At 70.5% G+C, this 42464-nt stretch carries 41 protein-coding genes and 1 tRNA gene (1 of these 42 running past the window's edge); 17 read left to right on the top strand and 25 right to left on the bottom strand.

The features are described from left to right. The 5 genes from V8688_RS02055 to V8688_RS02075 all read right to left on the bottom strand — a co-directional run. Positions 1-1307, bottom strand: partial view of an SDR family oxidoreductase gene (locus V8688_RS02055; protein ID WP_218718933.1) — the 5' portion only. Its footprint begins 466 nt before the window's first position; the window shows 1307 of its 1773 coding nt (coding positions 1-1307); its start codon is at positions 1305-1307; its stop codon lies beyond the left edge, outside the window. 32 nt (positions 1308-1339) lie between these two features. Continuing rightward, complete coding sequence (locus V8688_RS02060) at positions 1340-2446, bottom strand: PDR/VanB family oxidoreductase (protein ID WP_342800034.1); 1107 nt, start codon at positions 2444-2446, stop codon at positions 1340-1342. Then, complete coding sequence (locus V8688_RS02065; RefSeq protein WP_218718935.1) at positions 2443-3345, bottom strand: metal-dependent hydrolase; 903 nt, start codon at positions 3343-3345, stop codon at positions 2443-2445. Before V8688_RS02065 ends, V8688_RS02060 begins: the two co-directional genes overlap by 4 nt. 130 nt (positions 3346-3475) lie before the next feature. After that, the gene (locus tag V8688_RS02070; protein WP_342800035.1) at positions 3476-4471 is read right to left on the bottom strand and encodes a YdcF family protein; all 996 of its coding nucleotides are present in this window, start codon (positions 4469-4471) and stop codon (positions 3476-3478) included. Positions 4472-4523: 52 nt separating this feature from the next. Further along, entirely contained in the window at positions 4524-5213 is a 690-nt protein-coding gene (locus V8688_RS02075; protein ID WP_342800036.1) for a rhomboid-like protein, read from the bottom strand. A gap of 95 nt (positions 5214-5308) precedes the next feature. Between V8688_RS02075 and V8688_RS02080 the strand changes: the two genes are divergently transcribed. Together V8688_RS02080 and V8688_RS02085 are read left to right on the top strand one after the other, a co-directional pair. After that, a complete protein-coding gene (locus tag V8688_RS02080) occupies positions 5309-6091 on the top strand; it encodes a DUF72 domain-containing protein (RefSeq protein ID WP_342800037.1) in 783 nt (260 codons plus the stop codon). Between the two features lie 131 nt (positions 6092-6222). Then, positions 6223-7488: an FAD-dependent monooxygenase gene (locus tag V8688_RS02085; protein ID WP_342800038.1), complete on the top strand. Its 1266-nt coding sequence runs from the start codon at positions 6223-6225 to the stop codon at positions 7486-7488. Positions 7489-7560: 72 nt separating this feature from the next. Here the strand turns inward: V8688_RS02085 and V8688_RS02090 are convergent, their stop codons facing one another. Continuing rightward, the gene (locus tag V8688_RS02090) at positions 7561-9594 is read right to left on the bottom strand and encodes a CocE/NonD family hydrolase (RefSeq protein WP_342800039.1); all 2034 of its coding nucleotides are present in this window, start codon (positions 9592-9594) and stop codon (positions 7561-7563) included. A 162-nt stretch (positions 9595-9756) separates the two neighbouring features. Here V8688_RS02090 and V8688_RS02095 point away from each other — a divergent pair, with 162 nt between their 5' ends. After that, positions 9757-10410: a TetR/AcrR family transcriptional regulator gene (locus V8688_RS02095; RefSeq protein ID WP_342800040.1), complete on the top strand. Its 654-nt coding sequence runs from the start codon at positions 9757-9759 to the stop codon at positions 10408-10410. Between the two features lie 213 nt (positions 10411-10623). Here the strand turns inward: V8688_RS02095 and V8688_RS02100 are convergent, their stop codons facing one another. Continuing rightward, positions 10624-11169, bottom strand: a complete 546-nt coding sequence (locus V8688_RS02100; protein ID WP_342800041.1) for a hypothetical protein — start codon at positions 11167-11169, stop codon at positions 10624-10626. Positions 11170-11342: 173 nt separating this feature from the next. On the opposite strand from V8688_RS02100, the gene V8688_RS02105 reads away from it, so the two are divergent. After that, on the top strand, positions 11343-12353 hold the full coding sequence (locus V8688_RS02105; RefSeq protein ID WP_342800042.1) for a helix-turn-helix domain-containing protein: 1011 nt from the start codon (positions 11343-11345) through the stop codon (positions 12351-12353). On the opposite strand, the gene V8688_RS02110 is transcribed toward V8688_RS02105, so the two are convergent. Beyond that, on the bottom strand, positions 12334-13254 hold the full coding sequence (locus tag V8688_RS02110; RefSeq protein ID WP_316573942.1) for an alpha/beta fold hydrolase: 921 nt from the start codon (positions 13252-13254) through the stop codon (positions 12334-12336). The genes V8688_RS02105 and V8688_RS02110 overlap by 20 nt on opposite strands. 57 nt (positions 13255-13311) lie before the next feature. Continuing rightward, the gene (locus tag V8688_RS02115; protein WP_342800043.1) at positions 13312-14076 is read right to left on the bottom strand and encodes an ankyrin repeat domain-containing protein; all 765 of its coding nucleotides are present in this window, start codon (positions 14074-14076) and stop codon (positions 13312-13314) included. Positions 14077-14355: 279 nt separating this feature from the next. Here V8688_RS02115 and V8688_RS02120 point away from each other — a divergent pair, with 279 nt between their 5' ends. The 4 genes from V8688_RS02120 to V8688_RS02135 are packed head-to-tail and all read left to right on the top strand — an operon-like array spanning position 14356 to position 17250. Next, positions 14356-15231 (top strand): hypothetical protein, encoded by an 876-nt coding sequence (locus V8688_RS02120; protein ID WP_218718945.1) that lies wholly within the window; start codon positions 14356-14358, stop codon positions 15229-15231. Between the two features lie 38 nt (positions 15232-15269). Then, positions 15270-15488, top strand: a complete 219-nt coding sequence (locus tag V8688_RS02125) for a hypothetical protein (protein WP_218718946.1) — start codon at positions 15270-15272, stop codon at positions 15486-15488. Positions 15489-15541: 53 nt separating this feature from the next. After that, positions 15542-16627 (top strand): S-(hydroxymethyl)mycothiol dehydrogenase, encoded by a 1086-nt coding sequence (locus V8688_RS02130; RefSeq protein ID WP_218718947.1) that lies wholly within the window; start codon positions 15542-15544, stop codon positions 16625-16627. Continuing rightward, entirely contained in the window at positions 16624-17250 is a 627-nt protein-coding gene (locus tag V8688_RS02135) for an MBL fold metallo-hydrolase (RefSeq protein ID WP_342800044.1), read from the top strand. Before V8688_RS02130 ends, V8688_RS02135 begins: the two co-directional genes overlap by 4 nt. Positions 17251-17324: 74 nt before the next feature. Here the strand turns inward: V8688_RS02135 and V8688_RS02140 are convergent, their stop codons facing one another. Further along, on the bottom strand, positions 17325-17717 hold the full coding sequence (locus V8688_RS02140; protein WP_342800045.1) for a DUF6223 family protein: 393 nt from the start codon (positions 17715-17717) through the stop codon (positions 17325-17327). A gap of 903 nt (positions 17718-18620) precedes the next feature. Here V8688_RS02140 and V8688_RS02145 point away from each other — a divergent pair. Further along, the gene (locus V8688_RS02145; protein WP_342800046.1) at positions 18621-19160 is read left to right on the top strand and encodes an ATP-binding protein; all 540 of its coding nucleotides are present in this window, start codon (positions 18621-18623) and stop codon (positions 19158-19160) included. Then, positions 19157-19828: a response regulator transcription factor gene (locus tag V8688_RS02150; RefSeq protein WP_218718951.1), complete on the top strand. Its 672-nt coding sequence runs from the start codon at positions 19157-19159 to the stop codon at positions 19826-19828. Before V8688_RS02145 ends, V8688_RS02150 begins: the two co-directional genes overlap by 4 nt. Before the next feature lie 16 nt (positions 19829-19844). On the opposite strand, the gene V8688_RS02155 is transcribed toward V8688_RS02150, so the two are convergent. From V8688_RS02155 to V8688_RS02175, 5 genes are read right to left on the bottom strand one after another with little or no spacing between them, the layout of a single operon-like run. Then, entirely contained in the window at positions 19845-20444 is a 600-nt protein-coding gene (locus V8688_RS02155) for an isoprenylcysteine carboxylmethyltransferase family protein (protein ID WP_342800047.1), read from the bottom strand. Positions 20445-20456: 12 nt separating this feature from the next. Continuing rightward, positions 20457-21119, bottom strand: coding sequence for a cation transporter (locus V8688_RS02160; protein ID WP_218718953.1), 663 nt, complete (start codon positions 21117-21119; stop codon positions 20457-20459). After that, positions 21119-21448 (bottom strand): metalloregulator ArsR/SmtB family transcription factor, encoded by a 330-nt coding sequence (locus tag V8688_RS02165; RefSeq protein ID WP_308248513.1) that lies wholly within the window; start codon positions 21446-21448, stop codon positions 21119-21121. Before V8688_RS02165 ends, V8688_RS02160 begins: the two co-directional genes overlap by 1 nt. Before the next feature lie 43 nt (positions 21449-21491). Then, complete coding sequence (locus V8688_RS02170; RefSeq protein WP_342800048.1) at positions 21492-21971, bottom strand: DUF1772 domain-containing protein; 480 nt, start codon at positions 21969-21971, stop codon at positions 21492-21494. Between the two features lie 17 nt (positions 21972-21988). After that, a complete protein-coding gene (locus V8688_RS02175) occupies positions 21989-22381 on the bottom strand; it encodes a nuclear transport factor 2 family protein (protein WP_218718955.1) in 393 nt (130 codons plus the stop codon). A 77-nt stretch (positions 22382-22458) separates the two neighbouring features. Here V8688_RS02175 and V8688_RS02180 point away from each other — a divergent pair, with 77 nt between their 5' ends. Continuing rightward, positions 22459-23046 (top strand): TetR/AcrR family transcriptional regulator, encoded by a 588-nt coding sequence (locus V8688_RS02180; RefSeq protein WP_342800049.1) that lies wholly within the window; start codon positions 22459-22461, stop codon positions 23044-23046. A 10-nt stretch (positions 23047-23056) separates the two neighbouring features. Here the strand turns inward: V8688_RS02180 and V8688_RS02185 are convergent, their stop codons facing one another. Beyond that, positions 23057-26284, bottom strand: a complete 3228-nt coding sequence (locus V8688_RS02185; RefSeq protein WP_342800050.1) for a BTAD domain-containing putative transcriptional regulator — start codon at positions 26282-26284, stop codon at positions 23057-23059. Positions 26285-26393: 109 nt separating this feature from the next. Between V8688_RS02185 and V8688_RS02190 the strand changes: the two genes are divergently transcribed. The 3 genes from V8688_RS02190 to V8688_RS02200 all read left to right on the top strand — a co-directional run bounded on the left by V8688_RS02190 (position 26394) and on the right by V8688_RS02200 (position 28976). After that, positions 26394-27290, top strand: coding sequence for an alpha/beta hydrolase (locus V8688_RS02190; RefSeq protein ID WP_342800051.1), 897 nt, complete (start codon positions 26394-26396; stop codon positions 27288-27290). Then, positions 27290-27871: an NAD(P)H-dependent oxidoreductase gene (locus V8688_RS02195; protein ID WP_342800052.1), complete on the top strand. Its 582-nt coding sequence runs from the start codon at positions 27290-27292 to the stop codon at positions 27869-27871. The genes V8688_RS02190 and V8688_RS02195 overlap by 1 nt, the downstream gene beginning before the upstream one ends. Before the next feature lie 76 nt (positions 27872-27947). Continuing rightward, positions 27948-28976 carry an alpha/beta hydrolase gene (locus tag V8688_RS02200; RefSeq protein WP_342800053.1) on the top strand — a complete coding sequence of 343 codons (1029 nt, stop codon included), beginning with the start codon at positions 27948-27950 and terminating at the stop codon, positions 28974-28976. A gap of 9 nt (positions 28977-28985) precedes the next feature. On the opposite strand, the gene V8688_RS02205 is transcribed toward V8688_RS02200, so the two are convergent. The 3 genes from V8688_RS02205 to V8688_RS02215 all read right to left on the bottom strand — a co-directional run bounded on the left by V8688_RS02205 (position 28986) and on the right by V8688_RS02215 (position 32696). After that, entirely contained in the window at positions 28986-30206 is a 1221-nt protein-coding gene (locus V8688_RS02205; RefSeq protein ID WP_342800054.1) for a serine hydrolase domain-containing protein, read from the bottom strand. A 304-nt stretch (positions 30207-30510) separates the two neighbouring features. Beyond that, on the bottom strand, positions 30511-31665 hold the full coding sequence (locus tag V8688_RS02210; RefSeq protein ID WP_342800055.1) for a S8 family serine peptidase: 1155 nt from the start codon (positions 31663-31665) through the stop codon (positions 30511-30513). Between the two features lie 11 nt (positions 31666-31676). After that, positions 31677-32696: a hypothetical protein gene (locus tag V8688_RS02215; RefSeq protein WP_218718962.1), complete on the bottom strand. Its 1020-nt coding sequence runs from the start codon at positions 32694-32696 to the stop codon at positions 31677-31679. Between the two features lie 293 nt (positions 32697-32989). Between V8688_RS02215 and V8688_RS02220 the strand changes: the two genes are divergently transcribed. Then, a complete protein-coding gene (locus V8688_RS02220) occupies positions 32990-33499 on the top strand; it encodes a DUF1269 domain-containing protein (protein ID WP_342800056.1) in 510 nt (169 codons plus the stop codon). A 107-nt stretch (positions 33500-33606) separates the two neighbouring features. Here V8688_RS02220 and V8688_RS02225 read toward each other — a convergent pair whose 3' ends face one another. Together V8688_RS02225 and V8688_RS02230 are read right to left on the bottom strand one after the other, a co-directional pair. Further along, entirely contained in the window at positions 33607-34737 is a 1131-nt protein-coding gene (locus tag V8688_RS02225) for an FAD-dependent oxidoreductase (RefSeq protein ID WP_342800057.1), read from the bottom strand. A 456-nt stretch (positions 34738-35193) separates the two neighbouring features. Then, positions 35194-35266: transfer RNA gene (locus V8688_RS02230), tRNA-Asn, on the bottom strand. 214 nt (positions 35267-35480) lie between these two features. On the opposite strand from V8688_RS02230, the gene V8688_RS02235 reads away from it, so the two are divergent. Beyond that, the gene (locus V8688_RS02235) at positions 35481-35726 is read left to right on the top strand and encodes a hypothetical protein (protein ID WP_218721605.1); all 246 of its coding nucleotides are present in this window, start codon (positions 35481-35483) and stop codon (positions 35724-35726) included. 1 nt (position 35727) lies between these two features. On the opposite strand, the gene dnaG is transcribed toward V8688_RS02235, so the two are convergent. From dnaG to V8688_RS02255, 4 genes are all read right to left on the bottom strand, one after another. Beyond that, a complete protein-coding gene (gene dnaG / locus V8688_RS02240) occupies positions 35728-37662 on the bottom strand; it encodes a DNA primase (protein ID WP_316573927.1) in 1935 nt (644 codons plus the stop codon). Positions 37663-37687: 25 nt separating this feature from the next. Further along, complete coding sequence (locus V8688_RS02245; RefSeq protein WP_218721602.1) at positions 37688-38941, bottom strand: deoxyguanosinetriphosphate triphosphohydrolase; 1254 nt, start codon at positions 38939-38941, stop codon at positions 37688-37690. 6 nt (positions 38942-38947) lie between these two features. Then, positions 38948-39640 carry a YdcF family protein gene (locus V8688_RS02250; protein WP_218721600.1) on the bottom strand — a complete coding sequence of 231 codons (693 nt, stop codon included), beginning with the start codon at positions 39638-39640 and terminating at the stop codon, positions 38948-38950. A 721-nt stretch (positions 39641-40361) separates the two neighbouring features. Further along, complete coding sequence (locus V8688_RS02255; protein WP_218721598.1) at positions 40362-41039, bottom strand: MBL fold metallo-hydrolase; 678 nt, start codon at positions 41037-41039, stop codon at positions 40362-40364. Positions 41040-41111: 72 nt separating this feature from the next. On the opposite strand from V8688_RS02255, the gene V8688_RS02260 reads away from it, so the two are divergent. Continuing rightward, on the top strand, positions 41112-42464 hold a 1353-nt coding region (locus tag V8688_RS02260; RefSeq protein WP_342800058.1), incomplete at its 3' end, for a TPM domain-containing protein.

Consider the following 42464-nt stretch of genomic DNA (forward strand, 5'->3'; position numbering starts at 1 on the left):
ACCACACCGCCCAGGTTGATCCGCAGGACCCGGTCGAATTCCGCGGACGGGGTGTCGAGGAAGCCGCCCGCCTGCCCGACACCGGCGTTGTTGATCAGGACGTCGGGCACGCCGTGCGCGGCGATGACGTCGTCGGCATGCGCACGGACCGCGGCCTCGTCGGACACGTCCAGCGCGTAGGCGTGCGCGACACCACCTTCGGCGACGATCAGCTCCGCTGTCTCCTTGGCGGCGTTCTCGTTCACGTCCGAGACCACTACCTCGCCGCCGAGCCGGGCGAAGGCCAGCGCGGTCTCGCGACCGATGCCGCTGCCCGCACCGGTGATCACCACCAGCTTGTTCTCGAATTCCTTACGGGTGCGGCCCACTTCGGCACGGGCGAGCCCGCGCGGGACCTCGCCGCCGGCGAGCGCGTCGATCAGTTCCGTGGTGGCGGTGGCCAGCAGGTCGGGGTGCGAGAACGGCATCCAGTGCCCGGCGGGCACATCCCGACGCCACAGGCGAGCGGTCCACTTGCGAGAGTCGTCGTAGCCCGCGGGGCGCACGGCCACGTCGCGACCGGCCACGATCAGCTGCACCGGCACCTCGGTGCGCCGCTCGCGCGGCGACAGCATGCGCTGCACGATGTTCGCGCGATAGATGAGCAGGCCGTCGACCATGTCGCGGCGGAACGTGGGGCCGAGCACGACATTGCCGGGCGCGGTGTCGTTCATCAGCGCGACGGCGCGCTGCCACACCTTCTCGGTGCCGATGGCGCCGAAGGTGGCGCGCGGCAGCACCGGGGTCATGAAGAACGCGGTGTAGGCCGAGGACAGCGCCTGAGTCACCGGCTGCCAGATGTTGCGCGGGGTCGGTCGGGCGAGCCGGTCGCGCACCCAGGCGGCCAGGTGGTCGAGGTTCGGGCCCGACACCGAGGTGAACGAGGCGATCCGCTCGGTCGCCTGCGGCTCGCACACCGCCTCCCACACCTGCACCGAACCCCAGTCGTGGGCGAGCACGTGCACCGGACGGTCGGGACTGACCGTGTCGATGACGGCGTAGAAGTCGCGGGCGAGTTCGTCGAGCCGGAAGTCGGCGGTGCGCTGGGTGCGGGTGGACTCGCCGTGGCCGCGGGTGTCGTAGGCGACGACGTGGAAGCGCTGCGCGAGTCGTGGAATCACCTTGTCCCACAGGTGGTGGGTGTCGGGCCAGCCGTGCACGAGCACGACGGTGTCGGCCGCGGGGTCGCCGTATTCGAACACGGCGAGCTCGAACTCGCCGTTGCGGACGGTGCGCCGGTTGGCGGCCTGCGTGGTGTCGACAGACATCTCTCTTCGGACTCCTTGTCCTGGAATCGAACTCACAGGTCGAGCACCAATCGCTCACCGTGCGAACGGGATACGCAGGCGAGCAGCTCGCCCGCGGCATGGTCGGCATCGGAGAGGGTGTTCTCCCGATGATCGGGCTCGCCCGCGAGCACCCGCACGACGCAGGTGCGGCAGAAGCCCTGCCGGCACGAGTAGGGCTGGTCGGGGCGGGTCGCGAGGATGGCGTCGAGCGCGCTGCGGTCGGCGGGGACCTCGATCACCGCACCGGTGGAGGCGAATTCGATCTCGAAGGCGGTGCCGTCCACGATCGGCGGCGGCGAGAACCGCTCGAAGTGCAGTTCCACCTGGGGCATGGTGCGCACGGCAGCGACGATCGCCGAGGTCATCGGGGTCGGGCCACAGGCATAGACCGCCGTGCCCGCGCCGACCCCGGGCAGCAGCGCCGCCGCGTCGGGCAGACCGTGCTCGTCGTCGGTGCGCACGACGACATGCTCGCCGAAGCTCTCCAGCTCGGCCAGGAACGGGATGGTGTCGCGCGAGCGCCCCGTGTAGACCATCGTCCACGGCACGCCGAGCCGGTGCGCGAGCCGCGCCATCGGCAGGATCGGTGTGATGCCGATGCCGCCGGCGACGAAGTGCAGGCGCTGCGCGGGCGAACCATGACCGGGAACCGCGAACGGGAAGGCGTTTCGCGGACCGCGCACCACGAATCGGCTGCCCACCGGCAGTTCGTCGTGCACCTCGCGCGAGCCACCGCCGCCGTCGGGGATGCGGCGCACCGCGATCCGGTAGGCGCGCTCGTCGGCGGGGTCGCCGCACAGCGAGTACTGCCGCAGCAGGCCGGAGGGCAGCTCGAGATCCAGGTGCGCGCCGGGACGCCACGCGGGCAGCACCCGGCCGTCGGGCGCCTCCAGGCGCAGACTCACCACGTCCTGGTCGTGCGCGACGATCCGGCGCTCGGTGACCACCACCGGGAACCGGCGATCGTCGACGCGCGGGCGCACGTCACGACGGTTGACCAGGGCACTCCAGCGCAGCCGGGCGGTCGCGATCGCGTCGAGCACGCGGGTGCCGGGATCGTGGCGATGCTTGCCGTACAGGTCGCCGGGCAGCGCCTGCGGCACGTCGCGCACCGTCACGAGGCCGCCGCCCTGGCCGCGGGCGACTGCGCGAGATAGGCGACAGCCTGCGCGGTCGAACCGACGTTCTCCGGGCTGTAGCCGGGCTGGAAGGTCGACAGCGCACTGATCAGCAGCGACGGGATGCCCGGCAACGCGCCGCGCCACATCGCGCCCAGGACCGAGGAGATCACCCGCGGGTACCCGTGATCGGGCAGCTGCGGATCCTGCTGCACCAGGAACTTCGCGCCACGCACCAGCAGCGCGATGAAGATCGGGAACACCAGCATCATCGAGGCGCAGCGGCGCACGTAGCCGACGCCGAAGTACTCGGCGACGTCGTGGGCGACGTTGCGGTGCTCGACCTCCTCGGCACCGTGCCAGCGGAACAGATCGGCCATGCGCGGGTCGGCGCCGAACTTCTCCAAATCGGCGTTGATCACCCAGTCGCCGAGCCAGGCGAAGAAGTGTTCGAGGCAGGCGATGAACGCGAGCCGTTCGATCAGCATCTGCCGTCCGGCGCGGTCGTCACCGCCACGGGGGCCCAGCGTCTTGCGGAACAGGTATTCCATCTGCCGCACGTAGGGCGCCGCGTCGATGCCGTTGGCGGTGAGCACGTCGTGCAGGACCTTCTCGTGGGTCTCGGCGTGCATCGATTCCTGCCCGATGAAACCGAGCATGTCCTCGCGCAGCTTCTCGTCCTTCACGTAGGCCAGCGCCTCGCGGTAGGTCACGATGAACATCCGCTCGCCCTCGGGCAGCAGCATGTTCAGCGCGCTGATCAGGTGGGATGCGTACGGTTCGGCCGGCATCCACTGCAGATCGACATCCGACCAGTCGAAGGTCACGTTGCGGGCATGCAGGGCGACCTTGCCGGGATCTACCTCCGGTCGCCGTACGGCCCGGCGAAGTAGCTTCATCGGTACTCCTCGTCCTACCGCGCGTTGCTCGGTCGAGCGCCGGCGCCACGGTGCGCCGGTCGTGCGGTAAGGAAATGATACATGTACGTAGTATTCGAGGTAACACCTATTTTGGCCTTTTTCGCCGGAGTCAGGAGGCGAGCAGTGCCACGAACGGGAGCGCGACCAACATCGCGCAGACGGCGATATTGAGCCGTTTGTACTCGACGAGCACGGCGGCGAACTCCCGCAGGATGGCGCTGGGCAGGTAGTAGCGGGCGGTCGGCGCACCGACCGCCTGGGCGTCGAGGCCGACGGATCGGGCGAGCAGCGCGGTGCGCAGCACATGGAAATTGCTGGTGACCAGCACAATGTCGCGGTCGACCCCCTGCCTGGCCAGCAACTCCCTGCTGAACAGCAGGTTCTCCCTGGTGCTCGTCGACCGGTCCTCGGGCAGCACGTCCTGGGCGGGCACGCCGTGTTCGGCCAGGTAGGCGCTCATCGCGTCGGCCTCGGAGACCTTCTCGTCGGAGCCCTTGCCACCACTGGGCACCAGCAGCGGAGTACGGCCCCGTGCCTGAGCCGCGTGCCAGATGCCCAGGGCCCGGTCCAGCCTGTTCGCCAGCAGCGGCGGCACCCGGTCGCCCAGCAGTCCCGCGCCGTGCACGACGATCGCGGCGGCGTTGTCGGTGCGGGTGGCCATGCCGTAGACCACCGAATAGAGCAGAAACGCCGACAGCACGAAGCCCAGGTAGGCGGCGACGAGGACGACCGCGAGCAGCAGCACGCCGAGCACCTGCCACCGCGCGACCACCGCGACCACCAGCAGCCCGTACGGGACGAGCAACGCCAGGCCCAGGCCGAGCGAGAGCAGATTGGCCGCCCGCACGCCTTCCCGGCGCAACATCACCACCCCGTTGACCATCAGCAAACCCGCCAGCACCAGCACGAGCAGCGGCGACAGCACCAGCGCCAGCGCGAGCAACAACTCCGGCCCCGCCCCCTCCGCGCCGGCGGACACCAGCGCCCCACCCGCGCACAGCAGCCCGAGCAGCAACAGCACCCCGTTACCGAACCGGCGACGCTCCTGACGGAAGCGCAGCGCGAAGATCCCGAGCAGAACCACACCGACCACCAGCAAGATCACCAGGCCACCCTATCCGGCTACCGGCAGGCAACCTCGATGTCGCAGGTAGGGGTCATCCGGCCGAGGCGCGGTGCCGGAACCGGCGCACCAGCGCCCCCGGATCCCAGGCACCGCCGCGCCCCCGGGTGAGCGGGTAGCAGGCGAAGCCGAGGGCGGCGGCGCTCGCGTGTCCCACGTCGGTGAACGTGCGATCGACGAAGACCGGCGGCAGCACGACCGCGAGCACGCCCAGGACGTAGAGCCACCGCCACGGCGTCACCAGCCGGTAGGCCAGCACCGCCGCGACGCCGGCCAGCGCGTAGCTGACGCCCACGTCGAGGGTGTACATCGCGCGTTCGGGCGCGTCGTCATGGCGGATCGCCCACAGCAGCACGCCTTCGCTGAGGTAGGTGGCGCCGACATGGGCGAGCACCGCCACCGCGAGCCAGCGCAGCGTGCCGAGCCAGCGTTCGGCATTGGCGTGGAAAAGAGTGAACAGCACCGCGTAGGCGAACCAGCTGCCCCCGTCGGTCCAGAACGCGCTGCCGATCAGCACCCGGATGGGGTCCTCGGCCAGATGATGCAGATTGGTCGACCGGTGGCCCAGCCATTGGCGCGCCTCGTCGTCGGGCAGCCGCCGGATGATGATCGTGGTCACCGCCAGCGCGGCCAGCCACAGGTAGGTCCCCGGCGCGCTGCGGACCCACCGCCCCACCGCCACCGCGCCTGCTCGAGCCCGCCCGCTGCCAGATGCGCTCACCATCTCAGTGTGCCGGATCTGCCCGGGACCGCAGTGCGCGGCGCGAGGACCGTTTCCGGTCGCGCTGCCCGGGTAGTCGCCGGATGCGGGGGCACCGAGTGAGCGTGCGCGAGGGGCAGGTGAGTGGCGTGATCCGGGTCGGCACCTCCGGCTGGCAGTACCGCGATTGGCGCGGTGTGCTGTATCCGGACGGCCTGCCGACGCGACGCTGGCTCGAGCACTACGCCGACGCGTTCGCCACCGTCGAGTCGAACAATGCCTTCTACCGGCTGCCGAGCCGGGAGACCTTCGCCGCCTGGCGGGAGCGCACTCCGGCCGACTTCGTGATCGCGGTGAAGGCCAGCCGCTATCTCACCCACATCAAGCGATTACGGGATCCCGCCGAACCGGTGCAGCGCCTGCTCGACCGGGCCGACGGCCTCGGCGACCGGCTGGGCCCGATCCTGCTGCAACTGCCGCCGACCCTGCGCGCCGATCCCGCGCTGCTCGACGACTGCCTGCGCTGCTTCCCCGCCACGGTGCGGGTCGCGGTCGAGCCGCGGCACGCGTCGTGGTGGACCGACGACACCCGCGCGGTCCTGGAATCGCGGAATGCGGCGCTGGCCTGGGCCGATCGCGACTCGCGCCCGGTCACCGCGCTGTGGCGGACCACCGACTGGGCCTACCTGCGCCTGCACGCCGGACGCGCCGCTCCCCCACCGCATTACGGTCACCGGGCGCTGGCGAGCTGGGTGGACCGGCTGCTCGACGCCGGGCCGGGCGATGCCGACGGCTACGTCTACTTCAACAACGACCACGGCGGTGCCGCCGTCGAGGACGCCGTCACCTTCGCCCACCTCGCCGACGCGGCGGGCGCGCGGGTCAGCCGAGTGCCCGGGTAGGTGTGGACACCCGACCGCGACCGCACCGATGAATTCTGGGTGGATCCGTCGTCGATACCGGTGGATACACCGACAGCGGTGGGCCTGTGCCGGGACCGTTCCAGCGCGGGCAGAAGCACACGGAGGCAACGATGAGCGTCGACAACCCCGCGCACGAACACCCGGACGAGATGGGCGAGCGGGCGGGCGGGCCGCACAGCCCCAGGGTGCTGGTAGCGGGGGCGAGCATCGCGGGGCCCGCGCTCGCGCACTGGCTGCACCGGCGCGGGGCCGAGGTGACGGTGGTGGAACGGGCCCCCGCGCTGCGTCCCGGGGGACAGGCGGTGGACGCACGCGGGGTGAGCAGGGAGGTCATCCGGCGCATGGGGCTCGACGCGCGGGTGCGCGCGGCCCGCACCGAGACCGCGGGCGCGCACACCGTGGACGCGACCGGGACCGTGCTGGAGACCGTCCGTGCGGACGACGACGGCGGCGACGGCTACATCGCGGAGATCGAGATCCTGCGCGGTGACCTGTCCCAGGTGCTCTACGACGACACCCGCGACGACGTCGAGTACCTGTTCGGCGACCGGATCGCGACGCTCACCCAGGACCCGGACGGGGTCGACGTGACCTTCGAGAGCGGCGACCGGCGGCGCTTCGACCTGGTGATCGGGGCGGACGGGCTGCACTCGGCACTGCGGGCGATGGTCTTCGGGCCGCACGAGCGATTCCTCCGCCACCTCGGGCTCGTGCTGGCCTTCTACAGCGTGCCCAACGAGTTCGGGCTGGACCGCCGGCTGATCGAGTACCAGCAGTCCGGTCGCACCGCGATTCTGCGGCCGCTGCGGGACACCACCCGGGCGATGGCGATCTTCTCCTTCCCCTCGGGGGACTTCGACGTCGACCACCGCGACATCGCGGCCCAGCAGCGCCTGCTGCGCGAGCGGATGGCCGGTATGGGCTGGTCGACCTCGCGCATCCTCGCCCACCTGGACGACACCCCGGACTTCTACCTCGACCAGGTCGCCCAGGTGGTGATGGACCGCTGGTCGACCGGCCGGGTGGGGCTGCTCGGGGACGCGGCCTTCAGCTCGTCGCCGATGTCCGGGCAGGGCACCGGGCTGGCTCTGGTCGGCGCCTATCTGCTGGCCGGCGAGCTGGCCGCTGCCGGCTGGGACCCGGAGGCCGGATTCACCGGCTACGAGCGGCGGATGCGCTCGTTCGTCGAGGCCAACCAGGAAATCGGCAGGCTGCACGCGCAGAGCTTGACCGCCGCGCCGGGCGAGGCCGCGACCGAGTGGGACTTCGACCTGATCGACCGCGCGATCAACGGCATCGAGCTGCCCGACTACGCGGGACTGCCGGACTCCGGTGTTCCGGTCGAAGCGCCGGTCACGGCGTCGCCGAAGCCATGAAGGCCCCGCCGCGGGGCGGGGCCTTCGGCCGAAAGGCGAGCCACGATCAGCGCTGCGCCGCGCGGGCGGCGATCACCAGCCGGGATCGGTATCCAGCGGAACGTTGATCCAGCTCGGGCGAGCGGGGTCGAGTTCGAGGTGCTGGGTGCGCAGGCCGCTCTCGTTCAGCAACGGCCGCAACGGGATTCCGCTGGGGAAGTTGCTCGCGAAGACGTCGATGCGCAGCCGGTGCCCCGGCAGCAGGACGCCGTCGGTGGCGCGGATGCCGATGTCGATCGTGGTCGGCTCGCCCGGGACGACCGGCTGACGGGTGTCCAGGGTGAGGATCGGGTACGGGTCGGTGTAGTCACCGTTGGGCGAGCGGGTCGACTTGCCGTCGTCGACCGCGCGCAGCGAGGCCACCAGCTGACCCTGCGACCAGACCGTCGACCGGCCGTCGGGCGCGACGTCGTTCACCGTGACGGTCCAGTAGCCGTCGGTCGCGTCGAGCACCGTGTTCAGGTGCGCGGCGATCGCGCCGGAGATCCGGGTCGCCTGGGTGACCGGAGCGGTGGTGAAGGTCAGCGCCGCGCCCTCACTGATCCGCGCGTCCTTGGCGCACACGTCCGGCAGCGGGATCAGCCCCGCCGTGCCCTGCGCGGCGTCCCGCGAGCAGATGGTCGTCAGGCTCGGATCCACCGATACCCGCTGCGCGGCACCGGGTGCGCCGACGAGACTGCCGTCGAAGCGGGCGCCCGGCGCCGAGCCGGACGACGCGGGGTCGAGGTACATCCGCCGGTACTGCATGCCGGGCCGCGGGAAGGCGACGTCGGTCGTCCACTGCTCACTGCCCTGCTGCCACAGGGTGACCGGCTCGTAGCGGTCGACTCCGTTGTCGATGCCCTTGAGCCACTTGTCGAACCACGCCCGCTGCAACGACTCCAGCGGCGCGGGCGCACCGGCCTGGCCCAGACCCGAACTCACGGTCACGTGGTAGACGTTGCCCATGACGAGCTTCTTCTGCTCGGCGGGCACATCGACGGCGTTGTAGATGCGCGGGGTCGAGTAGGTGAAGATGTCGTGCCAGCCGCCGTAGAGGAAGGTCGGCACCCGCACCTGGTCGGGCTGCCCGACCCAGGCGGTGCGCAGCGGGCTCTCGTCGTCGAGGATGCTGGCCATCTCCGGCGGGATCTGGTCCACGCTCGGCGTGGTCAGGGCCGCGATGAGCACATTGAAGAAGGTGAACGGGTCACGCACCCGGTCGCCGAGCCACGTCCAGTCGAACTTGCCGGAAAAAATCGACACCAGGTCCGGCAGCAGCTTCGCCCCGTCGACGGCGAGCAGCCACGGCGGGATGAAGCCGACGCCCAGCGCGCCGCCGGGCGCGGCCACATCGCGGATCAGGTCGCTGCCGGGCACGATCGGGAAGATCGCCTTGAGCGCGGCGGGATGGCGCTGCGCGGTCTGGAGCTGATTGATCCCCGAGTAGGAGATGCCGCTCATCCCGATCTTGCCGTTGGACCAGCCCTGCGCGGCCGCCCAGTCGACGACCTCGACGCCGTCGAGCTGTTCGCGTTCGCCGAACACCTGCCAGGTGCCCTGGGAGAATCCGGTGCCGCGCACATCGACGACGACCTGGGTGTAGCCGCCGCGGATCAGGTTCCGGTCGACACCGAAGGTGCGGGCGGCGCCGCCGGGCAGCGCCTTCATCATGTCGCTGAGGCTGCTGAAGCCGAACGCCGAGAAGTCCAGGTTCTGCAGCACCGGCAGCAGCACGTCGGACAGGCCGGGCACGGCGAGCGCCGAGTCGGCGACGTTGGACACCAGCTTCGTGTACGGCGTCATGTTGACGATGGTGGGCGTCGGCTCGGTGATCGGCTGGCCGTCGGCACCCGCCGGGTGATAGACGTTGGCTTTCAATACCGTTCCGTCACTCATCGTGATCGGCACGTCCCACTCGATGAAGACGTTCGGGTATTGCTGCGGGCCGTTGTGGGTGGCGACGAACTGCGCGTCCAGCCCCCCGTCGGCCGGCAACGCCTGGCCGACCGGGGCCGATGCGACAGCGCCCGCGAACACGACGACGGATGCGACCAGCGCGGCCAGTCGCCCTCGATTTTTGATCATGCTTCGGTCTCAGCCCTCCACCATCGGGAACCACGACGTTCCCGTACCGGGAAGTAACGTAGCCTGCGTCACGTTCGATCGCAAGAACATGTTCTCGGCCCCTCCCCCGCAACCACCGGCCGCCGCGCCGACCCGCACGAGCCACCTGACAGAATCGATGGCGTGAACGCGCCCGATATCGATGCCGACGGACGCAGGTACCGCGGCGCCGCACCCGGACAGCGTCAGCAGGAACGGCGTGCCCGGCTCATCGAGGCGGCCACCGAAGCCTTCGGCACCGACGGCTACCGCAACACCACCGTCACCACCATCTGTGCCGCGGCCGGCGTCGGGAAGCGGTACTTCTACGAATCCTTCACCGACAGCGAGGACCTGCTGCTCGAGGTGTATCGCGAGGTCACCGCGCGGATGCTGGAGGCGATCCACGTCGGCATCGGCGACCTCGACGCCGATATCGACACCAGGGTGCGCGGCACGCTCACGGCGTACTTCCAGCTCATCCTCGACGATCCCCGCGTGCCGCGGATCGCCTTCTTCGAGATCCTCGGCGTGAGCCCGACCGTCGACCGCGCCTACCACGATGTGCTCGACGCGCTGGTCGACATCTGCCTGGCGCTGTTGACGCCGTATGTGGATCTGGACTCCCACCCCGCGCCGAGCGCGCGGATGGTCGTGCTCGGGCTGGTCGGCGCGATCCTGATCATCGCCCAGAAATGGGTGCTCGACGACTACCGTCAGCCGCTGACCGATGTCGTCGACAGCGGTTGCCTGGTGGTCGGCGCGGTGCTGGACCGGATCAGCGCGGACGCCGAATAGGGTTGCCCTGGAGCGTTCTCCGGGCGCCGATGCCGTCGAGCAGAGCGGCGAGACCGAACCGGAACGTCCCGTCCGGGGCGGCGTTGCAGCCCGTGCCCGCCGGCTTCCCGGCGTGGACCTGGAGCCTCCAGAAGGTCCGCAACACCGTGGATTTCGGCGGCGCCCTGCTCGGCCTGGCGATCTCGGTCCTCGGCTGAGATCGCCGAACCCCGGTCAGGGGATCGCGAGGACGGCCACTCCCACGAGTACGTCGACCAGACCGCAGAACTCCGCGAAGGTACGCGCGACCGTGCGCCGCGCGTGCCGATGTTCGTAGTCCCACAGACCGTGCCCGATCCAGCCCGCCGCGACCAGGACCCGCGCCCACCCGATATCCACGTGCTGCGCCGCCACCGCGAGCACCGTGAACAGCGCGAAACCCGCGAGCTGCGCCAGAAACGGCCGATCGACCCGGTCGTGGCGCAGCGCCAGGGCCACCGCGAGCGCCGCCACCACCGCCAGCACGACCGTGGTCGGCACCAGGTTCTGCACCGACAGCAGGCCGAACAGGACGCCGAGCGCGCCGAAGACAGCCCATGTGCGATCCGGCCTGCCGAGGGCCGCGGTGACCAGATAGATCAGCGGCAACACGACCAACAGCTCCGCCAGCGCCCGCACCGTGCTCTCCGCGCCCGTCGGCCAGATCAGCAGCACCAGCCCGAGCGCGACGACACTCGGCCAGCGCCGCGGCATCGCCGCACCGATTCTGCTGTATCCCAAGGACATTCGTTGGTCCGATACCGTCATGACCCGCCTCCGTCGATCGCCGTTCCCTCAGCCTGGTGCGCGCGAACGCCAAATTTCGCAGCCGCGGCCGACCCTGTCCGTTTTCTTGTGATTCCTGGCAGAACAGACCCGCGAGGACAACGCCCGGCCCACCTACACTGGGCCGTATGGGCGCACGGACTGTTGCCGTCATCGGCTACGACGGCGCCGAGCTGCTCGACCTGGCCTGCGTCACCACCACCCTCGACGGCGCCAACCGGCTCGGCGCCGATCCGCCGTACCGGGTCGCACTGGCCACGCACGGCGGGCGGACCATCACCTGCGATTCCGGGCTGCGGTTGCACGGGCAGGCCCGGTGGGAGCGCCTCACCGGCCCCCTCGACACCTTGATCGTCTCCGGCGGTCTCGGCCATCTGGACGCGGCGCGCGACACCGCACTGGTCGCGCATGTCCGCAGGCTCGCCGCGGTGAGCCGCCGCGTCGCCTCGGTCTGCACCGGGGCGAGCGTGCTGGCCGCGGCCGGACTGCTCGACGGCAGGCGGGCGACCACGCACTGGATCGCCGCCGACATGCTGGCCGCCGAATATCCGCGCGTCACCGTCGATCCCGATCCGATCTACATCCGTGACGGCCGCGTCGCCACGGCGGCGGGGATGACCAGCGCGATCGACCTCATGCTCGCCTTCGTCGAGGAGGACCACGGCGCCGAGCTGGCCCGCCAGGTCGCCCGCGGCCTGGTGACCTACTTGCAGCGGCCCGGTTCACAGGCGCAGATGAGCATGTTCACCGCGCAGCCGCACGCCGAGCACGCGCTGGTCCGGCGGGTCACCGCGCATATCGCCGCGCATCTGTCCGAGGACCTGTCCACCGCGACGCTGGCCGCCAGGGAAGGCGTGAGCGCACGTCACCTGACCAGGCTGTTCGGCAAACATCTCGGCGTCACCCCCGGCCGCCACATCCGCCGCGCGCGGGTCGAGGCCGCCGCGCAACTGCTCGTCCACACCACGACCCCGGTCGCGGTGATCGCGACCCGCTGCGGCTTCGGCACCGCCGAATCACTGCGGCAGGCCTTCGTCCGCCGATTCGGGGTCGCCCCCGCCCACTATCGGGCAACGTTGTCGCGTCCTGCTCCCGACGCCGACCCGGAACCGTTGCCGGTCAGCCGATCCCGGCGGTGAAGGCGGTGAATCGCTCGGCGATGCGGTCGGGGTACTCGCCGTTGATGGCGTGGGACGCGTCGGGCCAGACCTCGACCTGCGCGCCGGGGATCAGGCGCGCGGTGGCGGCGGCCCGGTCGGCGTCGTGCACGATGGAGCGGCCCGCGAACAGGGCCAGGACCGGCACCGTCAGAGCGCGCAGCTGGTCCTCGGTGGGGCGCGGGAGCAGCGGCTGGGCGCCACGGTAATCCGTCATCCCGGCGGCGATCAGCCTGCCCTCGGGAATCGAGTCGTCGACCGGGACACCGCCGGAGATCCAGCCCAGCAAGCGGTTTCGCAGCCCGGTCGGCAGGGCGGGGACCGCACTGCCCAGCGAGACGACGATCATCTTCCAGCTCAGCCGGGCGAAGGTATCGGCCGGATCGAGCAGGGTGATCGAGGCGACGCGCTCCGGACGATGCAGCGCGGTCTGCACGGCCAGGTTCGCGCCGATGCTGACACCGAGCAGATGGGCCCGCCGAACCCCCAGTCCCACCAGGGTTTCGGCGATCCAGGTCGCCTGATCCGACCCATCGGTCAGCGCCGTGGTCTGCCCGCTCGCGCCCGGCTCACCCACGCTGTCCACCGACCAGACCGTGCGCCGCGCCATCAGGCCCGGCAGGTTGGTGGCCCACATCGGCGTCGAGGCCTGGCGGCCGGACAGCAAGACCACGGGGGTGTCGCCGCCGGGACCGAAGCGGTAGGCGCGCACGGGACCGAACGAGGTCGGCACCGCGGCGATGGCATCGGGCGGCGGAAGTTGGGCCATGCCCGCGCGGTAGGCGGCGGCGAAGTGCTCGAAGCTCGCCCGATCGGGGAAGTATCCGACCTTGTCCGCGGGTCGGCCGATCGTGGGAGCAAGGAACAACCCGTCCGCGGCCATATCGCCGAGCGTAGACCGCTGACCTGAGCGTATCCCGCAGCCGCGGTCGGCACCTGGTCAGCGCCCGCGCAGCAGGGCGACGATCGCGTCCTGATTCCTCCGCTCGGCGTTGTCCAGTGCGGTGCGGCCGTCCGCGTCGCGGATCCGCGGGTCGGCGCCCGCGTCGAGCAGCGCGGTCACGGTCTCCTGGTAGCGCTGCGAGCCGTCGCCGTAGACGATCGCCTCCTGCAGCGCCGTCCATTTCGGCGTGTTGACGTGGTTCACGTCGACGCCCGCCGCGACCAGCAGGCGCACGGTGCTCACGTGCCCGTGCTCACTGGCGGGAATGAGCGCGGTCCCGCCGTAGCGATTGACGCTGCGCAGGTCGGCGCCGTGGCGCAGGACCGGCTCGAGGATCTCGTCGAAGCCCTCGGCACCGGCGTAGAGGTAGGCGGAGTCCTGCAGGTCGTCCTTGGCGTCGACGTCGGCGCCCGCGTCGATGAGAGCCACCGCCGCCGCACTCGCCCGGTTCTTGGTGGCGGCGATCAGCGGCGTCCGGCCCTGGTCGCCGCGCGTTTCCAGATCGGCGCCCCGAGCGATCAGGTCACGTACGCGCGCCGCGTCGTTGCTCGCGGCGGCGGCGAACAGGTCGTCGTCGAGGCTGTGGTCGAGCTGCCGGGTGGTCGGCGGCGCCTGGATGGGGGCCTCGGTGGTCACCGTGGTGGCCGGAACGGCAGACCGTACGTCCGGATCGGCGGAACAGGCGCCGATACCCACCGCCAGCACGGCGAGCGCGAGCACGCTCGCGCGGGCGCCACGGATGGTCGAACGAGCCGGGTGCATGGGTTCTCCTCTGGTCAGGTCCCCTCCACCGTGCCCAGCGAGTGCCATCGCGTCCAGGACGCAGTACCGATCATCGCCATCGACACCGTCTATGGCGTGTCGCGGTAACCACGCGGTGAACAGCGCAGAACTATCGCTCTCGCCGTATTGCCCTGCGCGCCAGCCGATGTCCACACTGAGAGCCGTCCGACAGCGCGGTCGACACCTCCGCGGCCCGCACGGTCTCCCTGCCCCGCGCACCACGACGGGCGGCGATCACCACGAGCCGAAGGACGCGCGATGCCGTTTCTGCTGATCTCCGGAGTCTTCGTCGCCAAGGGCGCCCAGCCCGACGGCGACTCGGTGCGCTTCCGTCCCGACGACCCCACCCTGTGGGACCGGGTGGGCGGCCCACATCGGGTGAAACGCAACGCCTCCGGCGCCGCGCAGTTGCGCCTGGACGGCATCGATTCGCTGGAGACGCACTACACGCCCCGCCACGGCACCCGCACCCACCAACCGTTGCCGCTCGCCCACGCCGCCGCCGAGGAGCTGCTCGCCTGGCTGGGCTTCACCGGCGTGGTGCGCGATGCGAACGAGACCGTCACCGCCGCGGATCAGGCCGAGGTGCCCGGTTTCATCCTGACCCGGGGCGCCGATCTGCACGGCCGGTGTGTCGCCTTCGCCGGGCGCGGCGCCTCGCCCGATAGCGCGGGCGCCGAGATGTTCGTCGACGTGGCCCTGCTGCGACTCACCCTCAATCACCACCAGCTGGCCACCGGCCTGGCCTACCCGACGTTCTATCGCAGCCTGTTCCCCGCCCTGCGGACCGAGTTCGCCGCGGTCGCCACGGCCGCCGCGACCGCGGCGACCCCGCTCGGTGTCTGGGCGGCCGACGCGACGACCACCGGCGCCGCGATCACCTCGCCGACCGCCCTGTCCGACGAGGTGGTGCTGCTACCGAAGCTGTTCCGCCGCCTGGCCGACTACCTCGCGCTCGGCGACGGCGATCTCTCGCTCGACGGTTTCCCCGCCTTCCTCGCCCAGGCGGCCGATCGCTTCTTCATCCTCTCCACCGGTCACTCCACCACCGGTCTCGACGCGATCACCGTGGTCGACGGCCCGACCGTGCGCCTGACCCACCCGCCGACGGATCTGGTCTTCGACGAGAAGTAGCCGGGTGAGATACCTCGTTCCCGGGGTACCCCTGGGACATGACTACTCACGAGGATCAGCAACTCGACGAGGTCATCGAACGGTTGACCATCCGGTATCCGACCGTCGCCCCCGCCGAGATCGCCGACATCGTCCGCCGGACCCACGACCAGTTCGCCCGGGCCCACGTCCGCGACTTCGTCCCGCTGCTCGTCGAGCATCACGTGCAGGACGCGCTCGGCACCCGGACCGGCCGGATCCCACCCATCCCGATGTGATCCGGCGCCGGACCCCGCTAGCGTTGACGACGACGTCAACCTAGGAGGTCCGCATGCCCGACACCGTTCGCGGAGTCATCGCCCGCGCGAAGAACGCGCCGGTCGAAACCGTCGATATCGTGATTCCCGATCCCGGGCCGCACGATGTGGTCGTCCGCGTCCAGGCGTGCGGGGTCTGCCACACCGATCTGCACTATCGCGAAGGCGGGATCAACGACGAGTTCCCGTTCCTGCTCGGCCACGAGGCGGCGGGTGTCGTCGAGTCGGTCGGCGCGGCGGTCACCCATGTCGCCGAGGGCGATTTCGTCGTGCTGAACTGGCGCGCGGTCTGCGGCGAGTGCCGGGCCTGTCGGCGCGGTCGCCCCTGGTACTGCTTCGACACCCACAACGCCAGCGTGCCGATGACGCTCACCGACGGCACCCCGCTCACTCCGGCGCTCGGCGTCGGCGCGTTCGCCGACAAGACCCTGGTGCACGAAAAGCAGTGCACCAAGGTCGATCCCGAGACCGATCCGGCCGTGGCCGGACTGCTCGGCTGCGGTGTGATGGCCGGCATCGGCGCGGCGGTGAACACCGGCGCGGTCTCGCGCGGCGACAGTGTCGCGGTGATCGGCTGCGGCGGCGTCGGTGACGCGGCCATCGCCGGCGCCTTCCTCGCCGGCGCGGGCACCATCATCGCGATCGATCGCGACCCGCGAAAGCTGGAGTGGGCCAGGGACTTCGGTGCCACCCACACCATCGACGCGAGCACCGCCGATGTGGTCGAGCAGATCAAGGAGCTCACCGACGGATTCGGTGCCGACGTGGTGATCGACGCGGTCGGGCGCCCGGAGACCTGGAAGCAGGCGTTCTACGGCCGCGACCTGGCAGGCACCGTGGTGCTCGTCGGCGTCCCGACCCCGGACATGACCCTGGACATGCCGCTGATCGATCTGTTCTCGCACGGCGGCGCGCTGAAGTCGTCCTGGTACGGCGATTGCCTGCCCGAACGCGACTTCCCGATGCTCATCGACCTGCACCGCCAGGGCAGGCTGCCGCTGGATCGCTTCGTCACCGAGCGCATCGGCGTCGACGAGGTCGAGCAGGCGTTCGCCGCCATGGGCGAGGGCAAGGTGCTGCGCTCGGTGGTGGTCTGGTGAGTGCCCGCATCGAGAAGGTCGTCACCTCGGGCACTTTCGCGCTCGACGGCGGCACCTGGGACGTCGACAACAATGTGTGGCTGATCGGTGACGACACCGAGGTGCTGGTGGTCGACGCCGCTCACGATGCCGACGCCATCGCCGCCGCGGTCGGTGCCCGGCACGTCACCGCGATCCTGTGCACGCACGGCCACAACGACCACGTGACCGTCGCGCCGGAGCTGTCCCAGCGACTCGACGCGCCGGTCCTGCTGCATCCGGGCGACGAGCCGCTGTGGCGGATGACCCACCCCGACGCCGCCTACCGCTCGCTGGCCGATATCGACCGGATCACGGTGGCGGGCAACGATATCGACCTGCTGCACACTCCGGGCCACTCCCCCGGCTCGGTCTCGCTGCACCTGCCGGAGTTGTCGGCGCTGTTCACCGGCGACACCCTGTTCGCGGGCGGACCCGGCGCCACCGGCCGTTCCTACTCCGATTTCGGCACCATCATCGATTCCATCCGCGACCGGCTGTTCGCCCTCCCGGACGATACGACGGTGCACACCGGCCACGGCCCCGACACCGCGATCGGCGACGAACGTCCCGCGCTCGCGGACTGGATCGCCCGCGGTCACTGAGCCCGCCGGGAGCGTCCGCCGCGTCCGTCGGCGGGCACTCCCGACGCTCGAATCCATCGTGCTCCCGGAGCCGGTCAGCCGATCCGTCGGGCGCGAACCAACGCCAGCCCGCCGAGCGCCGCGCCCAGCACCCCGACCACGCCGGCGATGTACCCGCCCGCGATCCCGTTGCCGGTGCCGAGACCACCGTCGGCGGTGACCACGACGAACACTCCGACAACGGCGGCGATCACCGCCGCGCCCACCGCGAACGCGGCCCGGACACTCGACGGCCGCGCCAGCGCGATCCCGCCGAGGACGGCCCCGAACAGGGCGAGAAACGCGGCCGAGGTCGCGATCGCGCGGTCGGCGGTCAGGCCGTAGGCGTCCGCGACGAGAACGGTCGACGCGGACGCCGGCGCGGCCGAGACGAGCCCGGCGCCCAGAACGGCGGCGACGGCGCCGGGGAGGTGACGGAAAGACGACATGGGGTGCTCCTTCGATCTGCTGCGTACCGCTCGATCGTCGCCCCGCGCCCCGGGTCCGGTCGTCGTGCGACCGTGGACAATCCACGCTGCCACGCCCGCGGTATCGGCTACCACCGAGGCGGTAGCACCGGCTCGGATACCGCGAGCGCGGTAGTCGCGGGATCATCCCGTCGCCGGACTCGCCGCGCCGCCGATCGGACTAGGGTGCTGGCATGAGCAGGGCATGGATCGGCGACTGGGCGATCGCGGTCGGCGTGGCTGCGGTCCTGCTGATCACCGCGCTGACCCGGCAACCGTCCCCGACCGAGACGCGGCCCTTCGGATACGCGTTGCTGGTCGCCGGTGGACTGGCGCTGGCGGCCCGGCGCCGGGCGCCGGTGGCGGTGCTGGTGGCGACCGGAGCCTGCGCGCTGGGGTCCCAGGCACTCGGATTCGACGTGCCCGCCGTCGCGTTCCTGTTCGCGGTGTACTTCGCCATGCGCGCGGGCCACCGCTGGGTGACGCTCGCCGCCTCGATCCTGCTCCTGGCGACCCTTCCGCTCGCCGCCATGCTCTCCCTGCACGACACCGCCGCCGCGCTCGCCCGGTCCCGCGACGCGCTCGAGATCGCCTGGCTGATCGCGGCGGCCGCCGCCGGTGAGGCGCTGCGGCAGGCCGAGCGCCGCGCCGACGAGGCCGAACGCACCCGGGAGGAGACCGCGCGCCGCCGCGCCGACGAGGAACGCCTGCACATCGCCAGGGAACTGCACGATTCGCTCACCCNCCGGTGAGGCGCTGCGGCAGGCCGAGCGCCGCGCCGACGAGGCCGAACGCACCCGGGAGGAGACCGCGCGCCGCCGCGCCGACGAGGAACGCCTGCACATCGCCAGGGAACTGCACGATTCGCTCACCCATCAGATCTCGGTGATCAAGGTGCAGTCCGAGGCGGCCGTCCACGTCGCGCGCAAACGCGGAGAGGAGGTGCCCGAGGCGCTGCTGGCCATCCGGGAGGCCGGGCGAGAGGCGGCCCGCGAGCTACGGGCGACGCTGGAAGCGCTGCGCGACGACGGCGCACCGCGGCCGGGGCTCGCCCACGTCGGCGAACTGGTCGAGCGCGTGCGCCTGTCGGGCGTCGACGCGACGCTGACCATCGCGGGCACCCGCACCGATGTCCCCGCCGCCGTCGACCGGACCGCCTACCGGATCGTGCAGGAATCGCTCACCAATGTCACCCGCCACGCGCACGCCGACACGGCTTCGGTGCGCATCGACTACGGCGCGGACACTCTCGTGGTCGACGTCGCCGACGACGGCCGGGCCACCCCCGCCACCGCGCCGCTGCCCGGTGTCGGCCTGCTCGGGATGCGCGAGCGGGTGACCGCGCTCGGTGGGCACCTGCATGCCGCGCCGCGCGTCGGCGGCGGATTCGCCGTGCACGCCGAATTACCGGTGGTGCGGGCATGATCCGGGTGCTGCTGGTCGACGACCAGCCGCTCATCCGCAGCGGCTTCCGGGCGCTGCTCGACATCGAGGACGATATCGAGGTCGTGGCCGAGGCGGCCGACGGACGCGAAGGCGTCGACCTGGCCCGGCGGCACCTGCCCGACATCGCCCTCATCGATATCCAGATGCCGAGCGTCGACGGCATCGAAGCGACCCGCCGCATCGCGGCCGACCCGGCCCTGGCCGCGGTGCACGTCGTCATCCTGACCAACTACGGCCTCGACGAATACGTCTTCGACGCGCTGCGCGCGGGCGCGGCGGGGTTCCTCGTCAAGGACATCGAACCCGAGGACTTCCTGCACGCCATCCGGGTGGCCGCCCGCGGCGACGCCCTGCTCGCCCCCTCGATCACGCGCCGCCTCATCGCCCGCTACGTCACCCAGCCGCCGCACACCCCCGCCACGGATTCGGCACTGCGCGAACTCACCGCCCGCGAACGCGAAGCCGTCGCCCTGGCCGCTCACGGCCTGTCCAACGACGAGATCGCCGCCCACATGGTGATCAGCCCGCACACCGCCAAGACCCACCTCAACCGCGCGATGACCAAGCTCCACGTCCGCGACCGCGCCCAGCTCGTCGTCATCGCTTACGAATCCGGGTTGGTCACGCCGCGCACGCGGCCGTCCTGATCGGGACGAGCTGCCGCTACCGCCCGATTCCGGGCACGAATCGTGGTGTCCTGGCGCAATATTCGCGATAGCCGACGCCGTGGACGCGCGCCGGATACGGCTCCTCCACCACCCGAACCTGTCCCTCGATCGTCCCGAGCAGCAGCGCGAACGCCGCCAGGGCCACGATGTTCGGGACGATCAGCGCGATCCCCGCCGCGAAGACGAGCATGGCGGTGAAGATCGGGTTGCGCACGAGGGCGAACACGCCGGTGTGCACCAGCGCCGTTGTCTCACTGGCGTCGACGCCGATGTGCCACGAGGCGCCCATCTGGTTCTGAGCGACCAGGGTCGCGCCGATACCGGCCACCGCCAGCACGACGCCGATCAGCTGAATCATCGTGGCGGTGAGGAACTCGAGCGGAGCCACGATGCCGGTCAGCTGGAGCGCCACCCCGGCGAGGCCGACGAGGATCGCCGCGACGAAGCCCACCCCGGCCAGCCATTCGAGCGAGCCGGGACGGCCGCTGACGCCACGGAATCCGGTGGAGCCGGTCGTTCGATACTGCCGCAGGCTGCGCCACCCGAATCCGAGCGCACCGAAGATCACATACAGGACCAGTGCCGTCACCGCCATGGCCGATTCCTCTCATCCAGCACAGCAGTCGCGAGCGCCGATCGGCGGTGTCGCACAGCAGGTGTCGCCGCGCCAGGCGTCGCGCCCTTCCTTGACGGCGATGACCGCGATCACCAGCGCGGCGATCGGGTCGGCCCACGACCAGCCCAGCGAGGCGTTGAGCACGAGCCCGACCAGCAGCACCGCGGACAGATAGGTGCACAGCATGGTCTGCTGGGAATCGGCCACCGCCGACGCGGATCCGAGTTCACGGCCCGCCCGGCGCTGCGCGGTCGACAGCACCGGCATGATCACCAGACTCAGGGCGGCCAAGGCGATGCCGATCGGCGAGTGTCGCGCGTCGTCCGCGCCGGTCAGCGCCCGGATCGCGTCGACGGTGACGTAGGCGGCCAGCGCGAAGAACGACACCGCGATGATCCGCAGCGCGACCTTCTCCCGCGCGTGTGGGTCCCGGCCGGCGAACTGCCAGGCCACCGCCGCCGCGGACGACACCTCGATCACCGAATCGAGCCCGAACCCGATCAGCGCCGTCGAGGACACCCGCGCGCCTTCGGTCAGCGCGATGCCCGCCTCGACCACGTTGTAGGTGATCGTCGCCGCCACGAGCCACCGGATCCTGGTCGCCAGCACCCGTTGTCGATCCGAAACCAGCAGCGGTACCCCGAGTTCCGCCATCAGCAGCAGTCCTGCGTCGCGGCGGCCGGGCAGCAGGCCGGATCGACCGCGAGCACCAGCCCGACCAGGTCGTCGAGCGCGCGCCCGATCCGGGGATCGGCCAGTTCGTATCGGCTGCGCCTGCCCTCGGGCACGGCGACGACCAGCCCACAACCGCGCAGGCAGGCCAGGTGATTCGACAGGATCTGCCGCGATACCCCGATCTGGTCCGCCAGCTCCGACGGATAGCCCGGCCCGGCGCGCAGGCTCAGCAGAATCCGCGTCCGGGTCGGGTCCGAGAGCGCGTAGCCGAATCGGGACAGCGCGTCGCCGTGCATCGTGGTGCTCACATCTCCGATAGTACAGCTGATTCTGTATTCAGAAAACAGTGAATCAACTCGGCCGCTCGATGTCACGTTCCCCCACCCGCCGCATCCCCACGACGAGGGCGATGACCAGGGCGAATGCCACGAACGACGTGCCGGTGCGCAGGAAGTGGAACAGATCCCAACGGGCCAGGATCGCGGCATAGTCGGTCGGCGCACCGTCGGTCACCCACCGGTTGATCCGGTGATTGATCGGCACATTGCCCCAGCGGGTGATCAGGAACGAGGCGACCACCAACGCCGTGGCGACCGCGGCGGCGACCCGGCGCCGGCCGGACGTCAGCACCGCGAAGGCCAGGCAGCTCAGCGCCGCCGCGGCCATCGTGGCCTGCATGCTGATGCTGTTGTTGCGCATGAGTTCGGTATGGAATTCCAGGCGCATCCGCAACGGCACACGATGGAACGTCGGCACCAGATTGGCGGCGCCGTAGCCGAAGGCACCGGCGAGCAGGCCGGTGGTGACCAGGGCGAGCGAGCGGACGAGCACGGGTCCCCCTCGGCCGGTCACGCGGCGGCGACGCGGCGGGTGAGCTGGTCGGCGCGACGGAGCTTGCCGTCGGGCGTGAACTCACCGAACAGGAAGACCTCCGTGGCCACGGACCCGGTGGTGCGCAGCGTGGCGTGCACAGTCAGCCGGGCGGCCATCCGGGTACCGTCCGCGATCACCTCGTGCACCTCGAATCGGTAGTCGCGCAGGTTCTTGCGCACCGGCCGCAGGTGCGCGATCAGCCGGTCACGGTCGAGCCGGATCCCGTCGGCGACCTGGATCACCTCGGGCGCGTGGAACCGGTCGACCACCTCGGCCGGATCGGCGTCGCTGTCGAGGGCCGCGGCGGTGAAATCGGTGAAGAAATCGGCGATGAACCGCTCGGGCGAGCGGGGTGATGCAGGGTCCATGACACTCCAGCCGTAGAATTCTTACAGTGCTGTAAAGATTAGACTCGACCAGGCAACTTTGACAAGGGTGTAAGACTTTGACCGCATCACGGGAACCGAAGCGACGGGCCGACGCCACCCGCAGCCGGGCGGCCGTCCTCGACGCCGCCACCCGCCTGCTCGCCACCCGACCGGACGCGGGCATGGCCGCCATCGCCGCCGAGGCGGGGGTGACCCGGCAGACCGTCTACGCGCACTTCGCTTCGCGCGAGGACCTGATCAACGCGGTCGTCGACCGCACGACCGGCCGCGCCGCCGAAGCCATGCAGGCCGCCGACCTCGACAGCGGGCCGGCTACCGCGGCGCTGCTGCGCATGCTCGACGTGGGCTGGCAGTTCTTCCGCGTCTCACCCCTGGCTCACCACGTCGGCGCGTTCGCCCGGCAGCGCGACGAGGACCGCCAGCTGCCGGTCAACCACCGCCTGCTCCGCCTCGTCACCCGTGGGCAGCAGGCCGGCGAATTCACCGACACGGTCACACCGCAGTGGCTCGTCACGGCGATCGTGGCGGTCAGTCATGCGGCGGGCGACGAGGTCAGAGCCGGGCGGATGACCCAGCCGGAGGCTCAGATCACATTGCGCGACAGCGTTCTCCGGCTCGTCGGCGGCCGCCTCGACCACCCCTGAGCCTGCGGGATCAGACCACGGCGACCGTGTCGAGGAGTGCGCGCGCCGCGCCCGGTGTCAAGGCGAGTCCGGCGGTGTGGGCTTCGGCGAAGGCGTCCGCGCCCAAGCCGGTGCGGACCATGGCGGTGGCGCGGTCGATATCGGGTTCTTCGGCAGGCAGCAGCGGCATGCCGGTACCGGCTCGCAGCGCCTCGGCAGCGCCGAGCAGACGTGCGGCGGTAGCGAATTCGCCGAGCGCAGCGGTGGCGGCGGCCGCGCCACCGAGGGCGAACGCGGCGTCGCGGGGCGCGTCCATCCGCTGGGAACCGTCGAAAGCGCGCAGATGTTGGGCCAGACCCGCGGCGGATTCGCCGCGCAGTTCCAGCAGATAGCCCAGTTCGACCTGGAGCATCGGGACGAACAGCGGGATCTCGTCCTCGCCGGCGGGGTCGGTGGGGGCATCGGCGAGCAGGGCGCGCAGCAGTCGCTCCGCCTCCTCGGGACGGCCGTCCCGGCGCGCGGTGAAAGCGAGCACGATCGAGGCGAACAACCGGCCCGCGCCGTCGCCCTGTTCGGCCGCGAGCACCATCGCCTGCTCGGCGAAATCACGCGCTGCGTCGAACTCGGTGTGCTGCATGGCGATCCAACCGAGCCAGCACAGGTGCGACGCGGCCTGCCCCCACAACTCCAGCTCTCTGGCCAGCACCAGGGCTTCGCGATGGATCTCGGCGGCACCGGCCAGATCGCCGGTCAGCTCGGCCAGACCACCGAGCCATTCGGCGGCTTGCAGCCTGCCCCACCGATCGCCGAGCTCGGCGAACAACCGCGCCGCTTCGTTCGCGTAGCGAGTCAGCGCCGCCACATCGGCTCGGCTGTGCGCGGACTTCGCCAGCGCCACCTGGATGGTCGCCACGCTCCAGCGGTCGCCGAGGTCCCGGCACTCCGAAAGCAGCTCTCGCACCGAGGTTTCCAGGTCCTGGTTGGCGCCGGCATCCAGCGCCGCGGTCAGCAGGACGACTTCGGCGCGCACCCGCACGGCGGGGTCGTCGAGGGCGGCGAGCCCCGCCGACACCTGCGCGCGGCGCGTACTCGCCTCGGTGAAGTCGCCCTGCTGGAAGGCCGCGGTGAGCTGCCAGGCCGCCACCGGCGCCCGTCGGTGCGCGCTGCCACCCAGCGCGAGGGCCGCGTCGAACCAGCGTCGGGCCAGGCCGAGGCGGCCACGCAACAGCCAGTACCAGGCCAGGGCGTCGGTGAGTCCGAGCGCCGTGTCGGCGTCGCCCTCCCGCAGCGAATCATCGAGCGCCAGGCGCAGATTCGCGTCCTCGCTGTCGAGCTGACACAGCCATCGTTGCTGGTCGGCGCCGTGGAGTTCGGGCGCGGCGCGCTCGGCCAGCGCACGGTAGTACCGGTGATGCGCCCGCCGCACCGCGATGTCTTCCCCCGCCTCGGCCAGCCGGTCCAGGCTGAACGCCGCCACCGATTCGAGCAGCCGATACCGGCGCCCGCTCTGCTGGACCAGCGATCGGTCGACCAGCCGGGCGATCACATCGGCGACCACGGCGGGCGCGACCGGCGCCGCCGCGCCGTCGATCTCGGCGGCGCACACCGATTCGGCCGCCGCCAAGGTGCAGCCGCCGGCGTGGACGGCCAAGCGGCGCAGCACGACTCGCTCGTCCTCGTCGAGCAGCCCCCAGCTCCAATCGATCATGGCCGCGAGGGTCTGCTGGCGCGGCGGGCCACCACGATGCCCGGTCGCCAGCAGCCGGAACCGGTCGTCGAGCCGGGCCACCATCTCGTGCACACCGAGCGCGCGGACCCTGGTCGCGGCCAGCTCCAGCGCCAGCGGGATGCCGTCGAGCCTGCGGCACAGCGTGGCGACCGCGTCGGCGTTGTCCGCGTCGAGCGCGAACTCCCGCGCGCCCGCCTGCGCGCGAGTCACGAAGAGCCGCACCGCGTTCGACTCGGCGATCGTGGACACGTCACTGCCGGCGGGCGGCACGGTGAGCGGTTCGACCGTGACGACGTCTTCACCGGCCAGACGCAGCTGTTCGCGGCTGGTCGCGAGGATGCGCAGCCGTGGAGCCGCGCCGAGCAGGGCCTCGGTGAGGTCGGCCACGTGTTCGACGATGTGTTCGCAGTTGTCCAGCACCAGCAGCAGTTCCTGTTCGGCCAGCGCCTCCCCCAGTGCCGCCGCCGAACCCGCGCCGTCCGCGAGCCGGACGCCCACGGCCTGTGCCACCGTGTCGGCGAGGCGGTCGGCGTCGGTGGTGGCCGAGGCCAGCGGCGCGAGCTCGACGAGCCAGGTGCCGTGCGCGGCGCGATCGCCGCGGGCCGCCGCGGTCGCCGTGGCGAGGCGGGTCTTGCCGACGCCGCCCGGGCCGATCAACGTCACCAGGCGCGAGTCGTCCAGAGCCCGGCTCAACGCGTCGAGATCGGCTGTCCGGCCGATCAATGCGGTGCGCGGCGCGGGGATGTTCGTCGTGCGCCTGCGGACGACGGCGCGCGGACGAGCGACCACCAGGTCGGGGTCGTGGCCGAGGATCGACCGGTGCAGGTCGACCAGTTCCGGGCTCGGGTCCAGCCCCAGTTCGTCGGCCAGTTGCCTGCGCAGGTCCTCGTAGCCGTCGAGCGCGTCGGCCTGCCTGCCCGCGCCGTAGAGGGCCCGCAGCTGGGCCGCGCGCAGCCGTTCCCGCAGGGGATGTTCCGCGACGAAACGAGTGAGCTCACCGACGACCGCGCCGTATTCGCCCTCGGCGAGCCGGGCCTCGGCCAGTTCCTCGACCGCGACCAGGCGCAGCTCTTCCAGCTGGGCGATGGCCGAGCGGGGGAATTCCGCGTCGCGGAAGTCGGCGAAGGCCGGTCCGCGCCACAGTGCCAGCGCCTCGGTCAATGTCGCGATCCGCTGTCCGGTGTCGGTGTGGGCGCGGGCCTGGGCCAGGAGAGCGCGGAACCGCAAAGCGTCGACCGTGGTAGTGGCCAGGCGGTATCCGGGCGGCGGCGACACGACCAGATCGCGACCGCCGGGTTCGGCGTCCTCGAGCGCGCGGCGCAGCTGCGAGGCCTTGGCGGCGAGGGTGCCCGCGGGATTGCCGGGCGGGTCCTCGCCCCAGATGTCATCGATCAACCGGTCGGCGGACACCGGCTGACCGGCGGCGAGCAGCAGGTCGGCCAGCAGGGCGCGAACCTTGGTCCCGGGGACCGGCACGACGTCACCACCGTCGGTCCACACCGTCAGCGGACCGAGCACACCGAAACGCATAACCGCACCCTAGCGGGTTCCGCGCGCACCGGAATCCGACCGTAAACAAACCGGAAGCCCCCGGGCGCACTGTGGTCCCAACGAGATCGACACACCACAGGAGCACGACATGAAACTCACCGCCCTCGCCCTGATCACCGGCATCGCCGCCACCGCGCTGCTGTCCGCCTGCGGCACCGACAAGACCGCCGCGCCCAGCTCGCCCGGCGCTTACGTCGAGGTCAACGGCCTGCACATGTACTACGAGCGCCATGGCGTGGCGACCGACCAGCCGCCACTGGTGCTGCTGCACGGCGCGCTGTCTGGCATCGGCACCGACTTCGCCGAGCTGATCCCCGAGTTGTCCAAGACCCGTGAGGTGATCGCGATCGAGCAGCAGGCGCACGGCCGCACCGCCGATATCGACCGCCCGCTGCGCACGCCACAGATGGCCGAGGACACCGTCGCGCTGCTCGGTCAGCTCGGCATCCGGCGGATCGACCTGCTCGGCTACAGCATGGGCGCCGGCGTCGCGCTCGACATCACGCTGCGCCACCCGGAACTGGTGCGCAAGCAGGTCCTGCTCTCGGGCGGACTCGGCGTCGAGGCCATGCACCCCGGGCTGATGGACGGGATGGACGAGCTGAAGCCCGAGCACCTGCACGGCTCGACGTTCCACACCGACTACCTGGCCAATGCTCCGCGACCGGAGGACTTCCCCCAGCTGGTGGCCCGGGTCGTCGACCACGACGTGCACGGCATGCCGTCGGTGTCCCCGGAGGCCGCCCGCACCATCAAGGCCCCGACGCTGACCGTGATCGGCGACTCCGACATCGTCCGGCCCGAGCACGCCGTCGAGATGTTCCGGCTCTTCGGCGGCGGCATCATGGGTGACACCCCCGCGGGCCTGCCGAATGCCCAGCTGGCGATCCTGCCCGGCACCTCCCACATCACCGCGCCCCATCGCCCGGAGCTGCTGCTGCCGATGATCCCCGCCTTCCTCGACGCGCCCGTCAAGGACGCCTGATGCGCGAGCCGATGCGGGTGGCCCTGATCGTCGGGTCCACCCGCACAGGCCGTTTCGGTCCGCTGGTGGCCGACTGGTTCGCCGGTCGCCTCGCCCGCCGCCCCGAACTGAGCCTGGACCGGATCGACCTGGCCACCGCCGAGCTGCCCCACCAGCTCCCCGACCTCGACGACGACCGCCCGGACCCGGTGCGCGCGTTGGGTTCCCGGCTCGCGACCGCCGACGCCTTCGTCCTCGTCACCCCCGAGTACAACCGGAGTTTCCCGGCGCCGGTGAAGAACGCGATCGACTGGTTCGACATCGAATGGGCCGCCAAGCCGGTCTGCGTGGTCACCTACTGCCGCGATACCGAAGGCGGCCACGGCGCCGCCCAGCTGCGTCAGGTCTTCGGCGAACTCAACGCCGTCCCGATCCGCCGCACCGTCACCATCACCAAGGCCTGGCAACGCTTCGCCGTCGACGGCTCCTGGCCCCGCCGCGACCCCGAGCTCGACGACACCGTCGAAACCACCCTCGACCAGCTCACCTGGTGGGCCACGGCCCTGCACACCGCCCGCACCACCACCCCCTTCGTGCCGTGACGGCCTGCGCGGACCGATGAGTTCCGGGCCGGGCCGTCGTCTCTTCTGACAAGACGCACCCAGCGGAGGAGTCGCCGTGCCCGTTCGACAATCACCCGAGCAGCTGGTCGCCGTCGGCGATGTCGACCTGTGCGCGACCACCTTCGGCGATCGGCGACAGCCCCCGGTGCTGCTGCCGTGCACCTCGGTGCTGTTCTGGGAAGACGAGTTCTGCCGCAAGCTGGCCGAGGCGGATCGGTTCGTCCTGCGCTACGACATCCGCGACACCGGCCGCTCGACCGCCTATGCGTGCGGCTCCCCCGGCTACACCCTCCGTGACCTGGTCGCCGACCTCCTCGGCCTCCTGGATGTCTTCGAGCTCGCGCGGGCCCAGCTGGTCGGCTTCTCCGTGGCCGGGTGGATCTGCCAGCTCGCCGCACTCGACTACCCCGACCGGGTCTCGGCGCTGACCCTGATCAACACCCGCCCGACCGCGCCCGGCCCCGCCGACCCGGACCTGCCCGAACACGCGGACCGGGTCATGGCGTCGTTCACCCGCAACCCGCTCCCGGACTGGTCCGACCGGGCGGCGGTGATCGACTACCGCGTCGAACAGGCCCGGGTACTCGCGGGCGCCCACGGCTTCGATGAACAGCAGGCGCGACAGCAGGCGACCGCGATGGTCGACCGCACCACCGATGCGGCCGCGAGCGCGCTCAACCTGGCCTATGTCGACTCGGGACCGCGCTGGCGCGAGCGCCTGGGCGACATCACCGCGCCGACCCTCGTCGTCCACGGCACCGACGACCCGTTCTTCCCCTCCGGCAACGGTCGAGCCCTGGCCGACGAGATCCCCGGCGCCGAACTGCTCGCTCTGGACGGCATCGGCCACGAACTCCCGGCCGTCACCTGGGATCGCGTGCTCACCGCCCTGGTTTCGCAATATCCCGACCGAAGCGGCGACGTCGCTGCCTCGCGCGCGATCGTCGCGGGCACGGGAACCGCCATCGACCCTCTATCGGGTGACACACAGCCCCTGCCGCGATCGACATCGCGCCGCGGCGATGAGCCCCCGGCGTCGGCGCACCACGATCGACCACCTGGCGACTCGCGCACCGCGAAGTAGCGAAACGGGTCAGACCGCCAGCGGCAGCTCGACCGGATCGCCGGCTTCGGCGCCCGCGCCGCGCACCACCGCGGCCAGCAGCCCGAGCAGGACAAACTGGTCGCGTGGCAGCAACAGCGCCTCCGGCGCCCAGTTGTGCACGAACCCGACGGCCAGCCCCGACGCGGGATCAGCCCAGCCGCCGGATCCGACGAAACCGATGTGCCCGAACGCGTTTCGCGCACCCGGCACCGGCATGGAGTGGTAGCCCAGCCGCCAGCCCATCGGCAGCAGGAGATTTCGGTCGGGCAGTACCGATTGCAGCCGCGCCATGGTGCGCACCCGCTTGCGGGAGAACAGCGGCGACTCGGTGGCGATCGCGTTGTAGACGGCGGCCAGCGAGCGCGCGGTGAACACTCCGTTCGCGCCGGGCAGTTCACCGCGGAGGATGGCCGGGTCGGCGCCGTGGGCCAGGCGGTCGATGCCCTGGGTGTAGATCGACCGCAGGAAGCCCGCGCCGGGCACCGGAGTACGCGAGGCGAGCCGAATCATCATCTCGGCCTGCGGAATTCCGAGCGGCGTTGTCGATCCGTGCGTCACGGCCACGGTGGTGCGCGCGTCGGGGCCGGGGGCACCGAGGTGCAGACCGTCGACACCCAGCGGCTCGGCCAGCTCCGTGCGATACAGCTCGCCCATGCTCTTGCCGGTCACCGACCTGGCGATGCCCGCGATGATGGTTCCGTACGAAATCGCGTGGTAAGCGGGAATTCCGCGGAATCGGTCCGGTGCGGCGGCGGCGAGGCGTTCCTCGATCAACCGATGATCGGCGAGTTCATCGGCGGTATGGGCGAACACGCCGATCCGCGACAGCCCGGCCCGATGACTCATCGCCTCCGCGACGGTGATCTTCGCTTTGCCGTTCACGCCGAACTCCGGCCAGTACTCCGCGACCGGCGCCCGGTAGTCCACCAGCCCGCGTTCGGCCAGAAGATGCAGCACCGTCGAGGTGACGCCCTTCGACGTCGAATACGACAACGCCGCGGTGTTCTCCTGCCACGGCACCGTGGCCGCGGCATCCGCGCACCCGGCCCACACGTCGACAACCCGCCGTCCGTGCTGGTACACCGCCAGCGCACCACCGCCGCGCCCGCCGTCGAACAGCCGCCCGAACCGGTCGATAGCCTCCCGGAACTGGGGTGCGGCGCTCCCGCGAATCGCGGTGGCCTGCGGCCCGGACGATGCTCCACGCATTAGAAAACCTCACATGTCACCATTGACAGACGGATTCCGGAGCACTGTCCGCAACCAGTCGGAGTGTTTACGTTACCGGAGATCAACAGGCATTTCGAGACCACGTCACCACCTCGATACCCGCCTGCTCACATTCCTCTCCTCCGGAGAATTTCGCTTAACAAGTTTGTCTCAGGAGACCAACCGACCTCGGACCGCGCCGCTTCGCCGCCGGCCCGGCTCGCGGGCTCGAAGAACAGCCCGCCCATGGCGCCCGGGCGCGGGTCGAACCCGCGCCCGGCCGAACGATCGGCGTTCCTGGTCCTCAGACCCGCGAACGGTCGATGCCCGCTTCGATCAGCGCGGTCCGCGCGACGTCCTTCGCGCACGCGGTGAGCGCACCGAGCGCGCTGATCCGGCTGAAGGTCTGCCCGGTGTGGACGACATTGTCGTGCTCGTCGTCACCGTCGACGATCGGCACCGCGCCCGCCAGCAGCCACTTGCGGACATCGGCGACCGAGGGCAGCGTCCCGGTCGCCCGCAGATGCAGTTGCTGCACCAGCAGGATGACACCGGCGACCACGGGGGTGGCCTGACTGGTGCCGTGCTGGATCGACTCACCGGTGTCGTTGCGGATCCCCGACGAGGTCGTCGGGGCGCCGGGCGCGAAGATGTCGGTCGCGCAGTCGCCCCCCGCTGTCGCGTGCAGGCGCTGCGAGAACGGCGTGATCCGGTCCGGCGCCGTGGACAGGGCGGTCGCCCCGGATCCGTAACTGAACGATCCCTCGTCGGCGTCGTAGACCGCGCCGACACTGATCGTCTGACGGAAGATCGCCGGGTAGCTCATCCCCTGGGCGCTGCTGTGCCCGAAGTAGTCGTTACCCGCCGCGACACAGCAGGCGACCCCGGCGTCGGTGAGCTTGCGCAACTCCGCGCCGATGCCGTCACCGGCGAAACCCGCGTCCGAGGTGTTGTTGTCCGAAGCGCCGAGCGACATACAGACCACGGAGATGCCGAGCGCCGCCCGATTGGCCAGTACCCACCGCAGTGCGTCACGGATCGCGAGAAAGCTACCGCCACCGGAGTTGTCGAGCACCTTGACGGGCACGACGTTCGCGCGCGGCGCCATCCCGGTGTGCACGCCGCCGGCGCAGATGATGCCCGCGACATTGGTGCCGTGCCCCTGGCCGTCGGTCGCGTCGGTGGGCGAACCGTTGTTGTCGGTGGTGAAGTTCCGGCTCGCCCGGACCCGACCGGCGAAATCGACGTGGGTGGTGCGCAGCCCGGTATCGAGCACGGCGACGGTCATGCCGGTTCCGTCGACGTTGAACTTGGCCCGCGCCTCGGCCGCGCGCACCAGCAGATCGACCTCGAGCAGTTCGGGCAGCACCGACAGGTCGGACTGCAGCGGCTTCTCGACGGGGACGACCGTGTCGAACGCGACGCCGGCTTCCGGCTCGGCGGAGATGATGTCGGACATGATGATTCCTCCTACAGCGCCGAGTACTCGACGATGAAGTCGAAGACGTCGCGCGTCATCCGACGGCCGAAATTGGGCTTCGAGTTGTCACCGATCGCGCCCGCGGCCCCGCGGAGCACGCCGACCACGTAGGGCCAGCCGTCGGTGTCGTACACGTAGAGGCCGGAACCGCTGTCGCCGTACCACGCGTCCATGAAGAAGTTGATGTACTGGCCGTTGAGCAGCCCGTTGCCTTCGTTGCCCCAGATCTGCGGCTGCGCCTTGTCACTGGGATGTCCGTACAGATACATCCGGTTGCCGGTCACCACGTTGTCGGGCGCGACCCACAGGCCCTTCCACCCCGAGGCCCGGCCGGGAAAGTCCCCGTAACCGGAGAACTCGATGACGGCGTAATCGAATCGCGCGTCACCGCCCGCGTTGTTGACCCAGCCCCCGGGCACCGTCACGTTGTAGCCGCCGTGGCTGCCGAAAGGCATCGGGGTGGGGTCCTGACGATCGGTACCGGGCGCGAAGGACGCGAACGGCAGCCAGTTCGTCCCGTTGTGCACCACGTGCGCCGCGGTCACCGCGGTCGATGGCCCGACCATCGTCCCTGACCCGGCGTATCCGCCGCCCGGCAGCGCGAGGTAGGTGACCGTGCTCATCGGATACACCGTGTTGTCACGGCGCACAACACGGTTGTCGGTGCCGATGATGCCCGACAGCGCGTGCAGCGACTTGGCGTCGATGTGTTCGGACTCCGAGCGCGGCAGCGCGGTGTAGGACGACGTGCGCCGATCGCGGTCGGCCCGCAGCAGCTCGACGAACGAGGTGTTCGGCGCGTCGGTCGTGTATTCCTTGCCGTCGTTGAAGATCACCGGCCGCAGCGCTTCGGCGAGCTCGTAGTCCGACATCTCGAGAACGGAGCCGAGTTCGTCCCCGTACGGCGGTTCGACGCGCGGATACACCGAGTTCGGCGACACCCTCGCATCACCGACGAGCGTCAGCGGTTTCCCCTTGGGCGATGTCAATGTGGTCATGGCGGTAGACATGCGGACTCCTCGTTTTCCGAGCGGCTTCCGATGCCCATCGCCACGTCAGCCGCGGATTGTGTGCCGCTCTCAACGTACGAAGATGCGACCCGACCAGCGCGAGTACACGGCTACCCCACTTCCCGGGCCTACTACCTGCGTCCCACGCCAGACCAGCTGGCGATGACCGCCCGCGTCGACGTCGATCCGATGACGGGTTCGCTATCTCATCCGGTACGGGTGATGACCGGCCGAAGTCGACGGAGAACCCTGACTTCGTGGTCGACCGACCGCCTACCGGAACGGAGAACACGATGTCCAAGACCGACGACGAAACCTTCCTCTATCTCGCGACCTACCCGGACGAAGCCACGGCTCGACAGGACTACCAGGTCGTCAAGGACCTGCACGCCGGGGGCTTGGTCGGTTCATACGACGCGGCCGTGGTGACCAAGGACGCCAAGGGCAAGGTGCACGAGAACAAGGACGAGACCGCCACGCGCCACGGCGCCTGGGGCGGCATCGCGGCAGGCGCGGTACTCGGTGTGATCTTCCCGCCCGGGGTCCTCGCCTCGGCCGCCGTCGGCGGCGTCATCGGAAGCGTCAGCGGCCACCTCGCCCGGGGCATGTCCCGCTCGAAGGTCAAAGAACTCGGTGACTTCATCGACCCCGGCCAAGCGGGCCTGGTCGTCATCGGTGAGCTCAAGGTCAAAGAGGCCATCGAGAAGGCTGTCACCAGGGCCGAGAAGGAGACCGCGGAGGAACTCGGGGTCGCGCCCGAAGACATCGACCGGGCGTTGCAGGATGCCTTGAAGGGGCTCTAGCGCGCCGATCGTCCGCCGTCCGGCCGGAACCGGCGGCTAGTTGTTGGCGCGTTGGATGGAGCGTCGGACCAAGCCGCGGATGCCGGGGAGCTGGATTGCGCGCAGCATCATTTCGCCCGCCCACACCTGTGCGCGAGATGCCGGGCGAATCGGCTGATTCCCTTCCGCGCCAACGCCTGTCGCTTGTCCACCTCGGGCCGCAACGCCGTTTCCCAGGCACCGAGGGCGGCGGGATTGTCGTCGCCGTGTGCCGCGAGCGCGGTGCCGAGCCGGTCGGCGCCGTCGAGGGCGAGGGCGGCGCCGTACCCGGCGAAGACCGTTACGCACCAAGCCGCGTCACCGACCAGGACGACGCGGCCCTGGCTCCAGCGGTCCATCACGATCTGGCCGACGGAATCGAAGTAGGCGGTGTCGGGCTCGAGCTGACGAAGCGCCTCGGCGACACCGCCGCCGAGATCCCCGAACGCTCGGGTGAGGGCGGGGGCGGCGCCGAGAGCGAGTTCGGCGGCAGGGTCGGGGCAGCGATAGGCGAAGAACGCCGACGACCTTCCCGGCCCCAGGTTCATCACCGCGCCCGTGCGGCCGGGACCGATGAACGTGGTGCCGACACCGTCGGGCAGGTGGACAGGCGAGGTTTCCAGCGGAAATGCGCCGACCATATGGCCCAGGTCCACGAAATACTCCGACTCGGCACCGAATACGAGCTCTCGAACCCGGGAGTGCACGCCGTCCGCGCCGACGAGGAGTTCGCTGCGCAGGCGGGTGTCGTCACTGAGGGTGACGTCGACCTCCCCGGCGGTCTGGGTAATGGCCCGCACCGTGACGCCGAAACGGATATCGGCGAACTCGGCGACGGCGTCATACAGTGCCGATTCCACATCACCGCGGAACACACTCAAGGCCCGGCCCCCGACGGCGGCCTCGGTGACGGCGGCGGGAATCCTGAGTTTCTCCCGCCCATCAGCGTGGACGAGGACCGAGGTGAAGAAGCCGATATCGCGCGGGGTCAACGCCGGCAGCAACCCGAGCCGCTCGGCAGCGGCGTACCCGGGCCCGTGCAGGTTCACCAGGTAACCGCTACTGCGCCGACTGGGCGCACGTTCGACCACGACGACATCCCAGCCCTCCTGCCGCAATCGCACCGCGGCAGCCAGCCCGGCGATCCCTGCCCCGATGACCGTCGCCCGTCTGCCCGATGACTCGGCTTGCCGCTGCGCGACGCTGTCGATGGCTTCCATTGCCACTCCTCGGTTCGATGTGCTGTCGGCGAGCACTACTCACGACCTCTCGCCATGCGTCAACTAGTAGTTGACGCATGGGCTATCGTCAACCTTTAGTTGACGATCGGTTCGGCCGACATCCCCCAACGACGAGGAGTTGAAGCCCGTGAAACCTCTTAGTACACAAGTTCATTCGTGTCATGGCCCGCCTCGACCCCGCTGAGCCCACCTCCCGCAGCAACCTGATCGTCGCCACCTGGCACGTCCAACGCGCTGCGGGCAGTGAGATTCAGCGAGGAATCCGCCGCCGGGTCGGAAGACTCCGGGCAGCCAGATCTCGCGAAACGAGCGACTCGCATTGCCAGACGGGTTGACGCCACCGAGTGCGAGCAGAGAATCTTGGCGCTCTATGGTTGCTCTCCGCAAACGCAAAAAGGTCAGGCACAATAACCGTGCCTGACCTTTTTGGTAATGCTCCCCCATCTGGACTCGAACCAGAAACCTGCCGATTAACAGTCGGCTGCTCTGCCAATTGAGCTATAGGGGAATACTCTCCTGAACCGTTAGACTCAGGCGGTCTGCCTTGGCGGGCTGACCGAGATGAAACTTTAGCGCATGGCATCGCAGGTTCCCAAATCGGGCCGCTACCTGCGGACATGCGGCGTATAACGATGTGCCGACGAACGGTGGCCGGATCGACAGGGGTGGGGCCGCTGGGGCAGGATGGAGCCCGCACACAGACGTGGGAGGAGCTCCAGGAGATGCTGCGGTTGATCATCGGCGTAGCGGCCGGTTATGTGCTGGGCACCAAGGCCGGGCGCGCGCGCTACGAGCAGATCAGTGCGGCGACGCGGGCCGTCGCGGGGAGCCCGGTGACGAGGAAGCTGGTGTCGGTGAGCCGGCAGAAGCTGTCGGACAAGTTGAGCACGCAGCCGAAGCTGGAGCCGATGGAGCCGATCGACGAGCGCACCACGGTGCTGATCCCGCACAACCAGCTGCGCCGCTGACTCAGGCGCCGGCCGCGTAGCCCTCGCTGCCCATCGCCTGGGCGGCGAGGCTCTTGCGGTACTGCTCGAGCGCGACCAGATCGCCGAACAGGGTCATGTAGGTGTCGGGCTCTTCGCTGGCCGACAGCCGCTGCAGCTTGGACTTCAGTTCGGCGATCTGGCGGCCCACCCAGGCCTCCTGGGTGCGCGCCATGACACCGGTGATGAAGCGCGGGATGTCGTTCTGGGACCGCACCGGCAGCTGCTCGTTGGCGAGCTCGGAGACCAGGGCACGTGTCATCAGGTCGTCGGTGTGGTCGGCCACAGCCGCGACCCATTCCGCGCCGCCGAGACCGGCCGCGGTGCCACCGGCCTGCGCGATCATGATGCGCAGCGCCACGTAGGCCGGGTGGGTGAACGCGGCGGTGTCGATGGAGTCGAAGACCACACCGGCGATGCCGGGGTATTGCAGTGCGGCGCTGAGGGTTTGACGCTGGGCTAGCAGCACCGGATCGTTGGGCGCCGGGCGCACCGAGCTCTCCTCGACCCGCGGCGCGGCGAACTGCTCGCCGCCGGACTTGCCCGCCTGCTTGGCGCCCGCACCGGCGGTGCCGCCCATCCGGTTCTTCTTGGCTTCCTCGCCGACGCGACGAACGACGAGCTGGATGTCGTCCCAGCCGACCCAGCCCGCCAGTTTGGTCGCGTAACCCTTGCGGGTCGCGTTGTCCTTGATCTGGGCCACCACGGGCACGGTGCGGCGCAGCGCCTCGACCCTGCCCTCGACATCGTCGAGGTTGTGTTCGGCGAGCAGACCGCGAATCACGAACTCGTAGAGCGGGGTTCGGCGCGCGACCAGGTCGCGGACGGCGGCGTCACCGGAGTGCTGACGCAGCTCGCACGGGTCCTGGCCGTCGGGGGCGACGGCGATGTAGGTCTGCCCGGCCAGCCGCTGGTCGCCGCTGAAGGCTTTCAGGGCTGCGGCCTGGCCCGCGGCGTCACCGTCGAAGGTGTAGATGATCTCGCCGCGCCAGAAGTTGTCGTCCATCAGCAGCCTGCGCAGCACCTGCAGGTGCTCCTCGCCGAAGGCGGTGCCGCAGGAGGCGACGGCGGTCTTCACCCCGGCCAGGTGCATGGCCATCACGTCGGTGTAGCCCTCGACGACGACGGCCTGGTGCCCCTTGGAGATCTCACGCTTGGCGTGGTCGAGGCCGAAGAGCACCTGGGACTTCTTGTACAGCAACGTCTCCGGCGTGTTCACGTACTTGCCGGGCATGGTGTCGTCGTCGAAGAGCTTGCGCGCGCCGAAGCCGATCACCTCGCCGCCGAGGTTGCGGATCGGCCACAGCAGCCGACGGTGGAACCGGTCGATCGGGCCGCGCTTGCCCTGCTTGGACAGCCCGGCCGCTTCCAGTTCCTTGAACTCGAAGCCCTTGCGCAGCAGGTGCTTGGTGAGCACGTCCCAGCCGCCCGGGGCGTAGCCGCAGCCGAACTGCTGAGCGGCGGCGGCATCGAAGTTGCGGTCGGTCAGGTACTTGCGCGCGGTCTCGGCCTCGGGTTCGCGCAGCTGCGCCACGTAGAACTCGTGCGCGGCGGCGTTGGCGGCGACCAGCCGGGAGCGGGTGCCGCGGTCGCGCTGGACCGAGGTGCCGCCGCCCTCGTAGTTGATCTGATAGCCGATGCGGTCGGCCATCTGCTCGACGGCCTCGACGAAACCGATGTGCTCGATCTGCTGCAGGAACTTGTAGACGTCACCGCCCTCGCCACAGCCGAAGCAGTGGAACAGGCCGTGGTTGGGCCGCACGTGGAACGACGGCGACTTCTCGTCGTGGAAGGGGCACAGGCCCTTGATCGAGTCGGCGCCCGCGCGCTTGAGCGCCACGTACTCGCCGACGACATCTTCGATCCGGACCCGGTCACGGATCGCCGCGATATCGCGATCTGGGATTCGTCCGGCCACGATGAGTGAGTCTAGTCGGGTCCGCTCAGCGGCAGTCCAGCGAGGCGGCGACGCGCTCGAAGCGGCTCTCGGTGTAGGAGGCGATCTGGTCGATCACCACGCGCACCCGGGCGGTGTCGTCGGTGGCGGCGTTCCACCACGGCAGCATCTGGTCGTCCAGGTGGGCGGGCGCGGTGGTGAGCAGGCGGTCGGCGACGGCCTGTACCCGCTCGCGCTGGGTCTGCTGACGGGCCAGGTGGCCGCGGTCGGAGCGCACATAGCGCAGTGCGACGGTCTTGAGGACCGCGACCTCGGCGGCCACGATCGGCGGCACGATCAGATCGGCCTCGTAGCGCAGGAGCGGGCCCGGCCCGTAGCGCTCGTGGGTGGCGGCGATCGCGGCGGTCGCGAACCGGCCGACCAGCTCGCTGGTGAGCCGCTTCAGCGCGACCGAGGCGGCGAAGGTGCCGTCGTAGTCCACCGCGTCGGCGACGACGTCGAGTTCGGACAGCCGCTGCGCGGCGGCGGCGAGCGCGTCGATCGACTGGTCGGGGTGCTGGCCGTGGCCCTGTTCGGCGAGGGCGGCCTGTTCGCTGGGGTCGGCCAGGGCGCGCAGGTCGATCCGGCCGACGATCACGCCGTCCTCCACGTCGTGCACCGAGTAGGCGACGTCGTCGGACCAGTCCATGATCTGGCATTCCAGGCTCTGCTTGCGGTCCGGCGCGTCCTTGCGGACCCAGGCCAGGCGCTCGAGGTCGTCCTCGTAGGCGCCGAACTTGGTGCCGGAACCGCTTCTGCCCCACGGGTATTTGAGGGTCGCGTCGAGCGCGGCGCGGGTCAGGTTGAGGCCGGCGCTGTCTCCGGCGGGGTCGAGAACCTTCGGTTCGAGGCGGGTCAGGATGCGCAGGTTCTGCGCGTTGCCTTCGAAACCGCCGTATGCGTCGGCGAATTCGTCGAGGGCGCGTTCGCCGTTGTGACCGTAGGGCGGGTGGCCGATGTCGTGGGCGAGGCCGGCCAGGTCGACGAGGTCGGGGTCGGCGCCGACGCCGTCGGCGATGCTGCGGCCGATCTGGGCGACCTCGAGCGAGTGGGTGAGCCGGGTGCGCGGGGTGTCGCCCTCGCGCGGGCCCATGACCTGGGTCTTGTCGGCCAGACGGCGCAGCGCCGCGGAGTGCAGCACGCGGGCTCGGTCGCGGGAGAACTCACTGCGGTGGCCCTTGTCCGCGGCGCCCGGCCAGGCGGTCTTGCCCGGCTCGTGAACCATCCGTTCCCGGTCGTGCGGGGTGTAGCTGTCGGTCATCGAATCTCACTGTCCCGCCGTGTAAGAGAAATCTGCCGAGAAATGGGTGAGCTGGTACCAGAGCAGCGCGCCGGTCTCGCGGGCGATGCCGTGGAACTGCGATTCCCTGGTGTAGACCGCCGGTCCGGTGCGGGTCGGCGCGGTCCACGCGTCCAGTCCGGCGTCGCGAGCCATCGTCCTGGTCCGCAGTGAATGCCACGGATCGCTCACGAGTACGGCCGATGACATCCCGCGCGCCTGCATGGCGGTCGAGACCGCTTCGACGCTGCGCAGGGTGTCCGATCCGGTCTCCACCGCGAGGATGTCCGCGCTGGGGACGCCCTTGTCCTCGAGGTAGCGCTTGCCCGAGGCTGCCTCGGTGTAGAGGTCGCCCTCCTGTTTGCCGCCGACGGTGATCACCCGGGGCGCGACACCGGCTTCGTAGAGCCGCCACGCCTGGTACAGCCGCGCCTCGAACACCGACGAAGGGGTGCCCGAATACTGCGCGGCGCCGAGCACCACGATCGCGTCGGCGTTGGTGTAGTCGTCGATCCGAGCGACCTGCCACACCCGGAAGGCCGTTCCGGCGACGAGCACCACCCCCATCAGCACCGCCCCGGCGATGATCCGGCCGATCCACCGCGAGACCGACGACGCGAGCCCGTGCGGGCGCCGAGCATCCGGGGCAGGTGCGGCCGTTCGCGGGAAACCCGATTTCATCCTGATCAGTCTGCCAGGTCGGGCCGACCGCCGATCATGCCAGCGGTCACCACCGGATTCCGGTCCGGTGAACTACCGATGGCGCGACCGCCGGTCCAGTCCAGGCGCGCGGCGATGTCGACCATCGAGCGGACCAGTGGACGGTGTCCGCCTACGCCTCGGATCTGGGTTTCACCCTGACCGGACCCGCCTTCGCGGCGCGCTGACCCCACCGCGGACAGCGGACGCGACACCGATTCGAGTAGTCCAACCACTCGACAATCGCCTGGTCAGGGGCGTGTACTGGGACTGGTGCCCTGCGACGACACCAGGACACCGAGTTGGGCGGTCTGGTCAACCGGGTAGCCCTCCCACTGGTCGTCCGCCAGGCGGGCGGCATCTCCCGGTCCCCCTGGACCGGGAGCACGCAGGTTCCACAAGCATCCCTCTGTTGCGCGAACCCTCGTTTTCGTACCAACGGCTCCTCGAAGGAGGTTGCCCTCAGAGATCTCCGCGCGACCCCCCACCATCGCGATCCGGAGTCGCATGACCCGCCAAGAATCTGCTGGCCGGGGCGTTGTCGGCAGGCCGACAGCCTGATCTACTGTCCATCCTGCTCGCGATGCCCATGGCCGGCATCGGGTCGGCGGTGTAACCCACCGTCAGGAGTCGGCGGCGTCAGAACCGTCGGAGGAACGGCATCATGGCCCGGGCCAGGTGCCGTTTTTCTGTCCCGTCGGACTCACCAGCCCCGTTCGCGCCACTCGGCGAGGTGCGGACGCTCGTCGCCGAGGGTGGTGTCGTCACCGTGGCCCGGGTAGACGACGGTGTCGTCGGCGAAGCGGTCGAACAGCTTGGTGGTGACATCGGTGAGCAGGGTGTCGAAGTCGGCCGGGTGGTGGGTCTTGCCGACGCCACCGGGGAACAGGGAGTCGCCGGTGAAGAGGTGGGCCCGGCCCGCGCCGTCGACGAGGGCCAGCGCGATGGAGCCGGGGGTGTGGCCGCGCAGGTGGATCGCTTCGAGGACGATATCGCCGACCTGGACCGTGTCGCCGTCGGCGAGCAGGCGGTCGGGTTGCACCGGCAGCGGAGCGGCGTCGAGGGGGTGGGCCGCGGTCGCGACGCCGAGGGCGCCGGCGACCTCGGACAGCGCCTGCCAGTGGTCGGGGTGCTGATGGGTGGTGACGATCAACTCGATCTGGCCCGGGGTCTCCTGGCCGGTCAGCTCGAGGATGCGGGCGGCGTCGTTGGCCGCGTCGATCAGGATCGCGGCACCGGTGGCGGTGCTCTGCACGAGGTAGGTGTTGTTGTCCATCGGGCCGACGGACATCTTCACGATGCGGGCGCCGGGCACATCCCGCTGCTGGGCGGCCCCGCTCGCGGTGACATGTCCGGTGTAGAGGCGATCGACTGTGGCCATGCGCCGATCGTAGAAGCCACGCTGCGCGCCGTCGTACCCGCGTGGTCGCCGTGCGCCCGTTAGATTCGACACATGCGGCAGTCGAGGAAGAGTTCGGCCCCACGTCCGGTTCCGGTACGCGCCATGGCCGGTCTGCTGTGCGCGATGTTCGCCGCGCTGAGCCTGCTGTGCGCGCCGGGCGCGACCGCCGAGCCGCCGTCGCGGATGGGACCGCAGGTGGTCGACGCCGCCGAGGTGCTCAGCGGCGCCGACGAGGCCGGGGTGCTCGAGGCGGTCGATCGGCTCTACCGCGACCACCAGGTGAAGCTCTGGGTGATCTACGTGCGGAACTTCGCCGCGATGGCGCCGCGCGACTGGGCCGCGCGGACCGCCGAGCTGTCCGGGTTCTCCGATCGCGATCTGCTGTTGGCGGTGGCCGTGGACGATCGCGGCTACTGGCTCCACGGCGTCCTGCCCGACGCCGTCAGCGACGGGGAGCTGGACGCGCTGCTGGCCGGCACGGTGGAACCGGATCTGCGCGACCGCGAATGGGCGCAGGCCGGGATCGACACCGCCGACGGCATCGGGTCGGCGATGCGCGGCGCGGGCGTGCCGTGGGGCTGGCTGGTCGGCATCGGGCTGGTGGTCGTCGTGGGCGCGGGTGGGCTGATCCTGTTCTCCCGCAAGCGTCGTCGCGATCAGGATCGGGCCGAACTGAGCACCGCCCGCGAGGTCGATCCGGCGGATTCGGGTGCGCTGGCCAAGCTGTCGCTGCCGACGCTGCAAGCGCTCTCGCGCGAACGGCTCGTCGAGATCGACGACGCCGTGCGCACCAGCGCCGAGGAATTGGCCCTGGCCACCAGCGAATTCGGCGAGACCGCTGTGACGCCGTTCCGCACCGCGCTCGACGCCGCCCGCGCCGCCACCGCGAAGGCGTTCACGATCCGCCAGCAGCTCGACGACGCCGTCCCGGAGACCCCGGACCAGCAGCGCAGCATGCTGATCGACCTGATCTCCACCGCGGGCAAGGCCGACCGTGAACTCGACACCCAGGTGACCGACTTCGACGCCATGCGCGATCTGCTCATCGACGCGCCGGCCCGGCTGGACGGACTCACCCGCGACATCGTCGACCTGACCGCGCGCCAGCCCGCGTCCGAAGCCGAACTGGCCCGGCTGAATTCGGCCTACCCGGCCTCGGTGCTGGCGCCGATCCACGACAACGTGCGGATGGCGGCGGAACGGATGACCTTCGCCGAGCAGAACATCGATACCGCCCGCACCGCGCTGACCAGGCCGGTCGGCCAGCAGGGCGGCGCGGTCGCGGCGATCCGCGCGGCCGAGGGCGCGATCGGCCAAGCCCGCACGCTGCTCGACGCGGTGGACCAGGCCGCGACGAACATCCAGCAGGCTCGCGACGGGCTGCCCGCCGCGCTCGACGAACTC

This window comes from Nocardia sp. No.11 (assembly GCF_038752175.1).
Lineage (GTDB): Bacteria > Actinomycetota > Actinomycetes > Mycobacteriales > Mycobacteriaceae > Nocardia > Nocardia canadensis.

Bases quoted from the DNA above. Each gene is read 5' to 3' on its own strand.
- V8688_RS02065 (WP_218718935.1), bottom strand. From the start codon at position 3,345: ATGAAGCTACTTCGCCGGGCCGTACGGCGACCGGAGGTAGATCCCGGC.
- V8688_RS02075 (WP_342800036.1), bottom strand. From the start codon at position 5,213: ATGGTGAGCGCATCTGGCAGCGGGCGGGCTCGAGCAGGCGCGGTGGCG.
- V8688_RS02085 (WP_342800038.1), top strand. From the start codon at position 6,223: ATGAGCGTCGACAACCCCGCGCACGAACACCCGGACGAGATGGGCGAG.
- V8688_RS02090 (WP_342800039.1), bottom strand. From the start codon at position 9,594: ATGATCAAAAATCGAGGGCGACTGGCCGCGCTGGTCGCATCCGTCGTC.
- V8688_RS02105 (WP_342800042.1), top strand. From the start codon at position 11,343: ATGGGCGCACGGACTGTTGCCGTCATCGGCTACGACGGCGCCGAGCTG.
- V8688_RS02110 (WP_316573942.1), bottom strand. From the start codon at position 13,254: ATGGCCGCGGACGGGTTGTTCCTTGCTCCCACGATCGGCCGACCCGCG.
- V8688_RS02115 (WP_342800043.1), bottom strand. From the start codon at position 14,076: ATGCACCCGGCTCGTTCGACCATCCGTGGCGCCCGCGCGAGCGTGCTC.
- V8688_RS02120 (WP_218718945.1), top strand. From the start codon at position 14,356: ATGCCGTTTCTGCTGATCTCCGGAGTCTTCGTCGCCAAGGGCGCCCAG.
- V8688_RS02125 (WP_218718946.1), top strand. From the start codon at position 15,270: ATGACTACTCACGAGGATCAGCAACTCGACGAGGTCATCGAACGGTTG.
- V8688_RS02130 (WP_218718947.1), top strand. From the start codon at position 15,542: ATGCCCGACACCGTTCGCGGAGTCATCGCCCGCGCGAAGAACGCGCCG.
- V8688_RS02140 (WP_342800045.1), bottom strand. From the start codon at position 17,717: ATGTCGTCTTTCCGTCACCTCCCCGGCGCCGTCGCCGCCGTTCTGGGC.
- V8688_RS02150 (WP_218718951.1), top strand. From the start codon at position 19,157: ATGATCCGGGTGCTGCTGGTCGACGACCAGCCGCTCATCCGCAGCGGC.
- V8688_RS02155 (WP_342800047.1), bottom strand. From the start codon at position 20,444: ATGGCGGTGACGGCACTGGTCCTGTATGTGATCTTCGGTGCGCTCGGA.
- V8688_RS02160 (WP_218718953.1), bottom strand. From the start codon at position 21,119: ATGGCGGAACTCGGGGTACCGCTGCTGGTTTCGGATCGACAACGGGTG.
- V8688_RS02175 (WP_218718955.1), bottom strand. From the start codon at position 22,381: ATGGACCCTGCATCACCCCGCTCGCCCGAGCGGTTCATCGCCGATTTC.
- V8688_RS02185 (WP_342800050.1), bottom strand. From the start codon at position 26,284: ATGCGTTTCGGTGTGCTCGGTCCGCTGACGGTGTGGACCGACGGTGGT.
- V8688_RS02190 (WP_342800051.1), top strand. From the start codon at position 26,394: ATGAAACTCACCGCCCTCGCCCTGATCACCGGCATCGCCGCCACCGCG.
- V8688_RS02195 (WP_342800052.1), top strand. From the start codon at position 27,290: ATGCGCGAGCCGATGCGGGTGGCCCTGATCGTCGGGTCCACCCGCACA.
- V8688_RS02205 (WP_342800054.1), bottom strand. From the start codon at position 30,206: ATGCGTGGAGCATCGTCCGGGCCGCAGGCCACCGCGATTCGCGGGAGC.
- V8688_RS02210 (WP_342800055.1), bottom strand. From the start codon at position 31,665: ATGTCCGACATCATCTCCGCCGAGCCGGAAGCCGGCGTCGCGTTCGAC.
- V8688_RS02215 (WP_218718962.1), bottom strand. From the start codon at position 32,696: ATGTCTACCGCCATGACCACATTGACATCGCCCAAGGGGAAACCGCTG.
- V8688_RS02220 (WP_342800056.1), top strand. From the start codon at position 32,990: ATGTCCAAGACCGACGACGAAACCTTCCTCTATCTCGCGACCTACCCG.
- V8688_RS02225 (WP_342800057.1), bottom strand. From the start codon at position 34,737: ATGGAAGCCATCGACAGCGTCGCGCAGCGGCAAGCCGAGTCATCGGGC.
- V8688_RS02235 (WP_218721605.1), top strand. From the start codon at position 35,481: ATGCTGCGGTTGATCATCGGCGTAGCGGCCGGTTATGTGCTGGGCACC.
- V8688_RS02245 (WP_218721602.1), bottom strand. From the start codon at position 38,941: ATGACCGACAGCTACACCCCGCACGACCGGGAACGGATGGTTCACGAG.
- V8688_RS02250 (WP_218721600.1), bottom strand. From the start codon at position 39,640: ATGAAATCGGGTTTCCCGCGAACGGCCGCACCTGCCCCGGATGCTCGG.
- V8688_RS02255 (WP_218721598.1), bottom strand. From the start codon at position 41,039: ATGGCCACAGTCGATCGCCTCTACACCGGACATGTCACCGCGAGCGGG.